Annotated in this window: 60 protein-coding genes and 2 pseudogenes (1 of these 62 only partly in view); 28 read left to right on the top strand and 34 right to left on the bottom strand. The window is 70.2% G+C overall.

The features are described 5' to 3' along the window. Window positions 1-830: the 5' portion of a LysR family transcriptional regulator gene (locus ACIPEQ_RS15260; RefSeq protein WP_402715822.1), read on the bottom strand. It extends 112 nt beyond the left edge of the window; the window shows 830 of its 942 coding nt (coding positions 1-830); the start codon lies at window positions 828-830; the stop codon falls past the left edge of the window. A gap of 119 nt (window positions 831-949) precedes the next feature. Between ACIPEQ_RS15260 and ACIPEQ_RS15255 the strand changes: the two genes are divergently transcribed. The 12 genes and pseudogenes from ACIPEQ_RS15255 to ACIPEQ_RS15200 all read left to right on the top strand — a co-directional run bounded on the left by ACIPEQ_RS15255 (window position 950) and on the right by ACIPEQ_RS15200 (window position 9,442). Beyond that, on the top strand, window positions 950-1,954 hold the full coding sequence (locus tag ACIPEQ_RS15255; RefSeq protein ID WP_402715821.1) for a putative oxygenase MesX: 1,005 nt from the start codon (window positions 950-952) through the stop codon (window positions 1,952-1,954). Window positions 1,955-1,974: 20 nt separating this feature from the next. Further along, window positions 1,975-3,024, top strand: coding sequence for a methionine synthase (locus ACIPEQ_RS15250; RefSeq protein WP_402715820.1), 1,050 nt, complete (start codon window positions 1,975-1,977; stop codon window positions 3,022-3,024). Between the two features lie 314 nt (window positions 3,025-3,338). Then, complete coding sequence (locus ACIPEQ_RS15245) at window positions 3,339-3,665, top strand: DUF6507 family protein (protein WP_354027420.1); 327 nt, start codon at window positions 3,339-3,341, stop codon at window positions 3,663-3,665. After that, on the top strand, window positions 3,658-5,556 hold the full coding sequence (locus tag ACIPEQ_RS15240; protein WP_354027419.1) for an alpha/beta hydrolase: 1,899 nt from the start codon (window positions 3,658-3,660) through the stop codon (window positions 5,554-5,556). The genes ACIPEQ_RS15245 and ACIPEQ_RS15240 overlap by 8 nt, the downstream gene beginning before the upstream one ends. 5 nt (window positions 5,557-5,561) lie before the next feature. Beyond that, window positions 5,562-6,152, top strand: a complete 591-nt coding sequence (locus ACIPEQ_RS15235) for a hypothetical protein (RefSeq protein ID WP_402715819.1) — start codon at window positions 5,562-5,564, stop codon at window positions 6,150-6,152. A gap of 346 nt (window positions 6,153-6,498) precedes the next feature. Further along, window positions 6,499-6,651: pseudogene (locus ACIPEQ_RS15230) on the top strand (SdpI family protein); the annotation flags it as partial. A gap of 8 nt (window positions 6,652-6,659) precedes the next feature. Continuing rightward, on the top strand, window positions 6,660-7,085 hold the full coding sequence (locus ACIPEQ_RS15225; protein WP_402715818.1) for a PRC-barrel domain-containing protein: 426 nt from the start codon (window positions 6,660-6,662) through the stop codon (window positions 7,083-7,085). A 19-nt stretch (window positions 7,086-7,104) separates the two neighbouring features. Beyond that, the gene (locus ACIPEQ_RS15220) at window positions 7,105-7,602 is read left to right on the top strand and encodes an RES family NAD+ phosphorylase (protein WP_402715817.1); all 498 of its coding nucleotides are present in this window, start codon (window positions 7,105-7,107) and stop codon (window positions 7,600-7,602) included. 77 nt (window positions 7,603-7,679) lie between these two features. Beyond that, complete coding sequence (locus tag ACIPEQ_RS15215; protein ID WP_402715816.1) at window positions 7,680-8,126, top strand: SdpI family protein; 447 nt, start codon at window positions 7,680-7,682, stop codon at window positions 8,124-8,126. A 29-nt stretch (window positions 8,127-8,155) separates the two neighbouring features. Then, complete coding sequence (locus ACIPEQ_RS15210; protein WP_402715815.1) at window positions 8,156-8,683, top strand: histidine phosphatase family protein; 528 nt, start codon at window positions 8,156-8,158, stop codon at window positions 8,681-8,683. 92 nt (window positions 8,684-8,775) lie between these two features. Next, complete coding sequence (locus ACIPEQ_RS15205) at window positions 8,776-9,102, top strand: hypothetical protein (RefSeq protein WP_402715814.1); 327 nt, start codon at window positions 8,776-8,778, stop codon at window positions 9,100-9,102. Window positions 9,103-9,115: 13 nt separating this feature from the next. Further along, entirely contained in the window at window positions 9,116-9,442 is a 327-nt protein-coding gene (locus ACIPEQ_RS15200) for a hypothetical protein (protein ID WP_402715813.1), read from the top strand. Between the two features lie 158 nt (window positions 9,443-9,600). Here the strand turns inward: ACIPEQ_RS15200 and ACIPEQ_RS15195 are convergent, their stop codons facing one another. Next, window positions 9,601-10,035 carry a hypothetical protein gene (locus tag ACIPEQ_RS15195; protein WP_402715812.1) on the bottom strand — a complete coding sequence of 145 codons (435 nt, stop codon included), beginning with the start codon at window positions 10,033-10,035 and terminating at the stop codon, window positions 9,601-9,603. Between the two features lie 550 nt (window positions 10,036-10,585). Further along, the gene (locus ACIPEQ_RS15190) at window positions 10,586-11,215 is read right to left on the bottom strand and encodes a TetR/AcrR family transcriptional regulator (protein ID WP_402715811.1); all 630 of its coding nucleotides are present in this window, start codon (window positions 11,213-11,215) and stop codon (window positions 10,586-10,588) included. 91 nt (window positions 11,216-11,306) lie between these two features. Here ACIPEQ_RS15190 and ACIPEQ_RS15185 point away from each other — a divergent pair, with 91 nt between their 5' ends. Next, window positions 11,307-12,053 (top strand): SDR family NAD(P)-dependent oxidoreductase, encoded by a 747-nt coding sequence (locus ACIPEQ_RS15185; RefSeq protein WP_402715810.1) that lies wholly within the window; start codon window positions 11,307-11,309, stop codon window positions 12,051-12,053. Between the two features lie 31 nt (window positions 12,054-12,084). Here ACIPEQ_RS15185 and ACIPEQ_RS15180 read toward each other — a convergent pair whose 3' ends face one another. Continuing rightward, window positions 12,085-13,245, bottom strand: a complete 1,161-nt coding sequence (locus ACIPEQ_RS15180) for a hypothetical protein (RefSeq protein WP_402715809.1) — start codon at window positions 13,243-13,245, stop codon at window positions 12,085-12,087. Between the two features lie 297 nt (window positions 13,246-13,542). Then, window positions 13,543-13,995, bottom strand: a complete 453-nt coding sequence (locus ACIPEQ_RS15175; protein WP_402715808.1) for a MarR family winged helix-turn-helix transcriptional regulator — start codon at window positions 13,993-13,995, stop codon at window positions 13,543-13,545. 20 nt (window positions 13,996-14,015) lie between these two features. On the opposite strand from ACIPEQ_RS15175, the pseudogene ACIPEQ_RS15170 reads away from it, so the two are divergent. The 4 genes and pseudogenes from ACIPEQ_RS15170 (at window position 14,016) to ACIPEQ_RS15155 (ending at window position 15,772) form a co-directional block, all read left to right on the top strand. Next, window positions 14,016-14,791 (top strand): annotated as a pseudogene (locus ACIPEQ_RS15170) (SDR family NAD(P)-dependent oxidoreductase). Between the two features lie 217 nt (window positions 14,792-15,008). Beyond that, a complete protein-coding gene (locus ACIPEQ_RS15165; protein ID WP_402715807.1) occupies window positions 15,009-15,269 on the top strand; it encodes a hypothetical protein in 261 nt (86 codons plus the stop codon). A gap of 62 nt (window positions 15,270-15,331) precedes the next feature. Further along, on the top strand, window positions 15,332-15,586 hold the full coding sequence (locus tag ACIPEQ_RS15160) for a hypothetical protein (protein WP_402715806.1): 255 nt from the start codon (window positions 15,332-15,334) through the stop codon (window positions 15,584-15,586). 45 nt (window positions 15,587-15,631) lie between these two features. Beyond that, on the top strand, window positions 15,632-15,772 hold the full coding sequence (locus tag ACIPEQ_RS15155) for a hypothetical protein (protein ID WP_354027407.1): 141 nt from the start codon (window positions 15,632-15,634) through the stop codon (window positions 15,770-15,772). A 135-nt stretch (window positions 15,773-15,907) separates the two neighbouring features. Here the strand turns inward: ACIPEQ_RS15155 and ACIPEQ_RS15150 are convergent, their stop codons facing one another. The 9 genes from ACIPEQ_RS15150 to nrdH all read right to left on the bottom strand — a co-directional run bounded on the left by ACIPEQ_RS15150 (window position 15,908) and on the right by nrdH (window position 24,212). Next, window positions 15,908-16,264 carry a hypothetical protein gene (locus ACIPEQ_RS15150; protein WP_402715805.1) on the bottom strand — a complete coding sequence of 119 codons (357 nt, stop codon included), beginning with the start codon at window positions 16,262-16,264 and terminating at the stop codon, window positions 15,908-15,910. 3 nt (window positions 16,265-16,267) lie between these two features. Then, a complete protein-coding gene (locus tag ACIPEQ_RS15145) occupies window positions 16,268-17,824 on the bottom strand; it encodes an FAD-dependent monooxygenase (RefSeq protein ID WP_402715804.1) in 1,557 nt (518 codons plus the stop codon). 38 nt (window positions 17,825-17,862) lie between these two features. Continuing rightward, window positions 17,863-18,468, bottom strand: coding sequence for a TetR family transcriptional regulator (locus ACIPEQ_RS15140; protein WP_402715803.1), 606 nt, complete (start codon window positions 18,466-18,468; stop codon window positions 17,863-17,865). Between the two features lie 187 nt (window positions 18,469-18,655). Beyond that, the gene (locus tag ACIPEQ_RS15135) at window positions 18,656-19,435 is read right to left on the bottom strand and encodes an alpha/beta fold hydrolase (RefSeq protein WP_402715802.1); all 780 of its coding nucleotides are present in this window, start codon (window positions 19,433-19,435) and stop codon (window positions 18,656-18,658) included. 9 nt (window positions 19,436-19,444) lie between these two features. Further along, a complete protein-coding gene (locus ACIPEQ_RS15130) occupies window positions 19,445-19,975 on the bottom strand; it encodes a GNAT family N-acetyltransferase (RefSeq protein ID WP_402715801.1) in 531 nt (176 codons plus the stop codon). Window positions 19,976-20,230: 255 nt separating this feature from the next. After that, window positions 20,231-21,232 carry a class 1b ribonucleoside-diphosphate reductase subunit beta gene (gene nrdF / locus ACIPEQ_RS15125; RefSeq protein WP_058725585.1) on the bottom strand — a complete coding sequence of 334 codons (1,002 nt, stop codon included), beginning with the start codon at window positions 21,230-21,232 and terminating at the stop codon, window positions 20,231-20,233. Window positions 21,233-21,326: 94 nt separating this feature from the next. After that, entirely contained in the window at window positions 21,327-23,432 is a 2,106-nt protein-coding gene (gene nrdE, locus ACIPEQ_RS15120) for a class 1b ribonucleoside-diphosphate reductase subunit alpha (protein WP_354027400.1), read from the bottom strand. A gap of 17 nt (window positions 23,433-23,449) precedes the next feature. After that, window positions 23,450-23,866, bottom strand: coding sequence for a class Ib ribonucleoside-diphosphate reductase assembly flavoprotein NrdI (gene nrdI / locus ACIPEQ_RS15115; RefSeq protein ID WP_126890649.1), 417 nt, complete (start codon window positions 23,864-23,866; stop codon window positions 23,450-23,452). Window positions 23,867-23,978: 112 nt separating this feature from the next. Continuing rightward, entirely contained in the window at window positions 23,979-24,212 is a 234-nt protein-coding gene (nrdH, locus tag ACIPEQ_RS15110; RefSeq protein ID WP_058727719.1) for a glutaredoxin-like protein NrdH, read from the bottom strand. A gap of 390 nt (window positions 24,213-24,602) precedes the next feature. Here nrdH and ACIPEQ_RS15105 point away from each other — a divergent pair, with 390 nt between their 5' ends. Then, window positions 24,603-25,808: an MFS transporter gene (locus tag ACIPEQ_RS15105; protein WP_126890650.1), complete on the top strand. Its 1,206-nt coding sequence runs from the start codon at window positions 24,603-24,605 to the stop codon at window positions 25,806-25,808. Window positions 25,809-25,896: 88 nt separating this feature from the next. On the opposite strand, the gene ACIPEQ_RS15100 is transcribed toward ACIPEQ_RS15105, so the two are convergent. After that, window positions 25,897-26,343, bottom strand: a complete 447-nt coding sequence (locus ACIPEQ_RS15100) for a hypothetical protein (protein ID WP_402715800.1) — start codon at window positions 26,341-26,343, stop codon at window positions 25,897-25,899. A 138-nt stretch (window positions 26,344-26,481) separates the two neighbouring features. Between ACIPEQ_RS15100 and ACIPEQ_RS15095 the strand changes: the two genes are divergently transcribed. Continuing rightward, window positions 26,482-27,300: an aldo/keto reductase gene (locus ACIPEQ_RS15095; RefSeq protein WP_250368053.1), complete on the top strand. Its 819-nt coding sequence runs from the start codon at window positions 26,482-26,484 to the stop codon at window positions 27,298-27,300. 16 nt (window positions 27,301-27,316) lie between these two features. Here the strand turns inward: ACIPEQ_RS15095 and ACIPEQ_RS15090 are convergent, their stop codons facing one another. Then, window positions 27,317-27,655: a hypothetical protein gene (locus tag ACIPEQ_RS15090; RefSeq protein WP_402715799.1), complete on the bottom strand. Its 339-nt coding sequence runs from the start codon at window positions 27,653-27,655 to the stop codon at window positions 27,317-27,319. 126 nt (window positions 27,656-27,781) lie between these two features. Between ACIPEQ_RS15090 and ACIPEQ_RS15085 the strand changes: the two genes are divergently transcribed. Beyond that, window positions 27,782-28,609, top strand: a complete 828-nt coding sequence (locus ACIPEQ_RS15085) for a LysM peptidoglycan-binding domain-containing protein (RefSeq protein ID WP_402715798.1) — start codon at window positions 27,782-27,784, stop codon at window positions 28,607-28,609. 64 nt (window positions 28,610-28,673) lie between these two features. Further along, window positions 28,674-29,195 carry a ribonuclease H gene (locus ACIPEQ_RS15080; RefSeq protein ID WP_402715797.1) on the top strand — a complete coding sequence of 174 codons (522 nt, stop codon included), beginning with the start codon at window positions 28,674-28,676 and terminating at the stop codon, window positions 29,193-29,195. Between the two features lie 117 nt (window positions 29,196-29,312). On the opposite strand, the gene ACIPEQ_RS15075 is transcribed toward ACIPEQ_RS15080, so the two are convergent. Both ACIPEQ_RS15075 and ACIPEQ_RS15070 read right to left on the bottom strand, forming a co-directional pair. Further along, window positions 29,313-29,564: a DUF6458 family protein gene (locus tag ACIPEQ_RS15075; RefSeq protein WP_066656348.1), complete on the bottom strand. Its 252-nt coding sequence runs from the start codon at window positions 29,562-29,564 to the stop codon at window positions 29,313-29,315. 104 nt (window positions 29,565-29,668) lie between these two features. Further along, window positions 29,669-32,233: a DEAD/DEAH box helicase gene (locus tag ACIPEQ_RS15070; protein WP_402715796.1), complete on the bottom strand. Its 2,565-nt coding sequence runs from the start codon at window positions 32,231-32,233 to the stop codon at window positions 29,669-29,671. A 120-nt stretch (window positions 32,234-32,353) separates the two neighbouring features. On the opposite strand from ACIPEQ_RS15070, the gene ACIPEQ_RS15065 reads away from it, so the two are divergent. After that, complete coding sequence (locus ACIPEQ_RS15065) at window positions 32,354-33,376, top strand: LLM class flavin-dependent oxidoreductase (RefSeq protein WP_402715795.1); 1,023 nt, start codon at window positions 32,354-32,356, stop codon at window positions 33,374-33,376. Between the two features lie 439 nt (window positions 33,377-33,815). On the opposite strand, the gene ACIPEQ_RS15060 is transcribed toward ACIPEQ_RS15065, so the two are convergent. Further along, window positions 33,816-36,302, bottom strand: coding sequence for a beta-glucosidase (locus tag ACIPEQ_RS15060; protein ID WP_402715794.1), 2,487 nt, complete (start codon window positions 36,300-36,302; stop codon window positions 33,816-33,818). Window positions 36,303-36,441: 139 nt separating this feature from the next. On the opposite strand from ACIPEQ_RS15060, the gene ACIPEQ_RS15055 reads away from it, so the two are divergent. Together ACIPEQ_RS15055 and ACIPEQ_RS15050 are read left to right on the top strand one after the other, a co-directional pair. Next, a complete protein-coding gene (locus tag ACIPEQ_RS15055; RefSeq protein ID WP_126890659.1) occupies window positions 36,442-37,044 on the top strand; it encodes a TetR/AcrR family transcriptional regulator in 603 nt (200 codons plus the stop codon). Window positions 37,045-37,195: 151 nt separating this feature from the next. Continuing rightward, a complete protein-coding gene (locus tag ACIPEQ_RS15050) occupies window positions 37,196-38,062 on the top strand; it encodes an NAD-dependent epimerase/dehydratase family protein (RefSeq protein WP_402715793.1) in 867 nt (288 codons plus the stop codon). A gap of 24 nt (window positions 38,063-38,086) precedes the next feature. On the opposite strand, the gene ACIPEQ_RS15045 is transcribed toward ACIPEQ_RS15050, so the two are convergent. After that, complete coding sequence (locus tag ACIPEQ_RS15045; protein WP_402715792.1) at window positions 38,087-39,730, bottom strand: methyltransferase; 1,644 nt, start codon at window positions 39,728-39,730, stop codon at window positions 38,087-38,089. Further along, window positions 39,727-40,104 (bottom strand): ArsR/SmtB family transcription factor, encoded by a 378-nt coding sequence (locus ACIPEQ_RS15040; protein ID WP_402715791.1) that lies wholly within the window; start codon window positions 40,102-40,104, stop codon window positions 39,727-39,729. Before ACIPEQ_RS15040 ends, ACIPEQ_RS15045 begins: the two co-directional genes overlap by 4 nt. Window positions 40,105-40,210: 106 nt before the next feature. Between ACIPEQ_RS15040 and ACIPEQ_RS15035 the strand changes: the two genes are divergently transcribed. Further along, on the top strand, window positions 40,211-41,458 hold the full coding sequence (locus ACIPEQ_RS15035) for an MFS transporter (RefSeq protein WP_209824057.1): 1,248 nt from the start codon (window positions 40,211-40,213) through the stop codon (window positions 41,456-41,458). A 16-nt stretch (window positions 41,459-41,474) separates the two neighbouring features. On the opposite strand, the gene ACIPEQ_RS15030 is transcribed toward ACIPEQ_RS15035, so the two are convergent. Both ACIPEQ_RS15030 and ACIPEQ_RS15025 read right to left on the bottom strand, forming a co-directional pair. Continuing rightward, entirely contained in the window at window positions 41,475-41,942 is a 468-nt protein-coding gene (locus ACIPEQ_RS15030) for a TIGR02611 family protein (protein ID WP_238638083.1), read from the bottom strand. Between the two features lie 263 nt (window positions 41,943-42,205). Continuing rightward, complete coding sequence (locus ACIPEQ_RS15025; RefSeq protein ID WP_402715790.1) at window positions 42,206-42,538, bottom strand: TraR/DksA family transcriptional regulator; 333 nt, start codon at window positions 42,536-42,538, stop codon at window positions 42,206-42,208. A 56-nt stretch (window positions 42,539-42,594) separates the two neighbouring features. Between ACIPEQ_RS15025 and ACIPEQ_RS15020 the strand changes: the two genes are divergently transcribed. Further along, the gene (locus ACIPEQ_RS15020) at window positions 42,595-43,626 is read left to right on the top strand and encodes an LLM class flavin-dependent oxidoreductase (protein ID WP_402715789.1); all 1,032 of its coding nucleotides are present in this window, start codon (window positions 42,595-42,597) and stop codon (window positions 43,624-43,626) included. Window positions 43,627-43,641: 15 nt separating this feature from the next. Here ACIPEQ_RS15020 and ACIPEQ_RS15015 read toward each other — a convergent pair whose 3' ends face one another. Further along, the gene (locus ACIPEQ_RS15015) at window positions 43,642-44,124 is read right to left on the bottom strand and encodes an ASCH domain-containing protein (protein WP_402715788.1); all 483 of its coding nucleotides are present in this window, start codon (window positions 44,122-44,124) and stop codon (window positions 43,642-43,644) included. Window positions 44,125-44,250: 126 nt separating this feature from the next. On the opposite strand from ACIPEQ_RS15015, the gene ACIPEQ_RS15010 reads away from it, so the two are divergent. Continuing rightward, window positions 44,251-44,694 carry a DUF2510 domain-containing protein gene (locus tag ACIPEQ_RS15010; protein ID WP_402715787.1) on the top strand — a complete coding sequence of 148 codons (444 nt, stop codon included), beginning with the start codon at window positions 44,251-44,253 and terminating at the stop codon, window positions 44,692-44,694. A gap of 163 nt (window positions 44,695-44,857) precedes the next feature. Here the strand turns inward: ACIPEQ_RS15010 and ACIPEQ_RS15005 are convergent, their stop codons facing one another. The 10 genes from ACIPEQ_RS15005 to ACIPEQ_RS14960 form a co-directional block, all read right to left on the bottom strand. Beyond that, a complete protein-coding gene (locus tag ACIPEQ_RS15005; RefSeq protein WP_402715870.1) occupies window positions 44,858-45,850 on the bottom strand; it encodes a site-specific tyrosine recombinase XerD in 993 nt (330 codons plus the stop codon). Window positions 45,851-45,890: 40 nt separating this feature from the next. Beyond that, a complete protein-coding gene (locus tag ACIPEQ_RS15000) occupies window positions 45,891-46,490 on the bottom strand; it encodes a DUF1349 domain-containing protein (protein WP_402715786.1) in 600 nt (199 codons plus the stop codon). Further along, window positions 46,487-47,101 carry an NUDIX domain-containing protein gene (locus tag ACIPEQ_RS14995; RefSeq protein WP_402715785.1) on the bottom strand — a complete coding sequence of 205 codons (615 nt, stop codon included), beginning with the start codon at window positions 47,099-47,101 and terminating at the stop codon, window positions 46,487-46,489. Before ACIPEQ_RS14995 ends, ACIPEQ_RS15000 begins: the two co-directional genes overlap by 4 nt. A 98-nt stretch (window positions 47,102-47,199) precedes the next feature. Beyond that, window positions 47,200-48,921: a CTP synthase gene (locus tag ACIPEQ_RS14990; protein WP_402715784.1), complete on the bottom strand. Its 1,722-nt coding sequence runs from the start codon at window positions 48,919-48,921 to the stop codon at window positions 47,200-47,202. A gap of 248 nt (window positions 48,922-49,169) precedes the next feature. After that, window positions 49,170-50,864, bottom strand: coding sequence for a DNA repair protein RecN (gene recN / locus ACIPEQ_RS14985; protein WP_126892156.1), 1,695 nt, complete (start codon window positions 50,862-50,864; stop codon window positions 49,170-49,172). Continuing rightward, a complete protein-coding gene (locus tag ACIPEQ_RS14980) occupies window positions 50,861-51,784 on the bottom strand; it encodes an NAD kinase (RefSeq protein ID WP_209680106.1) in 924 nt (307 codons plus the stop codon). The genes recN and ACIPEQ_RS14980 overlap by 4 nt, the downstream gene beginning before the upstream one ends. Then, window positions 51,781-52,620 carry a TlyA family RNA methyltransferase gene (locus ACIPEQ_RS14975; RefSeq protein ID WP_402715783.1) on the bottom strand — a complete coding sequence of 280 codons (840 nt, stop codon included), beginning with the start codon at window positions 52,618-52,620 and terminating at the stop codon, window positions 51,781-51,783. The genes ACIPEQ_RS14980 and ACIPEQ_RS14975 overlap by 4 nt, the downstream gene beginning before the upstream one ends. After that, window positions 52,613-52,909, bottom strand: coding sequence for a hypothetical protein (locus ACIPEQ_RS14970; protein ID WP_402715782.1), 297 nt, complete (start codon window positions 52,907-52,909; stop codon window positions 52,613-52,615). Before ACIPEQ_RS14970 ends, ACIPEQ_RS14975 begins: the two co-directional genes overlap by 8 nt. Before the next feature lie 10 nt (window positions 52,910-52,919). After that, window positions 52,920-53,897 (bottom strand): HAD-IIA family hydrolase, encoded by a 978-nt coding sequence (locus ACIPEQ_RS14965; protein ID WP_402715781.1) that lies wholly within the window; start codon window positions 53,895-53,897, stop codon window positions 52,920-52,922. A gap of 25 nt (window positions 53,898-53,922) precedes the next feature. Beyond that, complete coding sequence (locus ACIPEQ_RS14960; RefSeq protein ID WP_402715780.1) at window positions 53,923-54,663, bottom strand: hypothetical protein; 741 nt, start codon at window positions 54,661-54,663, stop codon at window positions 53,923-53,925. 198 nt (window positions 54,664-54,861) lie between these two features. On the opposite strand from ACIPEQ_RS14960, the gene ACIPEQ_RS14955 reads away from it, so the two are divergent. Next, window positions 54,862-55,266, top strand: a 405-nt coding sequence (locus ACIPEQ_RS14955; protein WP_402715779.1) for a hypothetical protein, incomplete at its 3' end; no start/stop codon positions are given.

Raw genomic sequence — 55,266 nt, 5'->3', positions numbered from 1 at the left:
ATGCGCTCGTCGACGTCGAGCGGGATGGCGACGATCTCCGGGTCGAGGTCGTCACTGATGAGCCCGGTCGAGATCGTGTACCCGCCGAGCCCGATCATGAGGTTGAAGATCGTCGCCCGGTCCGACACCCGGATCTCCCGCTTGCTCGACATCGTCGACAGGATCTCCTCGGCCAGGTAGAAGGAGTTGTTCGCGCCCTGGTCGAACGTCAGGCGCGGCAGCTCGGCGAGGTCGTCGAGCGTCGCCCGCTCCTGCGTCGCCAGCGGGTTCCGCCGAGCGACGAAGACGTGCGGCTGCGCGACGAACAGCGGCGTGAACACGACCCCGGCGTCCCGCATCAGCTTGCCGAGGACCTGCCGGTTGAAGTCGTTGCGGTAGAGGATGCCGAGCTCGCTCCGCAGCGTCCGGACGTCCTCGATGATGTCCCACGTGCGGGTCTCGCGCAGCGAGAACTCGTACTGGTCAGCGTCCGCGTCCTCGACCATCCGGACGAAGGCCTCGACCGCGAACGAGTAGTGCTGCGCCGACACCCCGAGCAGCCGGCGCGAGGCCTGACGCCCGACGTACCGCTGCTCGAGCAACGACACCTGCTCGACCACCTGCCGGGCGTACCCGAGGAACTCGACGCCGTCGACGGTGAGCACGACCCCACGCGCAGAACGGGTGAAGAGCGGCCGGCCGATGCGCGCCTCCAGGTCCTTCATCGCAGCCGACATGGTCGGCTGCGAGACGTAGAGCAGGTCTGCGGCCGCGCTGATCGATCCTTCGGAGGCGACCTCGATGAAGTACCGCAGCTGCTGCAGGGTGATGTCGTTCGAGACCCGAGCCATAGGAACACGCTATGCGACCGCATAGCGTCTCGGTATTACCTGATGACCCGCGCCTCCCGTCATGATCGGAGGACTCTTCCCACGGTGCCCGCGGGCGCTCGACGACCGGACTGCGGACCATGACGAACGACATCACCTTCAGCATCAGCAGGACACGCTTCGACGAGGACTACTCGCCCGCCGAGAACTCCCGTCTGACGACGAACTTCGCGAACCTGGCCCGCGGTGAGCACCGCCAGCAGAACCTCCGCAACGCCCTCGCGCTCATCGACGCGCGGTGCAACGACCTCGCCGGGGACCCGGACGGTGACCGCTACCGGATCGAACTCGACATCGTGTCGGTGACGATGCACTTCGAGGACGGCGGACAGGTCGAGCGCTTCCCCCTGATCGAGGTGCTCGACGTGACGATCGTCGACCAGCACTCCGGCGAGCGCCACCAGGGCATCGTCGGCAACAACTTCTCGTCGTACCTCCGCGACCACGACTTCGCCGTCCGCCTGCCGTCGGCGCCCTCGATGCCCACCGACTTCGGGCAGCTGCACGGGCAGCTCTTCCAGCACTTCCTGCGGTCCGACGCCTTCCGGGCGGAGTTCGACGCGGAGCCGGTCGTCTGCATCAGCGTCTCGACGAGCCAGACCTACCGGCAGACGGGCGTCGTCCACCCGGTCCTCGGCGCGGAGTACGAGCACGAGCACTCGTCGCTCACCGACGACTACTTCGGCCGGATGGGCATGCAGGTCCGGTACTTCATGCCGCCGGGATCGAAGGCACCGCTCGCCTTCTACTCGCGCGGCGACGTCGTCAGCGCCTACTCGGACCTCCAGCTGATCGGCACGATCGCCACCATGGAGACCTTCCAGAAGATCTACCGCCCGGAGATCTACAACGCGGACGCGACCGCTCCGAGCACCTTCCGCCCGACGCTCGACCACGACGACTGGACGTCGACCGGCATCGCCTACGACCGCGAGGAACGCAGCCGGCTCGGCGTCACGCAGGGCCGGTGGACCGAGGAGCACCTCGTCACACCGCACCGCGACTTCCTCGACCGCTGGCTCGCCGAGCAGACCGCACACGCCGGCCAGGCTCTTCCCGCCGCACCCGCCGCCCTCGCCCACTGACCGACTGGATCTCCACGCGCATGAGCACGCTCCTCCCCACCGCGATCGTCGGCAGCCTGCCGAAGCCCTCCTGGCTCGCCGAGCCCGAGCGACTCTGGTCCCCCTGGCTGCTCGAGGGTGACGCCCTCGTCGAGGGCAAGCATGACGCGCTCCGCTCCGCCGTCCACGAGCAGGAGCGCAACGGCATCGACATCGTCAGCGACGGCGAGCAGACCCGCCAGCACTTCGTCACCACCTTCATCGAGCACCTCGACGGCATCGACCAGGAGCGCAAGGAAACCGTGCGCATCCGAGACCGCTACGACGCCGCGGTGCCCACCGTCGTCGGTGCGGTGAGCCGCCCGAAGCCGGTCTTCGTCGACGACGCTGCATTCCTGAGGGCTCAGACCGATCGCCCCATCAAGTGGGCACTCCCCGGCCCGATGACCATGATCGACACCCTCTCCGACCAGCACTACAAGAGCCGCGAGAAGCTGGCGTGGGAGTTCGCCACGATCCTCAACCAGGAGGCACTCGAGCTGCAGGACGCCGGCGTCGACGTCATCCAGTTCGACGAGCCGGCCTTCACCGTGTTCCACGACGAGGTGCAGGACTGGGGCGTCGCCGCGCTCGAGCGCGCCACCGAGGGTCTGCGCGTCGAGACCGCCGTGCACATCTGCTACGGCTACGGCATCGAGGCGAACAACAGGTGGAAGGAGACCCTCGGCGCCGAGTGGCGGCAGTACGAGCAGTCCTTCCCACTCCTGCAGCAGTCCTCGATCGACATCGTCTCCCTCGAGTGCATCCACTCACACGTCCCGCTCGAACTCGTCGAGCTCATCCGCGGCAAGAAGGTCATGCTCGGCGCGATCGACGTCGCCACCGAGCAGGTCGAGACGCCCGAGGAGGTCGCCGCGGTCCTCCGCCGGGCACTCGACCACGTCGATGCCGACAAGCTCATCCCGAGCACCAACTGCGGTATGGCGCCGCTGGCGCGCGGGGCGGCCCTGCAGAAGCTCGGCGCGCTGTCCGCCGGCGCGGACATCGTGCGGGCCGAGCTCGCGAACGTCGCGGTACCGGCAGCGCGGTAGTCCCCTGCTCCGCAGGACGGCTCGCCCCAGCAACGGGGCGAGCCGACCGCCGTGTCCCCGCCTGCGCTGGTCAGGCAGCCAGGCAGCCAGCCCCGGGCGCTGTCGCTCGGAGTCACAAAAAGCACTCCAATAGTTCGCTCCGTTCGTGCAAGCGTGCGACCACAGCTCTCGGCTGCTGCAAGGATTACTCGGCGGTGAAGGACCGTTCTTTGGATGGCTGCCTCAGCAGGCGCCGACAGAACCCCAGGGCCTCACGTTGAGCTGCTCTCCGTCTCGACGTGCTTATGCTTGTGTGCACGATCGAGGGGGGACGCGTGACTCAGGGGTGGAAGATCGATGTCGTCGGCGCGCAGGATGTGGTGACCAGCACCGCGCATTCTGGTGAGCAGGTTCAATCGGCGGCGTCACGCTTCGAGTCCGCACTCGGCGACGTGGTCCACTCGCTCACCAGCACGACGGCAGCCGCCGCCGCCGCGGGATTCGCGCGTGACCATCAGGATGACGGTCGTGCCGCAGTGACGGTGGTGTCCGAAGCACTGACGGCCGCAAACGGCGCCATGCGCGCCTTCGCCGAGGGGGACGAGACGATGGAGGCGGAGACGAGCACCGCGCAGGCCGGGACGAGGGTCTCGCGTGACTGATCGACTCATCAATGTCGGCGATCTTCCGCGGATAGACGCATTGCCCGACACTGTCTCCAGCGCCGCCCGGTCGCTACGAGATTCGACATCAGACATCGCTCGCGCCAGCGCGTCGGCGCAACGCGCTTGGAGCGGCATCGGCCGTGTCCTCAGTTCTCCTGGCGCCACTGACTCGCTCCCGCTCGCACTGCACCCCCTCTCGAACCGCACGGCAGCTCTGGCGCAGACCAGTTCCGCTGTCGTGACGGCACTAGATACCTTCGCCGACGACCTCACCACACTGAGGCGCTCCCGCAAGAGGCTCCTGGCGGACATCGAGGAACTCCGCAACCGTGTCGCGGCGACGTCATCGAATGATGATGTCCCCGCGGAGTACCAGGCGCAGAACGATGACCTGCACCGCCGCACATCTCGCCTGACAAGTCATTGGCAGAGCGCTCAGGACGATCTCGCACAGGCGCTTCAACGTCACACTGCGGCCGGTCCGCTCACTGGACCGATGGTCGCGACGGGGTTCAGTGCGCCACTCTTTCGACCGCTCGTCGATTTCAGTGCCGCTGTCCAAGGCTTCGTGGACGCCGCCTACCTGCCGCTGCTGGCGCAGCTCGCAGCGAAAGGCCGTGAGGCGATCGAGCGGTGGATGCGCGATCATCCGGCAGAGCGCCAGTACGTCAGCAAGCACCCGCCGAAGGCCCCTGAAGTGCGATCATGGTGGGGCAGCCTCAGCGCGGAGGAACGCGATGCTCTCGTGTTCGGCGCTTCGACGCTGATCGGCAACCTCGAGGGCGTGCGGTACGCGGATCGGGGAAGGGCGAACCGTCACACTCTCGAAGCGGAACTGCCCAAGGCACGCTCACGGTACGCCGCCCTGACCGGACGCGTCGGCCGCGGCGAACCACTCGACTCAGCTGAGCAAGCGGAGTACGCCCGCCTTGCTGAGGAGATCGGCGCCCTCACTTCACTGCAGCAAGCCCTTCATGACGGGTCTGCGCTGACACCGCGAACGATCGTGTCGCTCGTACTCGGGCAACCTCCGCTGGCCGCGATCGCGATCGGCGACATGGACACAGCGTCCCGCGTCACGGTCGCCGTGCCGGGGATGGGGAACACCGTTGCAGACAGCATGCGCGGCTGGACCGGCGGCGCCCAGAACCTGTACGACGCGCAGCGTTCCGCGGCTGCCCAGGTCCACACCGATCCGAACGTCGCGACGGTTGCCTGGATGGGGTACGACACCCCAGCAATGCCACCGAGTATGCAAGTCATGTCCTCCGACAAGGCCAAGGCCGGCGCCGTGAGGCTCAGCGACTTCCTCTCCGGTATCTCCGACACTCGCTCGTGGTCGGGCGGTCAGCATCTGTCCGTCGTCGCGCACTCGTACGGGACTACGACAGCCACGATGGCGACGGCGAAGACGCCCGTATCGAACGTCACGCTCCTCGCCTCTGCGGGAATTGACAAGAGCGTGCCCAATGCTTCCGCTCTCGACGTTCCACAGGGGCATGTCTGGACCAGCCAGTCCAGAGCCGACTACATCGCGAACCTCGGGCGCGGGTCGGTCGAGAGTGGCATGGCGGCCGGCCATGGAGACCAGCCGAGCACCTCCGGCTCAGCCTGGACTCGGTCCACGCTGTTCAACGTGCCCAGCGACCACCCCCTGAACCCGGCAGACTCCGAATGGGGAGCGCGGACCTTCTCGTCCAATGACGAACGCGTCGATGGCGATGCATACCCTGGCTCGGACGGGCACTCAGCAACGCCGGCGACCGAAGCTGCCCTGGCTCGTCAGGAGCCTGCAGAACTGGGTTACCTCGACCGCGGAACTTCGTCACTTCGCAATACGGCCTACACGAGCCTCGGGTACACCCCTGGCGGGAAACGGATTCCATGAGAACAGTGGCCCGCTCCCTGCTCATCCTCGGTGCTACCGGGGTAGCAGTGCTGATGATCACCGGATGTTCGAACAGCCGCCCAAACGAGGAGCCGAACGTGAACCAACCTTCCGCCCGATCGGAGCCGAGCGCGACGAGCGCGAAGGCCGCATGGGACGACCTGAACGAGCGGATTGAGTCGACCCAGTCGATGGTCCCGGGCGAGTGGGAGGCGTCGGACTCCGGCGCGTCAGCGTGCGGGACCTCCGGGGCGCAGTGGGGCATCACCCGACTAGGTCCGGGCGCGAGCGCCGACGACCGAACGCGGATCATCGACCGGATCGAGGCTGCATGGAAGGACAATGGTTGGGAGCCGACACGGAGCACGATCGGCGGTGATGCACCCGGACTGCAGCTCCGCTACCCGGCCGGCGGAGTCTTCAACGACGGCTTCTTCGTGGAGATCGGAATCACGGAGTACGGGTCGAGCATCCAAGCGCAGACGCCTTGCGCGCAAGGCGACGCTGATTCGCTGAATGACGAGCAATACGCGTACGAGCACCAGGACACGACGCGTCTGCCGTCCGCCGCTCCGTCCACTGACCCCTCATCCTGACGCGACTCAGGCGAATAGGTGACCTTCCTCCCGGTGACCGAGCGTGTTGTCGGTACCCTTCACTCGTTTCTCCGCGACACCGACCCGACACTCACGGGGCTCGTCTACCCGCGAGCAGCGACCCCTCAGCGTAGGGCCCTGCCGGCTCGCGCACGGTTCGCCATCCGTCGGCCGTCTTGCTCCCGCTTGCCGGTGCCTGCGCGGAAGTTCACCGTTCATGTTCCGGCAGGTTAGCGCCGCGGCCGTGGCGGGAGCAATGGTGATCGTGCTCGCCCTCGAGATGGGTGCAGCGGACCTCGTGACGTGGCTGACGTAGCGGGCCGCGAACGGGACGCTCAGCCGGAACGATCTGGCCGGCGTCCGGACGCCGGTCACCATGTCGAGCGACGAGGCCTGGCAGACCGGGCACCGCGCCACCCTCCGACCGACGCTGATCTCCGGCGCGAGGACCGGACCGGGCAGGAAGACTGACACACTCACATCAGGCCGGGGGCGTTGACTACGCACATGATCACCAAGGCGAAGATCCACGAGATCGAGAACGCTCCTGTCAAGGACCGCGACGGCGCATCCGTCGGCAAGGTCGCGCAGGTCTTCCCCTCCGCCGAGGACGGCAGTGCCGCGTTCATCAGCGTCGCAACGGGACTCCTCGGGGGTCACACCGTGCTCGTCCCGGTCGAGGACGCCACGTTCGACGGCAACGACCTGCACGTCGGCTACTCGAAGAGCGCGATCAAGGATGCCCCTTCCCCAGGAGCCGGGAACGTCTTGACCGACACTCAGGCGAATGCCGTCCGCAAGCACTTCGGGCTGTCCCCGGCAGGCAAGGCGACCGGCGACATGGGCGACCCGCACGAGAACCTCGACCAGGCCGGTACCGGTCCGGCGGGCGCTGACGACACCGAGGGCGCGGGAGCGACGCCGCCGGCGTGAGCCGCACCAGGATGCTTTCGTGAGCGACGACCGAGACATCTTCGCACCGGAGGTGCGCGGCACCTTCTTCCGCGCCGTGGACCCGCGCTTCCGCGCATCCGCCATCGCAGGGTCACGATCCGCAGGCCGGTACTCACGTGCTGACGAGCCCACGCTGTACCTCAGCTCGTCCGTCGAGGGTGTGGAGGCCGCACTGGTGGCGCATCCGGACACGCGCGCCACGGAGCCGGTGATCGTCGAGGTGGACGTGGTGGCGTCCCGGATCGTCGACCTCCGCGACGGGGCCGCTCGTTCCGAAGCCGTGGTCGACCTCGAGGACGCGACCGCTCCGTGGCAGCAGGTCGTCGCCGCCGGTGGCGTCCCGGCCTCGTGGCAGGTCCGGGACCGCCTCGTGGCACTCGGCGCCGACGGCCTGATCGATCCGTCGAGGAAGCGCCCGGGCCTCTGGCACCTCGTGTTGTTCCGCTGGAACACCGACGGTGCGCCGCAGGTACGCGTCCGGACAGAGGCAGGCTGAGACCGTGCCGGGTTCGACGACACGTAGGTGACACTGATACGGCGCTGTTCTCCGCCGGGGGCGCTAGCGTCGTCGGCATGGACGGAGCGGTGGTGGTGTTCCCGATGGCCCTCGAGATCGGGGCGGCTGCGCTGGTCACGTGGCTGACGTGGCGGGCCGCCAACGGCTCCTTGCCACGGAACAGCCTCGCCGGCGTCCGGACGTCGGTCACGATGTCGAGCGAGGCGGCCTGGCGGATCGGCCATCGTGCAGCGCTGCGCCCGACGATCATCTCCGGCCTCCTCGTGACGGCGTGGTGCGCGATCAGCATCGGAGTTCCAGCACTCCACACTCCTGCCGCCGTCCTCGTCGCCGCTGGCCTCCTCGTCGGTGGAGCACTCCTGTCCATCCCGGCCGCCCACCGCGCCGTACGACGAGCGTTGCCCGAGGCTGGAGGCGACGGTTCTCACCCCGATTGCTCCCCCGCGACCCCGTCGCCCGTCTCGAACGGGAGGGACACTGACGACGCCGGTACGGTCGGATGATGCTGTGCACATGGGTGTCCCATCCCGACGTGATCGTCGACCCCGCCGTCCGGATCCAGGACTGGGGCCTGTCGCCGGCCGGACGCGCCCGTGCAGCACGCGTCGCGGCGCTGTTCCCCCAGCCCCTCCGCATCGTCAGCAGCTGCGAGCGGAAGGCGCTGGACACCGCTGAGATCATCGCCGGGCAGTGGGGCACGGAGTTCGAGGTCGACGAGGACCTCGGTGAGATGGACCGCAGCGCGACCGGCTACCTCGACCCGAGCGAGTTCGAACCGGCCGTCGACGCGTTCTTCTTCGAACCGCAGCGGTCCGTCCGCGGCTGGGAACGCGCGATCGACGCCCAGAGCCGTGTCGAGCGAGCGGTCCGAAGCATCGCGGCACAGACGCCCGAACGGGGCATCGCGTTCATCGCGCACGGCGGGGTCGGCGCGCTCCTGCTGGCGAGCCTCCGACGCGAGCGCATCAGCCGCGCACTGGATCAGCCCGCGATGGGCAGTTCGTTCACCTTCGACCCGCAGGCCTGGACGGCGCTGTCGTCGTGGGAGCACGTCCGCTGAAGCGGCGCGTGGGTCGGCCGGCCCGGACCCGACAACGGTTCATCCGCGCGACGCCAGTACCCTGACCTGCAGGGGAACACGAGGGGGAACCGATGAGCGACGATGTCCGGGAACGATCGACGGCATGGCAGCTGGGGTGGCTCGCGGTGTCCGGACCAGCCGTGATCGTCGTCAGCGTGGTCCTGTACGTCCTGCTGCACGCCGCCTTCATGGGCTACGCCGTGGTGTTGCTGCAGCTCTGGGTCCTCGCCGCCGTCGTCTCCGGCATCTGCGCCGTCGTCACCGGCACGCGTGACCGGAAGCGGCAGCGGCGGGATGCAACCCGCGGCGCGGTGATCGGCGTCGTCGGCGCCGTCCTGAGCGCCACGGAACTCGTCGGCTTCGGCTCCCTGGTCGCCCTCCTCAGTCGGCAGTCCTGACCGAGGGCACCCCGTGGACGACCAGCGCACCATCGCCGAGATGAACAGCCCCCGGAAGGCGTTCCGCATCGTGGCGAGGACCGGCTTCATCGTCGCAACGGCGATGTTCCTCCTCCCGCTCGCCAATGCCCTGCTCGACCGCGGGTGGAACTTCCTGCCGATCGTGTCCATGACGGCCGCGTGGGCCGTGCTGGTGTCCGCGTCCTCGTTCGCGGCGATGGCGGCCACGAAGCCGGGCGGCCACCCGTGGGTGCACCAGCTGTGGGCCGCCCCCGTCGCGATCATCGCGATGGTCCCCGGCGCCGCGATCGCACTCCTGCTGTACGGGTGGCTCGCCTAGCCGGCCCAGCACGCAACCAGAAACGGGCGGGACCCGTCGCGCCCGCGGGATGCGCGCCTCCAGATCCGGACTGGAGGCGCAGCAGCGGTCCGGCCGGCCGCTCCCGTGATGACGGGGTCGCCTCGGCGGACCGGTCGGGCTGTGGGAGAAGCTCCCGGTCAGTCGGACGACGAACGGACGAAGAGGTAGTCGGGACGTGGCACATCGAGCGATCCGCTGTAGAAACCGAGTGCTCCGCTGGTCGGGTAGCCCTGGCGCACGAAGTGGTCATCGAAGTAGAACCGGATGCCGGTCGAGTCGCCGTCGGCCACCTTCCATCGTCCGGAGAAGTTCGCCGAGTCGCCGTTCGCACAACCCGGGGGGCTCGTCGCAGCGTTGCCGGTTCGGCACGCGAGGTCGAGCGGGATGTTGCGCGCTGTGTACGTCCGGTCCGCCGACACGGTGAACTCCGTCGCTCGATCACCGTCCGCACCCTCGAGCACCCAGGTGCCGGTGTAGTCCTCCGGCTCGGGCTGTGCCGTGACGGTGCAACCGGTCAACAACAGCGTCAGCACCGCGATCGACGTCGCGATGCCCGCCGGGTGTCTCGTCACCACTTCACCTTCTCCTTCCACGTGAACCGCTCCGTCACCCGCGAGAACGGCCCGTGGTCTCCCAGCGGCTCGGTTCACCGCGTCGTGGTCGAGCCCGGGGATCCGCCGGGCCGAGCCGAGCGTGGTCTCGTTCGTTGCCGTGCACTCGACCGCGGCGGTCCCGTCGTCGCCCTTCGACACGACCCTCGCATCCACGACGTACGTCCCGAGGGCAAGGACGTCGGATCTTCCAGCGCGTACGCGGTCAGGTCTGTCGATCCGGTCACCGTCGTGTCCCCCGTAGATACGGTGTCATCTCACTCGAAGCTAACGCAGGCTTGCCGTCCGTGCCGCTGATCCTCGAGGGAACCGGCCTGATGGATCGGAACGCCCGACTGCGGTGCTCGCATCGTGGCGAGGACCGGCTTCATCGTCGCAACGGTGATGTTCCATGCGACGGCGGATGCCGTCGCGCCTGCGGGATGCGCGCCTCCAGATGCGGACGGGAGGCGCGGTGCCGGTCCGTCCCGCCGCCCGCGTCGCCGCGCGTCACCCTGGTACCGGGCGTCGATCAGTCCCAGGGACCGTCCGCGGTTCCGAGGTGTTCTGCCCCCAGCGGTGTGATCGGCAGTGCCGCGAGGCTCGCGATCCCCACCTGCAGGAGCGCCGCTCGTGAGGTCCCGACGCGTCCGATCGCCCCCATCCCCTCGATGACCGCGCAGAAGTAGGTGCCGAGCGCCTCGGCGTCGGCGTCGGCCTCGACCTCGCCGGCTGCCTGCGCGTCCACGATGCAGGCCGTGTAGCCCGCACGGATGGTGTCGAACGCCTCGGTCACGGTGGCGGCCACCTCGGGGTCACGAGCCGACAGCTCCACCGCCGCTCGGAGCAGCAGGGACGGCGGACCCTGCGCAGCCCCGTGCTCGACCGCACCGGAGACCAGCTGCGTCCGGATCCGCGCGATCGGGTGCTCGGCGCTCCGCAGGACGGACTGCACGACCCCGACGGCGTCGGCGGTGTCGCTGAGGAAAGCGCGCATGAAGAGTTCCTTCTTGCCGCCGAACGTGTTGTACAGGCTCTGCCGACCGAGCCCCGTCGCCGCGAGCAGGTCGTCGAGCGACGTGCCGTCGAACCCGGACTCCGCGAACGTGCGCCGAGCGCGCTCCACCACGTCGGCCTCGTCGAACTTGCGCGGTCGGGGCATGCGGACTCCTCGGAAGTCGTTGTTGACTGATCAGTCAAGCACGGCGTACCGTTCTGGACCAAGCAGTCAAAAACATGCTCAGGAGGTCATCGTGACAGGAACACTGCAGGACAAGACCGCACTCGTCACGGGCGGGACGTCGGGCATCGGACTCGCGGTCGTGCGCCGCTTCGTCGCCGAAGGAGCCCACGTCTTCGTCACCGGCCGGCGGCAGGAGGCGCTCGACGCACTGCGCGAGGAGTTCGGCGACGCGATCACGCCGATCCGGGCGGACGCTGCCCAGCCGACTGACATCGCGACGGTCTTCGCCGCGGTCGCCGAGCGTGGTCGCGGTCTGGACGCCGTGCACGCGAACGCCGGCGGCGGGGAGTTCAAGGCACTGGACGCCGTCACCGCCGAGGACTTCGAGGCGACGTTCGGCACCAACGTCCGCGGGACCACCCTCACCGTCCAGGGTGCGCTGCCGTTCCTGCGCGAGGGCTCGGCCGTCGTCGTCACCGGTTCGACGGCGGCGTCCGGCACCGAGCCGTCGTTCGGCCTGTACGGGGCGTCGAAGGCAGCGATCGCAACTCTCACCCGCACTTGGGCGGCCGAGCTCGCACCGCGCGGCGTCCGGATCAACACCGTCGTCCCCGGGCCGACGGAGACGCCGGGTCTCGCGGGCCTCGCCACGGGCAGCCCGGACGCGATGCTCCAGCAGATGGCGAGCGGGATGCCGTTCGGTCGACTCCTCCGTCCCGAGGAGGTCGCCGCCACGGTGCTCTTCCTCGTGTCCGACCAGAGCTCGGGGATGACGGGGAGCGAGCTCCTCGTCGACGGCGGCAGCAGCATCGCCTGATCCACGGGTCGGCCGGGTTCCGGGCCGACGGTCAGGACCGAGACGGATGCGCCGTCTCCTCGGTCAGTTCGATGTAGTCGACGGCGAGCCGTTCGACCGCTCGACGGAACGAAGGACCGGGCCCGGCGCCTCGTTCGTCGAGTTCATCGAGCTCGTCGTCGACGAGTGCGAGCTGCTGTGCGCCTTCGGGCCCCTCGTGGCCGATCTCCCGGTGCACCCAGGACGCGAAGGTGCGGAGCGTCCAGTGCCCGAGGAGGAACCGGTGACTCGCGACACGCAGCGCGAGGAGCGGCACGTCGTCACCCGTGAGGTCCACGGGGCGCACCCCGGCCTCGACGAGTGCCGCCTGACCGAGCTCGACCGCGTCGGAGGTGGCGGCGCCGGAGTACAGGGAAGCGAGTGCGACGAGCGCGTCACCGTCGTGTCCTGACGCCACGAGCTCAGCCGCGAGGGCGCTCACCTCGTCGGTCGAGACCATCCCGAAGGCGAGAGCCGCATTCGCTTCCCGCAAGCTCGAGATCGTCGGACGGAACAACCCGCCGGTGCTTGACGTCGCGGGCCCTCCCCGATCGACCGGTCGGTCGTCGCTCGGAGGAGTGCGCAGCACTGCTGACCGAGGCTCCACCAGACCGCGAGGGACCCGAGCGAAACAGACCGTCGCCCCCGTGGATGGCTGGCCGTGACCGTGCTCGTGGGCGCACTCGCTGCACATCGTCAGCGGTTCGTCCGGGTCCATCGAGTGTTCAGCCCACGGGTGCTCGCACTCCGGACAGGCCGTGGTCCGCAGCCGCTTGACGGCGTACCGGTGGTCGAGGACCACCGGTGCGGCCGTGCTCCAGGGCCGCCAGCGCCCCCAGCGACGCACCGCGATCGGTGTCGTCCCGACCTCGAGCAGCGCCTGGCTCTGCACCGACGTCGTCACGACGATCCGGGCGGGGGCGACCCCGACGAGCGTCACGGTCGTCGGGGTCACCTCGACCCGGTCGAGCACGAGCTCACCGGTCCCACCGACGGAGTCAGCGGAGACGTCGACCGCGTTGGGGACCGTCAGCGTCACCGGCAGACGAGCCGTCCCCACGCTCGTGCCGTGTTCGACGGCCCAGCCGCGCAGCACCACCCGCCCGTCGGCCACCTGCGCGTCGCCGACGTCGAAGGTCGCATCATCGAGCATCGCGAGGTCACGCAGGGGCACGGCGCGATCCTCCCATCGTGACGCCGGTCGCGACAGAGCGGTGCCGGTCGCGCGTCACGCGGGCGGCTACGGTGTGCGCGAGCTTCTCCGGCCGTACGCGGAACCCCCTCCTTCGCTGCCGGCGGGCATCGAAGCGAGTGGCCACCTGCTGCGCCTGCCGGATGAACCGGGGGATCTCGTGGGGCACCTGCCCCTCCGCCCCGACCACGTGTACGACGTGGAAGGGCCGTGAAGGCAGCGGCGTCGGGTCCGTCCCCGTCCAGGGTTGCGGGCGTTGAGCGTCCGATAGCCGATTGGCTATTGAGACTGTGCGGATGTGCTGTTGAGTGCGAGTTTTTCGAGGACGTGCACCAGCACGGCCGGGTCGACTCCCTCCGTGCGTTGCAGGAGATGTGTGCGGACCGCGGCTGCATGGATGGGCCTGGCTACACGCACGAGGCGCGCTCCCTCGTCCGTGATGCTCACGAGCACACCGCCGTCGACCGTGCTGCGGCTGACGAGGCCCCGGTTTTCCATCCGTGTGAGTTGATGAGAAAGGCGGGTGCGATCCCACTGTAGCGACGCACCGAGGTCGTTCTGGCGGAGCTCACCGCCACCAACTTCGACGAGTCGGGTCACGATCCCGAAGTCCTGATCGGACAGTCCCGAGCCGGCCTTGATGTCTTCGGCCACCCGTTGCCGGACCTTGTCAGACGCGATCTTCCAGGCATGCCAGAGACGTTGTTCCTGCTCGGTCAGCGGTGCGGTCACGCGGCAAGCCTACCTATGACATGTTGACGCATCAACATGGATGGGTGCATGCTGTTGACATGACAACACCAAGCAAGGCGCAGAAGATCGCTCTCGTCACCGGCGGGAACAAGGGCATCGGCATCGCCATCGTCCGCGGACTCGCGCGAGAAGGCTTCACCGTCCTCCTCGGCGCGCGGAGCACGGAGCTCGGACGGGCAGCCGCCACCACCGTCGACGGCGACGTGCGTCCGGTCGTTCTCGACGTGACGGACCAGGACCAGATCGACGCGCTCGTCGCGGAGGTTGCAGACGAGTTCGGTCGGCTCGACGTCCTGGTGAACAACGCCGGCGTGAACACGCTCACGTTCCGGCCGCTGGAGGACCTTCCCAAGCCGACCGAGGAGAACGTGGACGACTTCAAGAACGTGTACGAGGTCAACGTCTTCGGCGTCGTGCGGATGATCACCGCGTTCTGCCGCTGCTGACGAAGGCAGAGGCGCCTCGGATCGTGAACGTGACGAGCAAGCGCGGTTCGATCGGCGAGGCGGGAGCCTGGGTTGGGCAGCCCTCGATGGTGTACTCGAGTTCGAAGACCGCGCTCAACGCCATCACGGTGCACTACGCCCGCGAGTTCGCGGCGACCACGTTGAAGATCAACGGCGCCGCCCCAGGCCACGTCGCCACGGACTTCAACGACTTCCGCGGCACCCGAACCCCCGATGAGGGTGCCGCTGTGGCGGTGCGACTCGCGACCCTGCCTGCTGACGGCCCCACCGGTGCGGTCTTCGAGGACGACACGCAGCTCGCATGGTGACCGCGATTTCGCGCGAGATTCCGGTCGCCGGCCACCCCGAATCGTTCCAACGAGATGAGCGTCCGCAGGGGGCAGTCTCGACCGGCACTCGGCTCATGACGAGAGAACGCCAGGTAGCCGATCGGCTATCGGACGCGGTGACGGTCGGGCCGTATCCGCGTTCGCTAGCCGATCGGCTACCGGACGGCTGGCGAGCTTCGTGCCAGGCTCTCGAAGGGTGAGGACAGAACAGGATGAGCCGTCGAAAGCTCAGTCGGCGCGGGGTGGTTTCATCGCAAGTGCAGTGTTGCTGCTCCTCGGCCTGGGTACCGCTGGCATCCCGCTCCTGGCTGCGTCCGCTGGTCGTCCGATCGAGGGAGGCTACAAGCTCCTCGGTGATGCGACCAGCGGTGTGCTGTTCGGCGGCATCCTCGTCATCGCCGCTGTCGTCTTCTTCGTACAGGCGCTTCGGATTGCGCTCCGGAACCGCCGACGCTGAGGCCTTTCGTCGCACCGGTTGACCATCGGTCACCGGGCTGTCGCACGCCGTACGCTCGCCGCATGAGACGCGTTCTCGACTTCCTCGGCATCACTCGGTCGAAGGAATCACCTCGGCCCAAGATGCTCAGCGCGGTCATCGGTGGTGTCGGGCTGTTCTTCGTACTGACAGGTGGTTCGGTGATCGCCGGCAACGTCGAAGCCGGTAGCTCCGCCGCGATCTGGATCGGTGGCGCTCTGATCGTGTTGGGTTTGGCGTGCTGGATGGTGGAGGGCGTTCTGGGTAGTCGCACGAAAGGCGGCGGGCCGTCCCAGTAGCCAGTCGGCTATCGGACGGCGATGGCGGTTCGCTACCGTGAGCGTATGAGCAATGAAGGACAGCGAGAGCGACGCAACCCGTGGTGGGCTGTCGCCCTCGTGTTCGTGTTCGGCGGGGTCCTGTCGCTCGTCGCTGGCCGGATGCTCCCTTGGCAGGACCAGGACCGTCAGGACCCCGATTACTGAGTGGGAGTCCGCCAGGCCATCGGCTACCGGACGACGACGAGGCGGAACTCGCTCCGTGGAGAAATGGGTCCAGGTGAGGACGCTGGACGGCACGTCCTTGCGCACGTGCCGTCGCCGCCTGGGACTGTTCAGCGGTCAGATGATCAGCCCGATGGTGAGCGCGACGATCCCGCTTGCCGTGAGTAGTGCTGGTCCCGTGACCCGGCGGGGAGTAGTGCGTTCCGTCGTACGTGCGACGAAGACGGCGACGAGCGTTGACGTTGCACCCGCGTAGATGAGCACGAAGGCTTCGGGGAAGAAGCCGATGATGTGGACCACGAGCCCGGCGACGATCGTCGATGCCGACGTGAACAGGTGGGCCCTGGAAGCCGCTGGGAGCACAGGCTTTGTTCGTGTTCCGAGGCAGAGACCGATCAGACACCAGCTCGAAGCGGTCGCGAAGAGCGCGCCGCTGATCGAGACGATCGCGGCTCCGATCACGTCGAGGTTCACGCTTCACAACGTCCCGGTAGAGCCGTGATCGGGTGTTCCGAACCATGCGGCAAGTGCCGCTGTGAGGGAGGCGGGATCGGTGTGGGACCAGGCGATGAATCCGTCGGGTCGGATCAGGATCGAGGGCTGTTCGTTCGTTGCGGCTAGCGGCACGTAGTCCACGCGGTCGTTCCACGGGGCGATGGCATGGCGGAGTGCGCCGGTTGCGTCGAGCAGGATGGGGTGGCCGGTGCGGAGCAGTTCCGGGATCCTGCGGAGGGTCCCGTCGGCGAGTTCGACCTGTGTCGACGGTGCAAACCATCCGGTGGGGCCGTCGGCATCCGCAGGGCCCATGTCGTAGCGGACGTCGGAGCCGGCGAGGAGATCTGCGACGCGCTGCACGGTGGTCGTGTCGGCCAGCATCTCGGCGAAGAGGTCGCGGAGGGCTGTGACATCCGAGCCGGGCGCCATGAGTGCGGTCTGCGCTTGGGTCTGCATGAAGACGCGTTGCCCGAGCGGGCGGCGCTCTGTCTCGTAGGTGTCGAGCAAGCCCGCGGGGGCCCAGCCGTGGACGGTGGCGGCGAGTTTCCAGGCGAGGTTCGCCGCGTCCTGCAGCGCGAGGTTCAGGCCGGGCCCGCCGGCGGCGGAGTGCACGTGTGCGGCATCGCCGAGGAGGAAGATCCGCCGGTCGCGGTAGCGGTCCGCGACGCGGGTGTTCCGACCGGTCAGACGACGCAGCAACGTCGGCTCACCGTCGGCTGGCGCGTGGAGGTCGAGGCGGACGCCGAGGACGCGCTCGAGGCTGTCCTCCATCTCGGTCAACGTCATGGCTGCTCCCTCACCGGGGAAGCTGCGGTCAGGCTGGTCCTCCCATTCCGCGGTGTAGACCAGCGGGTGCTCCGGGTCACGGAGGGCGATGGTGACGACGCCGGTTTCGGTACGGTGGAAGCTCTCCGCGATCACTCCCAGACCCGCAACGTGCACTCTCCCGGGGCCGGCGGGCATCAGCTGCTCAGTTGGTGCGATCAGGACTGTGCGGTCCACGATGTGGTGGTCGGTGTTGCCGGGGAAGCGGATACCGGAGAGCTTCCGCACAGTGCTCCGCGCCCCGTCACTACCAACGAGGTACTGCGCCGACACGGTGCTCGCTGCTCCGCTCGCGACGTCGACGAGGTCGACGGTGACGGAGTCGTCGTGTTGGGTGAAGGAGCGCATCTCGACGCCGCGACGGATCTCGACGCCGAGTTCTGCTGCGCGGTCGTTGAGCACGCTCTCGAGGTCGCGCTGGTTGATGTGGAGCAAGTACATCGGGTTGCGGTCGCCGAGCGTGTGGAGCGGCAACGGCAGCGCTCCGAAGAAGAAGCCCGGAGCCGGCTCCGGGACGGCCCTCCCAGCACACCGCTCGAACAAGCCGCGGTGATCCAGTAGTCGGACGACCTGCCCGGTCAAGCCGTGCGCCTTGTCCCATTGGTTGATCTCGGGGAGGCGTTCGAGGACGAGGGGGTTCACACCCGCGAGCTTCAGCTCGCAGGCGACGAAGATGCCCACGGGGCCGCCGCCGACGATGACGACGTCGTGCATGATGGTCTTCCTTCTGACGAAGAGTGTGGGATCAGGGGTCAGCGGAGGTGGCCGAAACCGTCGCCGAGGAGTTGGAACGCATCTCGAAGGGACGGCTGGAGGGGGTGCGGCTCCGGGCGCGCCGCCCAGGACTCCAGCGTTGTCAACAAGGTCGAAAGCGCAGCGGCGGACACCAGACCAGGAACGGGATCTTCCGGTGCTGCGTCTGAGCGAGCGGCGACGGCGGCCGCGAACACAGCGTTCGCTGCGCGAGCACCTCGGTCGACGGCTGACTGCATGCCCGGCGTCGAGAGGACTGCAAGCAGCCCGCTCTGCTCCTCGCGGGACGGGGTCGTCGTCGCTTCTGTCTCGTACGGCGCGAGCAGCGCCTCCGTGATGGCAGTCCACAACGGCTCCTCGCGTGGCCGCTGGAGCAGATCATCGGCTGCCCTGCGCACGCGTTGCACGTGGCGGTCCGCGATCGCGTCTTCCTTGCTCGAGAAGTAGTTCCCGAACGTCCGCCTCGACACTCCAACTCGACCGACGATGTCCTCGACACGGATGTTGTCGAGTCCGCGCTCCCGGGCGAGCAGCACGGTGGTCACGCTCAACGCGTCACGGATCGCTGCCTTCTTCTGCTCACGGAGCGAGACCTCGTCTGTCATCACACCAAACTAGAACATGTTTGCCCATTGGGCAAGTTTGCTCAATGGGTAACTAGTGACATCGGGAGTGTCCGTTCACAGACGGTCGTTCACGAGACGCTCATCGACCCGTGCTGTGAGCAGCGTCGCTCCGTGTCGTCCTTCTGGCTTCGCTCTGAGTCGCGATCGCGTCCCGGTAAGGGATCGTCTACCGGTCGATGCGTGCGAGCCAGTCGCGGATCAGGGCGGCGGTGATTCCGGGTTGTTCGAGGTGCACGTTGTGTCCAGCACCGTCGAGGACGACGAAGCTCCCTCGCGGGTAGTGGTCCCGGAGTGCGAGCCCGTCCTCGTAGCCGACGACGTCGTCCTGCCGACCGAACAGGTGCAGCGCCGGAGCGGTGAACGGTTCCGGGTGGCGCTCCTCCGGCACGGCATCGAGTGCGTAGTCGGCGGCGACACGGTCCATCACAGCAGGGTCGGCACCACGGAGGCCCGGCAGCACGTACCGCTCGAACGCTCTGAACGCGGCGGCGTCCTGGATGACGCTGACCTCCTCGAACGCTGCTCGCGCATCACCGGCGGCCTCGAGGACGGACGGTTCGGTGTACAGCACGGTGCGCTCGGGGACAGCACGGTCTGCGTGTGCCGGATGCACCACACCCGCCAAGGTCGCGATGCCGAGGACGTGGTCTCGGCGTTCGTGGGCGACGTGTCGGGCGATCATGCCGCCGAAGGAGTTCCCGATGACGGCGAAGGGCTCGTCGCCGAGGTGGTCGTCGATGTCGGCGAGTACCTCGGCGGCCACGTCGACCGCGCTCTTCGCGGTCGCGGTCACCGCGGCGGCTTCAGCCCACGGCAGGTCGAGGAACACCAGCCGCCACGGCAGACCCTGCACCGCGTCCGCCAGCGGCAGCATGATGCGGTGGTCCACCCCGAAGCCGTGGAGGGCGACGAGCGGACGACCAGAACCAAGGACTCGCGCGATCACCCAGCAAGCCTACGAGTAGTCCGTACCGACAGTTGATCGGTGAGCGAAGCGGACTCCGGAGCGGATCGCGTAGCGCCGCACCCGCGCCGTCCCGTGCTGCTCGACCGCTTCGAGCGTCGCCCCGTGGCGTTCGAGCGCCGCGACCGACCCCGCATTGTCTTCGAGACAGAACGCCACCACGGGGTCGATCCCCAGCGAAGCGGCGCGAAGCAACACTTCACCGAGCGCCCACGTCGCGACACCTCGCCCGCGGGCGGACGGCCGGACCCCGTACCCGATGTGACCGACACTCTGCACGCGCTCGTCATCAGCAGCACGGAGCGCGATCCCACCGAGGACTTCCCCCTCTTCGACGATCCACCACAGCTCGGTCGGGCCGTGCTCGATCCGAGCGACCCAGTCGCGGAAGCCGTCGACCGTGTTCACCTCATCGTCCGAGGTGATTCCGAAGCCGTCTTCGTGCAGCCCGGGACCCCACTCGCGATGTGCTTCGCTCCACTCCTGGAACAACTCCGCACGCGGCCTCACCAGCTCGAACACACCTCATCCTTGCAATCAGACAGGGCGGACACCAGAAGCGCAGTGGTGCGATGGGGAGCACACACCGTGTCCGACAGACGGTCCTGGACCGGACTCGATCGCACGCGGGACGCGCTCAGTGACCGTCTGTCTCACTCGACCCGTCCGGAAACGTTCTCGGCGGCGGGCGCCATCCGCTCACGCTCGCTGCGCGGGAAGAACGAGAACGCCCCGCTGGCCGAAGCCAGCAGGGCGCCCCCACGAGTCAGACCGGGATCAGAAGTCCCAGTCCTCGTCCTCCGTCACGACGGCCTTGCCGATGACGTACGACGAGCCCGACCCCGAGAAGAAGTCGTGGTTCTCGTCCGCGTTCGGCGACAGCGCCGACAGGATCGCCGGGTTCACATCCGTCGTCTCCTTGGGGAACATCGGCTCGTAGCCCAGGTTCATCAGCGCCTTGTTGGCGTTGTAGTGCAGGAACTTCTTGACGTCCTCGGTCAGCCCGACACCGTCGTAGAGGTCCTGCGTGTACTGCACCTCGTTCTCGTAGAGCTCGAAGAGCAGGTTGAACGTGTAGTCCTTGATCTCCTGCTTGCGCTCCTCGGAAGCGCCCTCGAGGCCCTTCTGGAACTTGTACCCGATGTAGTACCCGTGGACGGCCTCGTCGCGGATGATCAGGCGGATCAGGTCGGCGGTGTTGGTGAGCTTCGCGCGCGAGGACCAGTACATCGGCAGGTAGAAGCCGGAGTAGAACAGGAACGACTCGAGCAGCGTCGAGGCGACCTTGCGCTTCAGGGGGTCGTCACCCGTGTAGTAGTCGAGGACGATCTGGGCCTTCTTCTGCAGGTTCGGGTTCTCCGTGGACCAGCGGAAGGCGTCGTCGATCTCGGGCGTCGAGGCGAGCGTCGAGAAGATCGACGAGTAGCTCTTCGCGTGCACCGACTCCATGAACGCGATGTTCGTGTAGACGGCCTCTTCGTGCGGGGTGATCGCGTCGGGGATCAGGCTGATCGCGCCGACGGTGCCCTGGATGGTGTCGAGCAGCGTCAGGCCGGTGAAGACCCGCATGGTGAGCTGCTGCTCCTCCGGCGTGAGCGTGTTCCACGACTGCACGTCGTTCGACAGCGGCACCTTCTCGGGCAGCCAGAAGTTGTTGACCAGCCGGTTCCAGACCTCGACGTCCTTGTCGTCCTGGATGCGGTTCCAGTTGATGGCACTGACCGCGCTGATCAGCGGGATGGACTTGCCCGTGGCGTGGACCGGGTCGGTGAGGGTCATGGGATTGTCTTCCGGATTCGAGATGGTGATCTGATGACGGACTGGAGGCGCGGGGCGGGGCCCGCCCCGCGCCTCCATGAAGAGAGCAGCAGCTCTACAGCATGCAGCTGACGCAGCCCTCGACCTCGGTGCCCTCGAGGGCGAGCTGGCGCAGACGGATGTAGTAGATCGTCTTGATGCCCTTGCGCCATGCGTAGATCTGGGCCTTGTTGATGTCGCGCGTGGTGGCGGTGTCCTTGAAGAACAGCGTCAGCGACAGGCCCTGGTCGACGTGCTGCGTGGCAGCGGCGTAGGTGTCGATGATCTTCTCGGCACCGATCTCGTACGCGTCCTGGTAGTAGTCCAGGTTGTCGTTCGTCATGAACGGCGCCGGGTAGTAGACGCGACCGAGCTTGCCTTCCTTGCGGATCTCGATCTTCGACGCGATCGGGTGGATCGACGACGTCGAGTGGTTGATGTACGAGATCGAACCGGTCGGCGGGACGGCCTGCAGGTTCTGGTTGTAGATGCCGTGCTCCTGGACGGACGCCTTCAGCGCCTTCCAGTCGTCCTGCGTCGGGATGGTCACGTTCGCGTTCGCGAAGAGCTCGCGGACGCGCTCGGTCGCCGGGGTCCACTCCTGGTCGGTGTACTTGTCGAAGAACTCACCCGACGCGTACTTCGAGTCGCGGAAGCCGTCAAACGTCTCCCCCGTCTCGATCGCGATGTTGTTCGAGGCGCGCAGGGCGTGGAACAGCACCGTGTAGAAGTAGATGTTCGTGAAGTCGATGCCCTCTTCGGAGCCGTAGAAGACGCGCTCACGAGCGAGGTAGCCGTGCAGGTTCATCTGGCCGAGGCCGATGGCGTGCGACTTGTCGTTGCCGTCCTCGACGGAGCGCACCGACGAGATGTGCGACATCTGCGAGACCGAGGTCAGACCGCGGATCGCCGTCTCGATGGTCTTGCCGAAGTCCGGCGAGTCCATCGTCAGCGCAATGTTCAGCGACCCGAGGTTGCAGGAGATGTCCTTGCCGATCTCCTTGTAGGAGAGGTCCTCGTTGAAGGTCGTCGGGGTGTTGACCTGCAGGATCTCCGAGCACAGGTTGGACATGTTGATCCGACCCTTGATCGGGTTCGCCTTGTTCACCGTGTCCTCGAACACGATGTACGGGTAGCCCGACTCGAACTGGATCTCGGCGATGGTCGTGAAGAAGTCACGCGCCTTGATCTTCGTCTTCTTGATGCGCGAGTCGTCGACCATCGCACGGTAGTTCTCGGAGATCGGGACGTCGCCGAAGGGCATCCCGTAGACCTTCTCGACGTCGTACGGCGAGAACAGGTACATGTCCTCGTTGTTCTTCGCGAGCTCGAACGTGATGTCCGGCACGACGACGCCGAGCGACAGCGTCTTGATGCGGATCTTCTCGTCGGCGTTCTCGCGCTTGGTGTCGAGGAACTTCATGATGTCGGGGTGGTGCGCCGACAGGTAGACGGCGCCGGCACCCTGACGCGCACCGAGCTGGTTCGCGTAGGAGAAGGAGTCTTCCAGCAGCTTCATCACGGGGATGATGCCCGACGACTGGTTCTCGATCTGCTTGATCGGGGCACCGGCCTCGCGGATGTTGGAGAGGAGCAGGGCCACGCCGCCGCCGCGCTTCGAGAGCTGCAGCGAGGAGTTGATGCCGCGCGAGATCGACTCCATGTTGTCCTCGATGCGGAGGAGGAAGCACGAGACGAGCTCGCCGCGCTGGGCCTTCGCGGTGTTGAGGAACGTCGGGGTCGCGGGCTGGAAGCGGCCGGCGATGATCTCCTCGACGAGGTCGATCGCGAGCTGCTCGTTGCCCTGCGCCAGGCCGAGGGCGGTCATCACGACGCGGTCCTCGAAGCGCTCGAGGTAACGCTTGCCGTCGAACGTCTTGAGCGTGTAGCTCGTGTAGTACTTGAACGCACCGAGGAACGTCTGGAACCGGAACTTCTTCGAGTACGCCAGGTCGTTGAGCTGCTGGATGAAGTCGAGCGAGTACTGCTCGATCGTCGCGGCTTCGTAGTACTCGTTCTCGACCAGGTAGTCGAGCCGCTCCTTCAGGTTGTGGAAGAAGACGGTGTTCTGGTTGACGTGCTGCAGGAAGAACTGCTTGGCGGCCTCACGATCCTTGTCGAACTGGATGTTCCCGTCCGCGTCGTAGAGGTTGAGCATCGCGTTGAGGGAGTGGTAGTCCATCCCCGTCTGCGGCGACGTCAGATCGACGTCTGCAACTGCTGCGTCCAAAATGCATCCAATCCTGAGTTGACCGCCTGCACGTCGTCAGGCGTTCCGAAGAGTTCGAAGCGGTACAAGAGCGGGACGCCGCACTTCTCGGCGATGACGTCCCCGGCGAGGCCGTAGGCCTCGCCGAAGTTCGTGTTCCCTCCGACGATCACGCCGCGGATGAGCGAGCGGTTGCGTTCGTCGTTGAGGAACTTGATGACCTGCTTGGGCACCGCACCCTGACCGTTGCCGCCACCGTAGGTGGGCAGCACGAGCACGTACGGCTCGTCCGCGTGGAGGAACGGGTCGCTCGGGAAGAGCGGGATGCGGTCCGCGTCACGGCCGAGCTTCTCGACGAAGCGGGCCGTGTAGCCGGACACGCTCGAGAAGTAGACGAGGCGACTCATGTGCGCGCTCCGTGTGAGAGGTGCGGACAGCAGATCGGGGATGGCCTGACGGAGGTGCTGGGCGCCTCCAGGCCGGCGGAGGCGCGGGTCCCGGTGACGGGACCCGCGCAGCTCACGCGAGTTCGGCGCTGAGTGTCGCGATCTTGTCGGGACGGAAGCCCGACCAGTGGTCGTCGTCGGTCACGACGACGGGAGCCTGCATGTAGCCGAGCGACTTGACGTGCTCGAGTGCGGCTTCGTCGGCGGAGACGTCGAGCACCTCGTACTGGATGCCCTTGTTGTCGAGCGCGCGGTACGTCGCGGTGCACTGGACGCAGGACGGCTTGGTGTAGACGGTGACGGCCATGATCTCCCCTGGTTCTTGCTGGGTGTTTCGTGCTGTGGAGGGTGGTGCTGATGCCTGTGCGCAGACGAGTCCGGGAGGGGCCGCTGCGATGGCATCCACACTACATCTAGTGGCTGGCTGCGTCACCGACCACAAGAGGAAGTGTTACAGCCGTGTAGTTCTCCACAAGCCCCTCCACAATGTGAACACCTCGGGGAGGCCCGTGATTCCGCCAGTGTGCGGCCGACCACCGACACTTCCCCACACCCGTGGACAGCGCCGATCCACATGTGTGGAATCGGCGCGTCGGCGTGTCGCGGGAGCGTCCACCGAGCACCGCGAGGAGGCGGTCTGTCCACAGCACCCCCGGACGGGTGACGGCACGATCCGTCCGGTCGGTACGCTCGTCCCGTGAGCGCCTACGGACCCCTGCTGAAGACCCCCGGAGTCGGTCGCGTCATCGCAGCGCAGCTCACCGCGCGCTTCCCGTTCGGCATGCTGTCGCTCGCGTACCTGCTGCACGTCGAGCACGTGTTCCACTCCTACGGCGCCGCGGGGCTCGTCCTCGCGACGACGAGCATCGGCCAGGCGATCGCCGGCCCGCTCACGAGCCGGTGGATGGGCAGCTGGGGCATGCGCCCGGTGCTGATCCTGACGAGCGCCGTCGCCCTGGCGAGCATGGTCGTGATCGCGTTCGTCTCGATGCCGCTCTGGGGCTACGTCGTCGTCGGGTTCCTCGGCGGCCTGGCCGTCCCGCCCGTGCAGCCCGCGGTCCGCACCATCTACCCGAAGATGGTGACCTCGTCGCAGCTCACCCCGCTGTTCTCGCTCGACGCCAGTGCGCAGGAGCTCATCTGGGTCGCCGGCCCGGTCATCACGACGTTCGTCGCGACGCAGGTCGGCACCGTCCAGGCGATCGTCGTGGCGATGGTGTTCCTGGTCGTGGGCGGGGTGTGGTTCATCGCCTCCCCCGAGCTCGGCCGGGTGCGCATCCCCCGCTCGAAGCGTGCGTTCGGCGTCGTGCTGAAGCGTCCGTCGGTGATCGTCGCCACCCTGACCGGACTGCTGCTGATCGGCGCGTGCTCCGCGGTCGAGGCCAGCGTCACGAGCGTCTTCGGCGAGGGCAGCCCGAACGCCGGCATCGTCCTCGCGGTCTTCGCCGTCGGGTCGCTCGCCGGCGGTCTCGCGCTCGGGCACCGACCGATCTCGAAGAACACCCTGTGGGCCCGCATGTCGATCGTGTTCGTCGGCCTCGCCCTGGCGGTCGGCGGCACCGACTTCTGGTGGCTCTGCCTGGCCCTCGTGATCGCGGGTGCCGGCATCGCGCCCGCCCTCGCGGTCATGTTCGGCTCGGTGTCCGCGACGGTGAAGTTCTCCGACACCGCCGAGGCCTACGGCTGGATGGGAACCGGCCAGCTCATCGGCGCGGCCGGCGGGTCCGCCGTCGCCGGCTTCCTCATCGACGCGAACGGCCCGACCGGAGGCATGACCGTCGGGGCGGTCATGGCAGCGGCGGGGGTCGTCCTGCCGCTCGTGACGAAGCGGTGGCTGCCCGACCTGCGCGGCCGCGACGCGAGTCCTCTCCCCGACACCGAGCCGGTCACGCTCCCGAGCTGACCGACCTCGCCGACGACCGCACAGACCGACGGGGCGGACACCACTCGTGTGGTGTCCGCCCCGTCGGCGCTGTCCGAGCGATGCGCCGTCAGGCGCGCGTGGCGTAGAACGGCGTCCAGAGGTCGGCCATCGGCATGAAGGAGCCGAAGAAGACCTTCCCGAAGCGCAGGCCGTAGTCCTGCGCGTCGGTGGTGGCCCGCTCGACGGGGAAGCGGATCTCGAACGAGCCGTTCGCCGCGACCGGCGCCTGCGTCTGGTAGCCCTTGCCCGCCGCCGCCTGCACCGCGTTCGGCTTGTTCTTCTGGGTCACGACGCCGCGCACCAGGACCTCGTCGCCCTGGATGACGCTCGTGGTGATCTTGACATTGCGGTAGGTGATGGTCGGGCCGGTGGCCTCGGCCTGCGCGCTCGCGGACGCGACCGTCGGCGCGGTGCCCTGCTGCGGGGCGGCCACGGCCGGCGTGGCGGCCAGGAGGGACGCGCCGAGGGCGAGCGCGACGCCGGTGGTCGCGGCGAGACGAGCGGTCTTCTGCATGTGGGGGTTCTCCTTCGTGGTGACGGCCCGCGCGGACGGCGGACCGCGACGATGATCACGGAGCGCACCTGTGGGTATTTCGTATGTCATGGCTTCGGAAGGGCGCGATCGCGCAGGAGGGCACGGCAGGATGGGGGCATGCTGCCTGCGATCCCCCTCCGTGACGGCCGGACGATCCCCGCGATCGGGTTCGGCGTCTACAAGGTCGACGACGCCGGGGCGGAGACCGCTGTCGCGACCGCGCTCGACGCCGGGTACCGCCACGTCGACACGGCCGAGATGTACGGCAACGAGCGGGGCGTCGGGAAGGCGATCCGTGCCTCCCGGCTGGACCGCGACGACGTCTTCGTGACCACCAAGGTCTGGAACGACCACCAGGGGCGCGACGCGACCCTGCGGGCGTTCGACGCGAGCCTCGACCGGCTCGGGCTCGAGTCGGTGGACCTGTACCTGATCCACTGGCCGGCGGCGGCGAACGACCGGTACGTCGAGACGTGGCGAACGCTCGTCGAGCTGCGCGAGCAGGGGCGCGCGCGGAGCGTCGGTGTCTCGAACTTCCAGGTGCCGCACCTGCAGCGCGTGGTCGACGAGACCGGGGAGGTGCCCGCCGTCAACCAGGTCGAGCGGCACCCGTGGCTGCCGCAGCACGAACTGATCGCGTTCCACGAGGAGCACGACATCCGGACCGCGGCGTGGTCACCGCTCGGACGCGGCCGGCTCGTCGACGACCCGGTGCTGACCCGCATCGCGGAGTCCCACGGGGTGAGCGTCGCGCAGGTGCTCGTGCGGTGGAACGTGCAGCAGGGGGTCGTCGTGCTGCCGAAGTCGGTGACGCCGTCGCGCATCCGGTCGAACCTCGACGTCGACGGGTTCGCACTGACCGCCGAGGACCTGGCGGCGATCGACGGGCTCGAGAACGGGCAGCGGACCGGGTCGCACCCGGACTCGGTGTCCTGACGCCGCTCGGGCGCTCCTAGCCCTGGCGGTCCTCCTCCGACTGCCACGGCAGGTGCAGGTCGCCCGGCTCGGGCTCGACGTCGCCGGCGTCGTCCGCGCCGCCGGTCCCCGGTGCCGCCACCACGCGAGACGGGTCGATGCCGTCCGCCTCCAGGTCCGCGTCGTCGCGCTGCTGCGTCTGCGAGGCGACCGTCTCCCGCTCGCTCGACGGGCTGTAGGACGTGTCGGCAGCACGCTGCTCGCGGCCGCTCACCCCGTCGACGTCGTCGCTGTGCGCCGCGTCACGGAGTTCGTCGTTCCGAGCACGGTCGTCAGACTCGTCCGGGCCGGGCACGTTCGGGATGCTGTCGCTCATGCCCCGCACAGTAGGCCGCGGCCCCTGGTACCGGTTCGGTCACGACGGGCGTGATCCGGTTCCCGCTCGGGTACCGTCGTCGCGACGAAAGGGGGCCGGACGATGGGTCGGACGAGGGCACGGGGCGTGACGGCAGTCGCACTGGTGGGGATGAGCTCGCTGCTGCTGACGGGGTGCTCGCTGTTCGGCGACGACGCCCCGCTGCCGAAGCCGACCGGGCACGCTGCGCCGAGCGCCTCCGCGACGCCGGGGCCCGTCGACGGTGCGGGCGACACCGCTCAGCCCGTCGCGGCAGCGCAGGCGGTCCCCGCCGGCACGGTGGTCGCGGAGACCGACGCGGTGTCGAAGTCCGGCGACACGTCGATCCACGTCCGGGTCGTCGCGAACGACCACGGGACCTTCGACGCGCAGCTGTCGGACTACCGCACCACGCAGCCGCAGCCGATGTCCGTGCAGTTCCGGCGCACGGCGCAGTACGGGGACGGCGGTGACACCGAAGCGGTCGCCACGACGCAGTGGGACGCCGACGGCCAGCCGCCCGCGACGGTCAGCCTGAGCGACGGCGGACCCTACCCGGACTGGCTGCACACGGTCGTCCTCGTCCCGCAGTCCGACGGCGACGACAGTGCCCGCCCGTGGGTCTACAAGGTGCTCGCGATCGGGAAGCTCTCCTGGTCGATCCCGAACCCCGACCCGGACCTGCACGTCACGCTCGGCACGGCCCGACCGGGTGCGTACGGGTACGCGTTCGACGCCGACGACGAGACGCTCCGTGGGACGACCGGCACTCCGGTCGCCTACCGGGTCAACGAGGGCGACGACCAGACGACGATCGCGAAGCGCTTCGGCATCACCGTGGACCAGCTGCGGTGGCTCAACCCGACGATGCAGACCCGTGGCAACGGTTGGGTGCTCGCCGGCTCCTGGATCAACCTGGACCCGGCGTCGCGCTGACACGGAGCCGGATGCGGGTCCGTTACGCTCGATCCGCACCCCGCACCACCCAGGAGGCCACATCGTGACCATCGTCGCCGCCGCAGACGGCTCCGCCCTCGGCAACCCCGGACCGGCTGGCTGGGCCTGGTACGTCGACGACGACCGCTGGGCAGCAGGTGGGTGGCCGCGGGCGACGAACAACATCGGTGAGCTGACGGCCGTGCTGCAGCTGCTCCGCGCCACGAAGGACACCGGCGAACCGCTGCACATCCTCTGCGACAGCCAGTACGCGATCAAGGCGTGCACCGAGTGGCTCGCGGGGTGGAAGCGCAAGGGCTGGCGGAAGGCCGACGGCAAGCCCGTGCTGAACGTCGAGATCATCAAGGAGCTCGACGCCGAGCTGCAGGGCCGCGAGGTCACGTTCGAGTGGGTCCGCGGACACGTCGGCCACGAGATGAACGAGGCTGCTGACGTCCGTGCCCGCGGCGCTGCGACCGCCTTCCAGAACCACACCGAGGTGCCGACGGGACCGGGTTGGCCGGACACCGTCGTGCCGCCCGCTCCGGAGCCGGTGCAGGTCGAGCCGCCCGCCACCCTGTTCTGACGAGCCGCACGCCCTGTCGGGCCGCGCGACGACGGGCCGCGCGACGACGGGCCGGATGACGACGGGCCCGGGCGATGTCCTCGCCCGGGCCCGTCGTCGTCCGCTCAGGACGTCTGCTCAGTAGGTGCCGTCGCGGCGGTCCTGCCGCGTGATCTGCTCCCCCGACGCCGGGTCGACGCCCGACCGGGTGGTGGTCGTGGTCCGACGCCCGCCGAACCCGACCGCCAGGCTGATGATGAGCAGCACGACGCCGGCGGCCATCAGGATGTAGCCGATCAGGCGCAGGTCGATGCCGGCGATCTGGTAGTCGACCGCAAAGGCGACGATCGCTCCGATGACGATCAGGGCGATGCTCGATCCGATGCGCATGACGGGTCCTTCCGTGGTGCCCCGTCCCGGGTGTCCGGGGCTGGCGTCGAAGGTACCCGGACCGCGGCGGCGAGGTTCCGTGTGACCGCCGAGCGAGGCCGGCCTCAGTCGACGTCGACCTCGGCCCAGCCGTCGAACCGGCCGATCTCCGTGACCCGCACGACGGCCTCACCGGTCTCGTCGGACGCGTCCAGGTCGATCGTCGCTGAGAACCCGAAGTCCTTGTCGCCCTCGGGGTCGGCGAAGATCTGCCGCGCCCGCCAGGTCCGCCCCGGCCCGTGTTCGTCGAGCACCAGGTACGCCATCGACCGGGCGTCGCCGTCGGTCCCGATCGTGTCGTGCTCCTCGTAGTACTCCTCGAGCACGGCGTCCCACTCGTCCTGCCCGAACCCCGCGGCGCCGTCGAGCGCGGCGAGCCCGGCGACGTCGTCGGCCGCGGCGAGCAGCACCCGCTGGAACAGGGCGTTCCGCACGAGCACCCGGAACGCCCTCGGGTTGCCGGTGAGCCGGGCGGGCTGCGGCGGCGCGATCTCGCCAGGGGAGGAGGACACTGCCTCCGCGACGGAGCCGTTGACCAGCGCCTCCCACTCGTCGACGAGCGAGGAGTCGGTCTGCCGCACGACCTCGCCGAGCCACTCGATCAGGTCGTCGAGCTCGGGCGTGCGCTGTTCCTCGGAGATGGTCTGGCGCATGGTCCGGTAGGCGTCGGAGAGGTACCGGAGGACGAGCCCCTCGGAGCGGGTCAGCTGGTAGAACCGCACGAAGTCGCCGAAGGTCATCGCCCGCTCGTACATGTCGCGCACCACGGCCTTGGGTGACAGCGTGAAGTCGAGCACCCACGGCTGCTCGGCGGCGTAGGCCTCGTACGCGGCCGTCAGCAGCTCGTCCAGCGGCTTCGGCCAGGTGACCTCCTCGAGCAGCTCCATCCGCTCCTCGTACTCGATCCCCTCGCGCTTCATGCGGGCGACCTCCTCGCCGCGCTCCTTGAACTGCTGCTGCGCGAGGATGGCGCGCGGGTCGTCGAGGGTCGCCTCGACGATCGACACCATGTCGAGCGCGTACGTCGGGGACTCCGGGTCGAGCAGTTCGAAGGCGGCGAGTGCGAACGGCGACAGCGGCTGGTTGAGCGCGAAGTTCACGGGCAGGTCGACGGTCATCCGGTACTGCCCGTCGACCTTCTCGATCACGCGGGCGTTGATGAGCGTGCGAGCGATCGACAGGGCGCGTCGGGCCATCGCGAGCTGCCGGGAGCGCGGCTCGTGGTTCTCGAACACGAGCGACCGGACGTCGGCGAAGGCGTCTCCCCCGCGCGCGACGACCGCGAGCACCATCGCGTGCGTGATCCGCATCCGCGACACCATCGGCTCGGGCTCCGCGGCGATGAGCCGGTCGAACGACGCCGGCCCCCAGGAGACGAACCCCTCGGGAGCCTTCTTCTTCTTGACCTTGTTCTTCTTCTTCGGGTCGTCCCCTGCCTTGGCGACGGCCCGGGCGTTCTCGATGTCGTGCTCGGGCGCCTCGGCGACGACGTCACCCTCGGTGTCGTAGCCCGCGCGACCGGCTCGTCCGGCGATCTGGTGGAACTCGCGGGCGGAGAGCTGTCGCATCTTCGTGCCGTCGAACTTCGTCAGCCCGGTCAGCAGCACGGACCGGATCGGCACGTTGATGCCCACGCCCAGGGTGTCCGTCCCGCAGATCACCGGCAGCAGACCGCGCTGGGCGAGCTGTTCGACGAGCCGCCGGTACTTCGGCAGCATGCCCGCGTGGTGCACCCCGATGCCGGCCCGGATCAGCCGGGACAGGGTCTGCCCGAACCCGGCGCTGAACCGGAACCCGGCGATGGCCTCGGCAATCGCGTCCCGTCGTTCGCGGCTGGCGACCTTGGCGGACATCAGCGCCTGCGCCCGCTCGAGCGCCGCAGCCTGGGCGAAGTGCACGATGTAGACCGGCGCCTTGCCCTCCTCGAGCAGCCGTTCGACGGTCTCCTGCACCGGCGTCATGACGTACTCGTAGTCCAGCGGCACCGGCCGCGAGACCCCGGTCACCCGGGCGGTCGGCCGTCCGGTCCGGCGCGACAGGTCGTCGGCGATGGTGGTGACGTCGCCGAGCGTGGCGGACATGAGCAGGAACTGCGCCCGCTCGAGCACGAGCAGCGGCACCTGCCACGCCCAGCCGCGGTCGGGGTCGCCGTAGAAGTGGAACTCGTCCATCACGACGACGTCGACCTCGGCGTCGGGGCCCTGGCGGAGCGCGGTGTTCGCGAGGATCTCGGCGGTGCAGCAGATGATCGGGGCGTCCGCGTTGACGCTCGAGTCGCCGGTCACCATCCCGACGTTCTGGGCACCGAACAGCTCGACGAGCTGGAAGAACTTCTCGGAGACGAGGGCCTTGATCGGCGCCGTGTACCAGCTGCGCTTCCCCTCGGCGAGCGCGGCGAAGTGCGCTCCGGCCGCCACGAGCGACTTGCCCGTGCCGGTCGGCGTGCTGAGGACGACGTTCGCCCCGGAGACGAGCTCGATGAGCGCCTCGTCCTGCGCCGGGTAGAGCGGTCGCCCGCCAGCCTCGGCCCAGTCGGCGAAGGCCTGGTAGACCGCGTCGGGGTCGACGGCGCCGTCGACCGCCGCCGGCAGGGCGGCGAGGAGCGGCGGGGTGGTGGTGACGTCGGTCATGCGTCCATCCTCCCAGGTGGGTGGTGACCGGGAGGCGGGCTGGAGGCTCGTGGCGAGCCCGCCACGAGCCTCCCGTCCGCCGCCCTGTCACGATTGAATGCATGCGCATAGACTCGGGGCGTGCGCGAACTCGGCTTCCTCTCCTTCGTCCCCAACCACGGCGGCACCGCCGGTGCGGCCGCCGCGCTGGAGGACGGCCTGCGCCTGTTCGAGACGGCCGAGTCGCTCGGCTACGGCACCGGCTGGGTGCGCGGTCGCCACTTCGAGCCGTTCCTCACCAGCCCCATGACCTTCTTCGCTGCCGCCGCGCAGCGTACGAGCACCATCGGGTTCGGCACCGCCGTCCTGGGCATGCGCTACGAGGACCCGATCCGTCTCGCCGAGGACGCCAGCACGGTCGACCTGCTCAGCGACGGTCGGGTGCAGCTCGGCATCAGCACCGGGATCGCCGGCTACGGTCCGATCCTCGACCCGGTGTTCGGCGCGTCCGAGCGCAGCTTCCGCGACGAGGCCGAGGCCCGGGCCGCCCGGCTGCTCGAGGTCCTGCAGGGCGAACCGCTCGGCACCGCGGGGAAGGGCTACGAGAGCATCCCGGCCGGCGCGGACCTGGCGCTGCAGCCGTTGTCCCCGGGCCTGCGTGACCGCGTCTGGTGGGGTGGCGGGAGCACGGGCACGGCGGTCCGCACGGCCGAGAAGGGCCTGCTGCTGCACTGTTCGACGCTCAACACCGAGGACACGGGCGCCCCGTTCGCGCGCGCACAGGCCGACCAGCTCGCCGCCTACCGCGACCGGTTCGCCGAGCTGCAGGCAGCCGGCGAGCACCCGGGCCGGACGCCGCGGGTCGCCGTCGGCCGGATCGTCGTGCCGCTGCTCGACGAGCACGACCGCCGGGTGCACGAGGAGTTCCTCACCGGCTACGCGAGCGGGATGGACGACGAGGGCCGCCCCCTGAGCGGTCCGCCGTTCCGCTTCAGCAGCATCGTGTCGGGCGGCGTGGACGAGATCGTGGACGCGTTGGCGGCGGACCCGGCCGTGCAGGCGACCGACGAGCTCGTGATCACCCTGCCGGCGAACGGCGACGCAGCCGCGCACGAGCGCATCCTGCGGATCGTCGCGGAAGAGGTCGTCCCGCGCCTGGGCTGACGCGTCACCGGCGATCGGCCACGTGCCGAGGGGGCATCCGGCCGGGGCTCGAGTCGGGTTGGTGAGGTCCGACGAGCCCCGAGCCGGATGACCATCTCGTCCCTGATCCGCACGGGATGGTGGCCCCACTCTCCCACTTCCCAAAGGATTTGTCATCATCGCTGCGCGGATATTGACGGACTGTCAGCTATCCGCGACAACCCCTGGTCAGGAGCGGGGAGGCCCGCCTGCAGACCGTTGTCCCCGGAACGACGAATGCGCCCCCGCGCGGACGCGGGGACGCATTCTGGACGCACCGGGCTCGAAGGGGCTCCACGACCGGATCAGGAGGCCGCTTCGCTCACACGACGAGCCCTCGGTGGTGCGCGCACCGACGGTAACCAGCCGACTGGCGCGAGTTCATGCTACTGAATGAACCCGCGCACGTGCGGAAATCGGCTCACTCCAGTTCGAGGGACGCCGAACCCGCGAGGTCGACGACCGACGCGCCGACGTGGAGCTCGAACGTCCCCGGCTCGTACCGCCAGGCTCCGTCCCAGTGTGCGAAGGCACGCGCCGGGACCTCGACCGACACCTCGGTGGACTCCCCCGCGCCGAGCCGGACGGGCGCGAACCCGACGAGCCACCGCACCGGACGGTCCACCGACGACTCCGCACGCGAGGCGTAGACCTGCACGACGTGCTTCCCGGCGCGGTCACCCGTGTTCGCGACGGTCGCGGTGACGATCGCGGCGTCGCCCTCGGCCACGGTCGGCGACGCGGAGACGCCGTCGATCGTCCACGTGGTGTAGCCGAGGCCGTGCCCGAAGGGGTAGGCGGGCTCGGTGCCCGCGCGCAGCCAGGCGCGGTAGCCGACGTGCACACCCTCGTCGTACGCGACCTTGCCGTCGACCGGCGTGACGTCCTGCACCGGGACGTCGGCGAGGGTGGCCGGCCACGTGGTGGGCAGGCGACCACCGGGCTCCGCGGCTCCGGTCAGGACGTCGGCGAGCGCGTTGCCGTACTCCTGTCCGCCGAACCAGGTCAGGAGCACCGCGGCGACGTCGTTCCGCCAGGGCATCTCGACCGGCGAACCGGAGTTCACCACGACGATCGTGTTCGGGTTCGCGGCGGCGACGGCACGGACCAGGTCGTCCTGGTGGCCGGGCAGTGCGAGCGACGAGCGGTCGTAGCCCTCGGACTCGACCTTGCTGTTCGTGCCCACGACGACGATCGCCACGTCGGCGTCACGGGCCGTGGCGACCGCGGCCTCGATCAGCGCTACGGGGTCGGCGTCGCTCGGCTCGGTGCCGAACTGGTACGCGAGCACCCCACCGAGCGCCTCGTCCTGCACGATGTCGTGCTCGATCCGGATCGCGAGCTGTTGCCCCGCCTTCACCGACACCGGCACCGAACGCGCCGGCGGGTTGAGGAACGCGGCGCCGAGCTGGTCCCCCTCGACGGGGACGGTCTCGTCGAGCAGGAGCGCACCGTCGACCCACATGCGCGAACGGCCGGCGGCGCCGATGCCGATCCGCACGGTGCCCGTCGTCTCGGCCGTGTACGTCGTGGTGACGTCGAGGCGGTCGGACTCACGGATCGGGGCGTCGCCGCCGAACCAGAACAGGGCGGTGGCACGGCGGTCCTCGACGAAGAGCTCCTCGCCGTCCTTGACGAACGCCACCCGCGCTCCGGGCTCGCCGGTCGCGGGGTTCGTGATGGTCGACAGCGGGAACTCGGCGATGCCCTCCTGCACGACGGCACCGATGGCGTAGTCCACCGTCGCGCCCGGGAAAGCCGCGCGGATGCCCCCGATGGGCGTGACGACGTGCTCCGGCACCACCGTCGCCGATCCGCCGCCCTGGGTGCGGGCCTGGTCGGCGTTGTGCCCGAGGAGCGCGATCCGCGACACCGCAGCGGCGTCGAGCGGCAGGATCCCGGTGTTGCGCACCAGGACGGTGCCCTCGGCCTCGGCCTCGCGGACGAACGCGACGCCGTCCTCGACGTGCACGGGCTCGGCCGCGACGGGCTCGAAGCCCTCGAGCGCGCCGACACGGGCGGCAAGGGTCAGGATGCGCCGGACCTTGCGGTCGATCGCCTCCAGCGGGACCTCGCCCGACTCGACCGCGTGCAGCAGCGGTCCCTCGCTCCACCACTGGTTCGGGCCGGGCATCGCGACGTCCTGCGACGCCTTCGCCGCGTCGACCGAGCGGACGCCGGTCCAGTCGGACACGACGATGCCGTCGAAGCCCCACTCCGAGTTGAGCGGGGTCTCGAGCAGGTCGTTCTCGGACGCGGTGACGCCGTTGATCGCGTTGTAGGACGACATGACCGCCCAGGCGTGCGCCTCGGTCACGGCCTTCTCGAACGCGAGCAGGTACAGCTCGCGGAGGGCACGGTCCGAGACCTCGGTCGAGGCGGTGAAGCGATCGGTCTCGTAGTCGTTGGCGACGTAGTGCTTCGGGGTCGCGGCGACGCCGTTCTCCTGCACGCCGTCGACGTACGAGGCCGCGAGGTCCCCGGTGAGCACCGGGTCCTCGCTGAACGCCTCGAAGTGTCGGCCGCCGAGCGGGGAGCGGTGCAGGTTGATGGTCGGACCGAGCACGACGTCGACGCCCTTGCGACGCGCCTCGACCGCCGCCGCGGCGCCGTAGCGCTTCGCGATCGCCCGGTCCCAGCTCGCCGACAGCGCGGTGGCGGACGGCAGGTTGAGCGACGGGTCGCGCTCGTCCCAGACCTCGCCGCGGACGCCGGAGGGGCCGTCGGACATCAGGATCCGGCGCAGCCCGATCTTCTCGACCGGCCAGGTCGTCCAGAAGTCGCGTCCGGTCAGCAGCTGGACCTTCTCCTCGGTCGTCAGCTGCCCGAGGAGCGCGTCGATGCGCTCGGCCAGCGGCGACGCGGCGGTCGGACGGGAGGCGCGGGTGGTGTCGTCCACGGTGGTCACGATGGTCGGTCCCTTCGTTGTGCGACGGGCGCCGGGGCATGACCTCCGCGCGCCTTCGTCGGCGGCTGGCGTCAGCGTAGCAGGCAAAACCTATCGCGAGTAGGTTTCTCGGGCCGGTATCGCGCTGTACGCTCGCGCCATGGCACGACGGGGTTCGTACGCGAAGGGGATCGCGAAGCGCGAGGAGATCCTCACGGTCGCGCTCGACCTCGTCGCACGGCAGGGGTTCCGGCGCACGAGCATCAAGGACATCGCCGACGCGGTCGGTCTCACCCAGGCCGGGCTCCTGCACTACTTCGACTCGAAGGACGACCTCTGGGTGGAGATCCTCCGGCGTCGCGACGAGGTCGACCTGGCGCACGACTGGGGCACCGCGGCCGAGGACCCTGGCGCGTTCCTCGCGGCGATCGTCCGGCACAACACCGAGGTCCCCGGCCTCGTGCAGATGTTCGTGAACCTGTCCGCCGCCGCCGCGACCGACGCCGAGCACCCCGCGCACGAGTACTTCCGCGAACGCTACGAGCGCAGCCGGGGCGACTTCGCCCGCGACTTCCGCGCCATGCAGCAGGACGGGCGGCTCCGCACCGACGTCGACACCGAGCAGCTGGCGAGCGTGCTCCTGGCGATCTCGGACGGCATGCAGATCCAGTGGCTGTACGACCCGTCGCGGGACATGGCCGAGCACGTCGAGCTCGTCGCGCGGCTCGCGGTCGCCCAGTCCGTCACGCCCGCCTCGGCCTGACGGCACCCTGCGGCCGACGCCCGACAGCGAGGAGCCGTACCGGGCCGCGCCGCTCGGACAGGTACCACCAGTGCCTGGCCCGGGTGCAGGCGCGCACGGCAGGATGGGCTCCGGCCGACCAGGCCGTCCGACGACGATGTGGAGTGACGCGATGACGCGTGTTGTGGTGACCGGAGGCAGCGGCAAGCTCGGACGGGCGGTCGTCCGCGACCTCGACGAGCACGGGTACGACGTGGTCCTGCTCGACCGGGTGCCCTCCCCCGACAAGCCCGAGCGGGTGCCCTTCGTGCGCATCGACCTGAGCGACTACGGCCAGGTGCTCGGCGCGCTCACCGGCATCGACGACCGCTACGACCGGGTCGACGCCGTGGTGCACCTCGCCGCCGTGCCCGCGCCGGGTCAGGTGCCCGACGTCGCGCTCATCACGAACAACGTCACCGCGTCGATCAACGTCTTCCACGCCGCCCGCGTCGCTCGCATCAAGAACGTGGTGTGGGCGTCGAGCGAGACCCTGCTCGGCATCCCGATGGGCGAGCACCACCCGCCGTACCTGCCCGTCGACGAGGAGTTCGCGGTCCGCCCGCAGTCGTCGTACTCGCTCGGCAAGGCGGTGGAGGAGGAGATGGCCCGCCACTTCACCCGCTGGGACCCGGAGCTCAAGATGATCGGGCTGCGCTTCTCGAACGTGATGGACGAGACCGACTACCCGTCGTTCCCGTGGGACGCCTCCCCCGAGGCCAAGACCTTCAACCTGTGGTCGTACATCGACTCACGCGACGGAGCGCAGGCGGTGCGGAAGGCCCTCGAGGCCGAGCTCACCGGGTTCGAGGCGTTCGTCATCGCGAGCCCCGACACCGTGATGGACACCCCGACGATCGAGCTCGTCGAGCGCTTCGTGCCGGACATCGAGCGCCGCACGGACATCGACGGCACGAGCTCCCTGCTCTCGAGCGAGAAGGCGCGCGAGCTCCTCGGTTACGCCCCCGAGCACACCTGGCGGAACCACCGCTCGCACTGACCGGACGGGAGGCGCGGGGCGACCTCAGGACGTCGGTGCGAGCAGCAGGCCGTCCAGCACCAGGTCGCGCACGCGCGGCAGCAGGTCTGCCGCGAGCGCGCGCTCGTCGACGCCGGTGATCTGCGCGATGGCGCCGACGATGGCCGCGACCGACAGCTCCCCGTCGCAGGCGCCCACGAACGCGGCGAGCGCCGTGTCCGCGTCCACGCGTCGGCCGAAGCCGCCGCCCTGCACGAGGGTGATCACCGTCGGGTCGTCGTTCCCGGGCCAGTAGTGCCGTTCCTCGGTGACGTCACCGGCGACCCGCAGGTGTGCGGCGGCGAGGGCCTCGTCGTCGTGCGCCCCGAGCCACTCGGCAGCGTCGAGCACCCGCGCGACCGTCGCGCCGAGCCCCACGGGGTTGGAACCGAGCGCCTCGGGGACCCGCTCGGCGCGGCGGAGGCGAGCCGTGCCTCCCGGCCGACCGGCGTCCGTCGCCGACGCGCGCCGGACGACCACGTACCCGAAGCCGACGCCGGTGACCCGACGCGTGGCGAAGTCGTCGAGCCAGGCGTCCACGAGCCGGTCGAACGCCTCGGTGCCGGGCTTGGTGCCGCCGTCGCGGATCCAGGTCTCGGCGTAGGCCGGCGGGTCCTCGCGCTCCCGTTCGACGACCCACAGGTCGAGGTCCTCGGCGTCCGCGAACCACGAGCGCACCCGGTCGAGCCCGTCGACGCCCCAGCGGTACTCCCAGTTGCCGAGCAGCTGCGCGGTGCCTCCGGGCTCGAGGTGGTCGGCGAGCCCTCGGAGCACGGTCTCGACGAGCGCGTCGCCGACCATGCCGCCGTCACGGTACTCGTAGGAGGGCACGTCGTCGCGACGCGGCGTGATGACGAACGGCGGGTTCGAGACGATCCGGTCGAACCGCTCCCCCGCGACCGGCTCGTACAGCGACCCGAGCCGGAACTCGATGCCGTCGATGCCGTTGAGCGCCGCGTTGAACCGGGCGATGTCGAGCGCCCGGCGGGAGATGTCCGTGGCGACGACCTGCTCCGCGAAGCGACGGGCGTGCATGGCCTGGATCCCGCACCCGGTCCCGAGGTCGAGCACGCGTCGGACCGGGACGGGGACCTGGAGCCCGGAGAGCGTGGTGGACGCACCACCGATGCCGAGCACGTGCTCCTCCCCGAGTGCGGTGCCGAGCGCGAGCTCCCCGAGGTCCGAGACGACCCACCAGCTGCCGGCGCCCTGGTCGTCGACGAAGGCGTAGGGCCGCAGGTCGACGGTCGGGTGGACCCGTCGGTGCTCGGTGTCCGGCAGCCCGGAGTCGTCGATCTCGTCGCGGTCGGTGTCGGCATCGGTGCGCAGCAGCCCCGCGGCCAGGACCCGGTCGAGCCCGGCGGACGGGAACGCCCGCTCGGCGTCGCTCCGGGCGACCGGCAGGCCGAGCACGAACAGCGTCGCGAGGGTGGTCAGCGGCGTGGCCTCCCGCGCCGCGAGCGCCCGGAGCGCGGCGACCCGTGTGCCCCGGTGCAGCGACGCGGCCGCCTCGGTGCCCCAGAGTGCGTCGATCCGCTCGACGGTGAAGCCCGCTGCGTCGAGGTCGGCGGCGAGCGCCGTCGTCACCCCGGGGTCGGTCGAGATCGTGGGGAGCTCGTGTGCCGCTGCTGCCCGCGCCCGCCCGGTCACGCGGGGACCTCCTCGCGCATGACGGAGGCGGGGACCTGCCACGCGGCCACCAGGTCGAGCAGCCCGGGGAAGCGCTGCTGCACGTCCTCGATGCGGGCCCGGCTCGAGCGCGTCAGCCCCTCCTGGTGCTGCTCGAGCAGGCCGGCCTCGCGCAGGACACGGAAGTGGTGCGTCAGCGTCGACTTCGGTCGGTCGACCCCGACCCACCCGCAGCTGCGGACACCGCCGGCCGCGTCCACCAGGTAGCGGTGCAGGATCGTGAGCCGGATCGGGTCGCTCAGTGCGTCGAGCACGACGGGCAGGTCCAGCTCGGCGACGGTCGGCTGCGGCAGGCGTTCTGGGGTGACGACGGAGTCCACGGGCGCGGCGGGCATGCGACGACGGTAGCACCGCCGACCGGTCAGTACGACTTGCGTCGTACTGACGGACTGCTGTACGAATGCTGTCGTACAGCAGTCGATCCGACGGGAAGGCACCACCATGCAGTCAGCACGCGGAGTCGCGGGGTTCTGGATCCTCGCCGCCATGCTCTTCGTGGCGATGGCCTCGTCCTCGGTCCCGTCCCCGATCTACCCCGTCTACGCCGCCGAGTGGGACCTCACACCGCTCATGCTCACGGGGGTGTTCGCGATCTACGTCGCCGGGCTCCTCGTCACCATGCTCGTGGCCGGTCGGCTGTCGGACCACGTCGGCCGGAAGCCCGTGCTCGTCGCCGGCGGGCTGCTGCTCGTCGTGTCGCTCGTGCTGTTCACCGGTGCCGACGGGTTCACGGCCCTCGTGGTCGACCGGATCGTGCAGGGCGTCGCGGTCGGGCTGCTCATCGGGGCCCTCGGCGCGGCGCTCATCGACAACTCGCTCGAGCGCTTCCCGTCGCTCGCCGGCGTCCTGAACGGTGCCGTCCCGCCCTTCGCACTGGCCACCGGCGCGGTGTCGAGCGGTGCCCTGGTCGAGTGGGGTCCGGCACCGGAGCAGCTCGTCTACGTGCTCTTCGGCGCGCTCCTGCTGCTGCTCGTCGCCGCCCTGGTCGTCGTGCCCGAGCGGGTCACCCGCCGACCGGGCGCACTCCGCTCCCTCCGCCCGACCGTGTCCGTCCCCCGGGCGTCGCGCGCGCTGTTCCGCGGCGTCGCCGGTGCCCTCGTCGCGAGCTGGGCGTTGGGCGGGCTGTTCCTGTCGCTCGTGCCGTCGGCCCTCGGCGCGGTGTTCGGCATCCACGACCACTTCGCGGCCGGGGCCCTGATCGCGGTCGTCACCGGCGTCGGCGGACTCACGGGGCTCGCCATCCAGCGCCTCGACACGCGCCGGAGCCTGTTCCTCGGACTCGTCGCGCTCATCGTCGGTCCGGTCGTCACCGTGTCGTTCGTGTTCGCGCACTCGCTGCCCGGGCTCGTCGTCGGCAGCGCGATCGCCGGCGTCGGCTTCGGCGCGGGCTTCCAGGCACCGCTGCGGATGCTGCTCGCGACCGCCGCCCCCACCCACCGTGCCGGGCTGCTGTCGTCGGTCTACATCGTCAGCTACCTGGCGTTCGGCGTGCCGGCCGTCGTCGCGGGCCTCGTCGAGCCGGCGTTCGGCTTCGTCCCCGTGCTCGCCGGGTACGGCGCGTTCATCGTCCTCGCCGCGGCGATCGCCCTCGTGCTGCAGCTCGCATCGCGCGGCGCGGCCGGGGTCGAGGAGCGTGCCGCCGAGGCCGTCGAGCGCACGGCGACGGGCTCCGTCCGCACCGCCGACTAGTCGTCGCCGCGGAGGGTCAGTGACCCGGTCGCGCCCGGTTCGGTCGCTGCGCGCGGACCCCGGTGCTGCGGTGCGCATCGGCGTGCGCCGCGTCGACGTCGGCCTTGCCGCGGTCGGCGGCCTTCCGCAGCCACTGCGGCCCGTGCGCCTTCGCCCAGTCCCAGAAGCGGTGCAGCTGCGCACGCAGCCACGTGATGATGCGGTGGAAGAAGTGGAACTCACTGGCGAGGATCGTCAGGCCGATGAACACCACGAGCCACCCCGGGCCGGGCAGCGGCACGAGGATGAGCCCGATCACCACGACGAGCCCGCCGACGATCCCGACGAGCACCTTGTAGAACAGGTGCACGCCCGGCCGCGCGTGGATCCACGCGCGCATCCGACGGAACCACCGGAAGCGGTGGTGCCGGTCGTCGGCGTCGGTCTCGGGAGCCGTGGTGTCGGCACGCACGACCGCGTCGGGTCGCTCGTGGGTGTCGTCCATGGCGGCAACCTAGGGCGCGCGGCTGGGAAACGGCGGCGCAACCGGTCCACGCGACGTGAGCGGCGCCGGCGGGGGTGCGCCGCGCCTCCCGGACGTCACGGGCCTCGATCTGCAGGCGCGCTCGTTCCGTCGAGACGCCGCGCTCGTGCCGAGACGGCGTCAGAAGTGGCGGCGTCTCGCGCGCCCCGCGCCGTCTCGCGCAGACGGGGCCGTGTCGCGCCAACCGCAGCCCCGTCAGCGGTCCGCGCCGGCCTGGAGGCTCGTCACGCGTGGGCGACGCACGTCGCGGCCCACGGGACCGCGGCGAGACGGGCCTCCGGGATGGGTTCGCCGCCGACGGCGCATCGCCCGTAGGTGCCCGCGTCGAGCCGCGCGAGCGCGGCGTCGACCATACGGATGCGCTCCCGAGCAGCGTCCCGGACCGCACCGAGCGAGCCGCGTTCCCAGGCGAGCGTCGCTCCCTCGGGGTCGTGCTCGTCGTCCGAGTTGGCGTCCTGGCGGGCGTCGCTGACGTCCCGCATGCTGCGCTCGACGTCGGCGAGCAGCCGCTCGTTGCGCCGCCGTTCATCGGTCAGCGCGGTGCGGGGATCGTCCATGCCGACGACCGTAGTCGTGTCGGAATGCAGCCGCAGCAGCATGCGTTCGCATCGGCATGACGAAGATCGGGTTCCTGTCCTTCGGGCACTGGCGCGACGTGCCGGGCTCCCGGGTCCGCAGCGGCCGCGAAGCCCTCGTGCAGGCGATCGACCTCGCCGTCGCGGCCGAGGAGGCGGGCATCGACGGCGCGTACTTCCGCGTGCACCACTTCGCCCCGCAGCAGGCGGCGCCGTTCCCCCTGCTCTCGGCGATCGCCGCCCGGACCAGCCGCATCGAGATCGGCACCGGCGTGATCGACATGCGGTACGAGAACCCGCTCTACATGGCCGAGGAAGCCGCGGCCACCGACCTCATCTCCGGCGGGCGACTCCAGCTCGGCGTCTCGCGGGGGTCACCCGAGACCGCCCTCGCCGGGTACCAGCAGTTCGGCTACGTGCCCGAGGTGCACGACACCAACGGCGGCGACATGGCACGCTCCCACACCGACGTGTTCCGCCGCGCGATCGCCGGCGAGCCGATGGCGCACGCGAACCCGCAGATGACCGGGTCGGCCGGGTCGCTGCCGGTGTCCCCACTGTCGGACACGCTGCCCGACCGGATCTGGTGGGGTGCCGGGACCCGCGCGACCGCCGAGTGGACGGCCGAGCAGGGCATGAACCTCATGTCCTCGACCCTGCTCACCGAGGACACCGGCGTGCCGTTCGACCAGCTCCAGGCCGAGCAGATCGAGCGCTTCCGGACGACGTGGAGCGAGATGGGCTGGGAGCGGACGCCGCGCGTCTCGGTGTCGCGCAGCATCATCCCGATCACCGACGACGAGTCGCGGCACTACTTCGGCGTGCGGGCGCAGGTCGAGGGGCAGGACCAGGTCGGGCACCTCGACGGCGGGCTCGCCCGCTTCGGTCGCTCGTACATCGGGGAGCCGGAGCAGCTCGTGGCCGAGCTCGCCGCCGACGCCGCGGTCCGCGCTGCAGACACCGTGCTCGTCACCGTGCCGAACCAGCTCGGCGTCGAGTTCAACGCCCGGCTGCTCGCAGCGACGAAGGCCGTCATGGACGAGGTCGACGCGGCGCCCGTCCCCGCGTAGGTCGGGGCGTCCGGCTCAGGCTCCGGCGGGCGCTTCCGGCCACAGCAGACGGAAGCGCTCGCACAGGACTGGCATGTCCGGTTCGAACCCGCGCGGGTTCTCGGAGTGCTCACGCCAGTAGCGCTCGTGCACCGCGCGCCAGTGCGCGAGGGTGCGGTCCCCCTCCCCCTCGGCGCGGGCGTGCTCCTCGCCGACCTGGTCGAACGGGACGACCCGCAGGTCCGTCGTCTCGATCACGGCTCGGGGCTCGCCCCGCCCGTCGAGGATGACGCTGAGCTCGCCGACCTCGGGCAGCGCGTCGCCCGTCGCCTCGTAGTCCCACATCGACGACGCCGTGCCGTCCTTGATGCCGCGGAGCACCAGGTCGAGCAGGCCGTCCGCGTGGTCCGGCGTCGCGCCGAACGCCCACGCCTCCGGCACGGTCTCGGGGAGCTCCGGTGCCTCGTCGCGGCGGGCGGCCCAGAAGGCGGACAGGGTCTCGGCGTCGGCAGTGGTCACCGACCGACCGTAGCGCAGGTGCGGCCGGTCCCCCTTGTTGCCGACACCCGCTGTGGGACTGTGGCCGTGCCTCCCGGCTGCGTAGCGTCGACGTGCACCATCCACCGCACCCGCGAGGAGCACCCCGTGACGCTGCCGGCCGCCGGCTGGTTCCCGGACCCCCAGGACGCCCACCGCCTCCGGTGGTGGGACGGCCACGCGTGGGGCGGGGCGACGCGGGTGCTCCCGGCTCGGCAGGAGCCCGTCGCACCGGTCGTCGTCGCACCGGCCGGGCCGTCGTTCTCCGTCGAGGGCGCATCGGTCCGCACCGGATCCTGGGCATCCGGCGGTTCCGTGCAGCGGGTGGGGGCGGCGGCGCTCGTCGCGGTCCTGCTCGCGGCCGTGTCGGTCGTGTGGAACCCCGTCGGCATCGCGAGCACGCTGGCCGTCGTCACGGGCGTGCTCGCGATCGTCCGTCCCGGCGCGACCGGCGGTTGGCGGGTGCTCTGGCGGAGCGCTGCGGCGAGCGCCCTCGTGGTCGCCGTCGCCACGGGCGTGGTCGCCGCGTCGGCGCAGTTCCACCTGCTCTGAGCCCGGCAGCCGCTCCCGCCGCGCCCGCGGTGCTCGGTGCCCCGCACAACCGGGAGCAGATCGCGCCACGGTTCTCCACGGCGCGACGTGCTTCCGGTTGTGCCCGAGCACGTCGCGCCGCACGTCACCCCGGCCCCACCCCGGCCCCGCTCCCCGGCAGCCGCTACCGCCGCGCCCGCGGGTGCGCCGTCTGGTACACGTCGCGCAGCATGTCCGCCGTGACGAGCGTGTAGATCTGCGTCGTCGCGACGCTCGCGTGCCCGAGCAGCTCCTGCACGACGCGCACGTCGGCGCCGCCCTCGAGCAGGTGCGTCGCGAACGAGTGCCGGAAGGTGTGCGGTGACACGTGCGAGGCCAGCCCGGCCCGCTCCGCCGCCGCCTGGATCACGAGCCAGGCGCTCTGCCGCGACAGCCGGGCGCCGCGTGCCCCGAGGAACAGCGCCGGGGTCGACGCCCCACGCGCCGCGAACACGGGCCGGGCCCGCACGAGGTACGCGTCGACCGCGGCCCGCGCGAAGCTGCCGAGCGGCACGATGCGCTGCTTGTTCCCCTTGCCGGTGACCTTCACGACCGCGAGCCCGTCGCCCGCGTCGTCCTCCTGATCGGACAGCGTGGTGACGTCGTCCACCGACAGCCCCACCGCCTCGGAGATGCGCGCCCCCGTGGCGTAGAGCAGCTCCAGGAGCGCCCGGTCCCGCAGCTGCACGGGGTCGTCGTCCACGGAGCCCGCGGCGCCGAGCAGCCGCTCCATGTCGTGCACCGAGATCGCCTTCGGCAGTCGCGACGGTGCCTTCGGCGGACGGACGGCGGTGCCGGGGTCGAGCGGCAGCCAGCCCTCGGCTGCGGCGAACGCGGTGAAGGACCGTACCGAGCTGAGCATCCGGGCCACCGACCGGGGCGCGAGCGGCTGCTCCGGGCGCGAGGTCAGGTGCGTGACGAACCCGGCGACGTCCGCGCGGGCGAGGCGTGCGACGTCCGTCAGCGCCTCCGCTCCCCCGGCCCGGTCCGCGCCCGCGGAGTCGACCGCCGGCGCCGAGGCGAGCCACTCCGCGAAGACGGCGAGGTCCCGTCGGTAGGCGGCGACCGTGTGCTGCGACAGCCCACGCTCGACGGCGACGTGCCGCAGGTAGGTGTCGGTGGCACGGTCGAGGGGGATCACCCGACAAAACTAGTGCGGGACCGCCCTGCGGAGGTCGTCAGTGCAGCCCGGCGTCCGGCTCTCCGAAGCGGCAGGCGGTGAAGGTCACCGTGAGCCCGGCCCGGGTGGGTGCGGCGCAGAACAGGCCGGCTGACACGACGGCGTCCGCGTCGAGGTGCGCGACCCGCACCAGCCGAGGCTCCTCGCCGTCGGCCCAGGCCCGGATCGTCACGGCGTCACCGGACCGGCTCGCCCGGACCGTCACGACCCGCCCGGTCCAGGACGGCACGGGCGCGACGGACCAGTCGGACGTCCCGTGCGTCACGACGGCTCCGACCTGCGGCAGCCCGTCGGAGAACTCCACGCCCGCTTTCACCCACTCCTGCTCGTCGACCCGCAGGAACACCCCGGCCTGGTCGAACTGTTCCGCGAAGTTCAGGACGAACGAGACCTCCACGGCGAACGCGCGGTCGGTGGGTCGGAGGAGCGCGTGCTCCGAGTCGTGGACGAACCCGTACGAGGTCGTCCGCCAGGCGTCGCTGCCCTCCTCCGCGGTCACGAGCAGTGCGGCGCGGTCGACGACGGGTTCGACGGCGACGGGCTCGTGCGTCCAGTGCCCGTCCCGCAGCAGGGCACCGAGCCCGCTGTCGGCGGTCACGCCGTCGTGCTCCGCTTGCCCGCACCCCGCTCGCTCGCGCCGCGCTCGATCGCGTCGACCGCGAGGGTCGCGACGACGAGCGCCGAGTTCTGCAGGCGGCCGGCCAGGATGCCCTCGACGAGCTCGGCACGCGGCACCCACCGCGTCACGATGTCGGCTTCCTCGGCCTCACGCTCGAACGCCGAGGCCGTCGCGCGGACCCCGCGGGCCCGGTAGACCTGGATGAACTCGTCGCTGCCGCCGGACGACGTGTTGTACCGGACGAGGGGCTCCCAGTGCTCCGCCTCGAGGTCGGCCTCTTCGCCGAGCTCCCGCTGCGCGGCGGTCAGGTGGTCCTCGCCCTCGTGGTCGAGCAGGCCGGCCGGCAGCTCCCAGTCGCGCAGCTGCACCGGGTGCCGGTACTGCTGGATGACGAGGACGCGGCCCTCGTCGTCCTCCGCGAACACGGCGACGGCTCCGGTGTGGTCGATGTACTCACGCACCATGTCGTGTCCGTCGTAGTCGACGTGGTCACGGCGGACGTCCCAGACGGCACCCTCGTACACGACGGTGGAGTCGGTGACCTCGTACGAGGCGTGTTCGTCGGCGATCGGAGCGTCAGCGTCAGTCACCAGCCCATCCTGGCACGCACCCCCGTCAGCCCTCCCCGGGACGGACGGGAGGCGCGGTGCCAGCTGGCACCGCGCCTCCCGTCAGCCGTCCGGTCGCGTTACGCGACGACCTCCGCCGACTCCTCGGCCGGGTCGAACAGGCTGGACGCCTCGTGCCGCGCGATCGCCGCGTCCACCAGCCCGGCGAACAACGGGTGCGCGTTGGTCGGACGCGAGCGCAGCTCCGGGTGCGCCTGCGTGGCGATGTAGAACGGGTGCACGTCGCGCGGCAGCTCGACGTACTCGACCAGGGTGCCGTCGGGCGAGGTGCCCGAGAACACCAGGCCGGCGTCCGCGATCTGCTGGCGGTACGTGTTGTTCACCTCGTAGCGGTGACGGTGGCGCTCGCTCGCTTCGGGCGCCCCGTAGAGCGACGCTGCGAGCGACCCCTGCGTGAACGTCGCCGGGTAGAGGCCGAGGCGCATCGTGCCGCCCATGTCGCCACCGGCGATGATGTCGACCTGCTCCGCCATGGTCGCGATGACCGGCGTCGAGGTCTCCGGGTCGAACTCGGTGCTCGACGCGTCGGTCAGGCCGGCCTCGTGGCGGGCGTACTCGATGACCATGCACTGCAGGCCGAGGCACAGGCCGAGCGTCGGGATGCCCTGCTCACGCGCGAAGCGAAGCGCGCCGAGCTTGCCCTCGATGCCGCGCACGCCGAACCCGCCGGGCACGCAGATGCCGTCGACGTCGCCGAGCTGCTTCGCGGCGCCCTCGGGCGTCGTGCAGTCGTCGGACACGACCCACTTCAGCGTGACCTTCGCGTTGTGGGCGAAGCCGCCCGCGCGGAGGGCCTCGGTGACGGACAGGTAGGCGTCCGGCAGGTCGATGTACTTGCCGACGAGCGCGATGGTGACGTGCTTCTTCGGCTCGTGCACCGCGTCGAGGACGGGGTTCCACGCGGACCAGTCGACGTCGTGCGCGTCGAGCTTCAGCGCGTCGATGATGACCTGGTCGAGGCCCTGGTCGTGCAGCAGCGTCGGGAGGTCGTAGATCGAGGGGACGTCCACCGCGTTCACCACGGCGTCCTCGTCCACGTCGCACATCAGGGCGATCTTGCGCTTGTTCGACTCCGACACCGGGCGGTCCGAGCGGAGCACGAGGGCGTCCGGCTGGATGCCGATCGAGCGGAGCGCGGCGACGGAGTGCTGCGTCGGCTTGGTCTTCTGCTCACCCGAGGCGCTCATGAACGGCACGAGCGACACGTGCACGAAGAACACGTTGTTGCGGCCGAGCTCGTGACGGACCTGGCGCGCGGACTCGATGAAGGGCTGCGACTCGATGTCGCCGACCGTGCCGCCGACCTCGGTGATGATCACGTCGGGCTGCGGGTCGTTCTCGGCCTGCTCGCGCATCCGACGCTTGATCTCGTCGGTGATGTGCGGGATGACCTGGACCGTGTCGCCGAGGTACTCGCCGCGACGCTCCTTGGCGATCACGGTCGAGTAGACCTGGCCGGTCGTGACGTTCGCCGCCTGCGACAGGTTGATGTCGAGGAAGCGCTCGTAGTGCCCGATGTCGAGGTCCGTCTCGGCGCCGTCGTCGGTCACGAAGACCTCGCCGTGCTGGAACGGGTTCATGGTGCCCGGGTCCACGTTGAGGTACGGGTCGAGCTTCTGCATGACGACCTTGAGGCCGCGCGCCGTGAGCAGGTTGCCGAGGCTGGCCGCCGTCAGGCCCTTGCCGAGGGACGAGACGACCCCGCCGGTCACGAAGATCTGCTTCGTGACCTTCGGGGTCGAGGTCGAAGAATTGGTTCCGCCGCTGAGAGTGTCCGCCACGGGGTTCCATCGTACGTCAGAACTGCCGGGAGGCGCGACCCGCGTTGGCCGCGGGCGTTGCGCCCGCCGGTCGGTCACCCCCGCCGTCCCCGCGCCGTCCCCCGTTTCCGCGCCGTCCCTCGTTTCCGCGAAACGCAACGTCGGCGACGGAGCGCAGCGTTGTACCGCTGCGAGGAGCCGCCTTCGTTGCGTGTTGCGGACGCGAGCGGAGGGACGGGGTGGGACGAGCCTCCAGGCCGGACCCTCGGCTAGGCGCGCTGGCCAGCGACGTCGAGGAGCTCTCGTGCGTGCTCGATGCCACTCGCGCTGTCGCCCAAGCCGGAGAGCAGGCGCGCCATCTCCTGGAGCCGGTCCTCGCCCTCGAGCCGCCGCACGCTCGACGAGGTCACGGCGCCGCTGGCGTCCTTGACGACGTTGAGGTGGTTGTTCGCGAAGGCGGCGACCTGTGCGAGGTGCGTGACGACGATGACCTGCGTGCGTTCGGCGAGCTTCGCGAGCCGCCGCCCGATCTCGATCGCCGCCGCGCCGCCGACGCCGGCGTCGACCTCGTCGAAGACGAAGGTCGGCACGGTCGTGCTGCCCGCCATGACCACCTCGATCGCGAGCATCACGCGGGACAGCTCACCACCGGACGCGCCCTTGCCGATCGGGCGCGGGTCGGTGCCGGAGTGCGGCTGCAGCAGGATCGCGACCTGGTCACGCCCGTGCCGACGGTACTCGCCGCCGTCGGTGACCTCGACGACGAGCGTCGCTCCGGCCATCGCCAGCGTCCGCAGCTCGGCGGTGACACGCTTCGCCAGGTCGCCGGCCGCCTTGGTCCGGGCCGCCGTGAGCGCTGCGGCCGCCTGTGCGAGGGCCTGTTCGTCCTGCTCGACCGCCTGCTGCAGGGCGACGATGCGGTCGTCGTCGCCGTCGAGCTCCAGGAGCCGGTCGCTCGCCCGCTGGCCGTAGGCGATCACGTCGTCGACGGTCTCGCCGTACTTGCGCGTCAGGCCGGCCAGCAGTGCCCGACGCTCGTTGACGAGCTCGAGGTCGTGGCCGGCGTCGGGCTCGAGCGAGCCGAGGTAGCTGGACAGGCCGGCGGACGCATCCGACGCCTGGATCCCGAGTTCGGTCAGCTGCTCGAGCACGGGCTGCAGGGCCGGGTCCGACCCGGCGACGCGCTCGACGGCCCGACGTGCTGCCTCGACCAGGCCGACCACGTCGGCGACGCCGTCGAGGGACTCGCTCGACAGGGCCTCGTGGGCGGTGCCGGCGGCCAGCCGGAGCTCCTCGAGGTTGCCGAGGCGTTCGGCGCGCTCGGCGAGCTCGACGTCCTCGCCGGGCTGCGGGTCGACCGACTCGATCTCGTCCGACGCCGCACGGATCCGCTCGGCCTCGGCGACCCGGTCGTCGCGGTCGCGCACGAGCGTCTCCAGCTCGCCGGTGTGTGCCTGCCAGGTGTCGTAGGCGGCGACGTAGGCGTCCAGTGCTCGCTGCACCCCCTTGCCGCCGAAGCCGTCGAGGGCTGCGCGCTGCGCCGAGGCCGACGTCAGGCGGATCTGGTCCGACTGCCCGTGCACGGTCACCAGCTGGTCGGCGAGCTCGCCGAGCACCGCGACCGGCGCACTGCGACCACCGACCGTCGCCCGGCTGCGGCCCTCGGCGGAGACCGTGCGGGTGAGGATCAGCTCGCCGTCCTCGACGGTCCCGCCAGCGTCCTCGACACGCTCGGCGACGGCGGCGTGGTCCGGCACGTGCCAACGTCCCTCGACCACCGCGCTCGACGCACCCCGGCGCACCGAGCCGGCGTCCGCCCGGGCACCGAGCAGCAGCCCGAGCGCCGTCACGATCATGGTCTTGCCGGCCCCGGTCTCGCCGGTGACGACGGTGAAGCCGGGCCCGAGCTCGAGCGTGGTCTCGCCGATGACGCCGAGGTCGGAGATGACGATCTCCTCGATCATGCGTCGTCCTCGGTCGCCGGGCCGCGCCACCCCGCGACGGGCAACTGGAACTTGGCGACCAGACGGTCGGTGAAGGGTGCGTCCTTCAGCCGTGCGACCCGGACGGGGTCCTGGGAACGACGGACCTCGACCCGGGCCCCCGGCGGCAGGTCGTGGGTCCGACGGCCGTCGCACCACAGGACACCGACGCCGCTCGTGCGTCGGAGGACCTCGATCGCGAGCGTGCAGTCCGGCCCGACGACGATCGGCCGCGAGAACAGGGCGTGCGCGCTGAGCGGCACCATGAGCAGGGCGTCGACGTCCGGCCAGACGATCGGGCCGCCGCCGGAGAACGAGTAGGCCGTGGACCCGGTCGGGGTGGCAACGACGACGCCGTCGCAGCCGAACGACGACAGCGGACGGCCGTCGACCTCGGTCACGACCTCGAGCATGCGCTCGCGCGAGGCCTTCTCGATCGTGGCCTCGTTCAGGGCCCACGACGAGTAGACGACCTCGTGCCCGACGACCACGTCGACCTGGAGCGTCACGCGCTCCTCGACCTTGTAGTCGCCCGTCAGGGCACGCTCGACCGTGGCGCGCAGCCCGTCGCGCTCGCTCTCGGCGAGGAACCCGACGTGTCCCAGGTTGACGCCGACGATCGGGGCGCCCGTCCCGCGCACCAGCTCGGCGGCGCGGAGGATCGTGCCGTCGCCGCCGAGGACGATGACGATCTCGAGCTGGTCGGCCTGGACGTCGACGCCCAGGATGTCGACCTGGCCGACGGACGCCTCGGCCCGCCGGACGTCGGCGTACTCGTCGAACGGCATCACCGGGGTGAGTCCGGCGGCGTGGAGCAGGTCGCAGACCTCGACGGCGGCGTCGATGGAATCCTGTCGCCCCGTGTGGGAGACGAGCAGGATGTGCCGGTCGTCGTCGCTCATGCAGCCCCTTCCGTGAGTTCGGTGGCCCGATCGATCCACGCTGTCGGGTTCCCCCATCCTGCCGGATCACCCCCGACACGACGCTGGAAGTGCGCGAGGTACTCGTGGTTGCCGTGCGTTCCGACGATCGGCGAGGCGGCGAGTCCGACCGTTCCGAGGCCCGCGTCCCACGCCGACCAGAGCACGTTCATGAGCGCGTCGTTCCGGAGCGCGGCGTCGCGCACGATGCCCTCGCGCACGCCGCCCCGGCCGACCTCGAACTGCGGCTTCACGAGCAGCACGAAGTCGTCGGCGGGCACGGCGTCCGCCAGCACGGGCAGGACGATGCGCAGGGAGATGAAGGAGAGGTCGCCGACGACCAGGCTCGTGCGGGGCGCTGCGTCGTCGAGTGCCGTGTAGGTGTCGGGGGTGAGGTCGCGGGCGTTGCACCCCTCGACGACACGGACCCGCTCGTCGATCGCGATCACCGGGTCGAGCTGGCCGTGCCCGACGTCGAGGGCGACCACGCGGGCAGCACCGTGGTGGAGCAGCACCTGCGTGAACCCTCCGGTGCTGGCGCCCACGTCGAGCACCACGCGCCCGCTCGGGTCGACGTCGAAGACCTCGAGGGCACGCACGAGCTTCCGGGCCGCACGCGACACCCACTCGTCCTCGGCGTCGACGACGAGCTCGGCGTCCGGGGCGACCGGGGCCGAGGGCTTCACGACGGCCGTCCCGTCCACCGACACGCGGCCGGCCAGGACCAGCTTCGCCGCGGCGGTCCGTGAGCGCACGAGCCCGCGGGCGGCGAGCAGCGCGTCCAGGCGGACCGGTCGGTGCTCGTCGTGCTCAGCCACCGGTGCCGCCGTCGCCGCGTGCGCTCCCCCACACCTGCGAGGCACCGGCAGCGCGACCCGAGCTGTGTCCCTGCGGCGCCTGACCGCTCTCGAGCCGGGTGCGCAGGTCGTCGTGCAGCGCGGCGAAGGCGTCGGCTCGCTCGGGCAGGGGCAGGGCCTCGGCTGCCGCCGTGCGGGCCGCGAAGTCGTCCGCCTGCTGCGGCTCGGGCTGCGGCGTCGGGTGCTCGCGCGGCTGCGGCGTCGGGTGCTCGCGCTGCTGCGGCTCGGGCTGCTGCTGCGGGTGGGGCACGTCGGTCACGCTACTCGCCGCCGTACAGCTTCGGGTCGACGTCGAGGCCGTAGATCGCCAGCCCGGACTCCCAGATGAGCGCCGCACCCGCCCGGAGCCGGTCGATCGGCGCGCCGCTGTCGAGCACCCGGACGACGTGCCCGTGCATCGCCACCGTTGCGTCCCCGACCGACACGTACCGGGTGCCGTCCGCGTCCTGACGCCGCACCGTCACCGGGTACGGCTCGGACAGGCCGCGGAGGTCCTGCAGGACGTAGGTCGGTCGCGAGCGCTGGTCCGCCGCGAGCACCTGCTTCGCCTGGTCGATCCCCGTCAGCACGAGCACGCTCGGGATGCCCGCGTCGTTCGCGCCCTTGATGTCGGTGTCGAGGCGGTCACCGATGAACAGCGGGTGCTCGCCGCCGAACCGGGCGATCGCGGCGTCGAAGATCGGCCGTTCCGGCTTGCCGGCCACCACCGGCATCCGCCCGACGGCCTGGTGCACGGCGGAGACGAGCGTGCCGTTCCCGGGCGCGATCCCACGCTCGACCGGGATCGACCAGTCCATGTTCGTCGCGACCCACGGCACGTCCGGGTCGGCGAGGGCGAACGAGGCCTCGGCCAGGTGCGTCCACCCGAGGTCCGGCGAGAACCCCTGGATGACCGCTGCCGGAGCGTCGTCGGCGCTCGTCGTCACCGTGAAGCCCGCCTGCTCGACGATGCTCGTCAGCCCGAGGCCGCCGGTGACCAGCACGGTGGACCCGGCCGGCACCAGCGTCTCGAGCAGACGGACACCCGCTTGCGACGACGTCACGACGTCGTCCGCCGAGACCCCGAGCCCGTAGCCCTGCAGGTGTTCGGCGACGTCGGACGGACGGCGGGAGGCGTTGTTCGTGATGTACCCGACCCGAACCGTCAGCGACGCGCGCGTGAGCGCCTCGACCGCGTGCGGGATCGCGTTCCGCCCGCGGTACACGACGCCGTCGAGGTCGGTGAGGACGACGTCCACACCGTCCGTCGGCGGCTTCGGGACGTCAGTCGGCTGCTGAGCCGTCGACGTCGCGGGGGTTGTCGTCGTCGATCTCGCCGAGGTCGTCGTCGGGGTCGACGTCGTCGCCGAGCTGGTCGGTGTCGTCGAGCGCTCCGGCTCCGTGCTCGTCCCCGGCGACGGACTCGTCACCGCCGACGGCGTCGCGCTCGTCGTGTCCTTCGACTTCTTCCTCGACCACATCGACAGTCTCCCATGCGTTCTCGTCGGCGATCTCGGCCAGGGCGGCGGCGGCCCGGTCGACCCGCGCCCACCACTCGTCGGCCTCGTCCTGGCGGCCGAGCTCCTCGAGCGTGGCCGCGTAAGCACTGTAGAGGGCCGGCGACCAGCTGTACGCCGTCGTCGGGTCGAGCTGGGGGATCTCGAGCTCACCGAGCGCCGCCGTCGGGTTGCCCAGGTCGATCCGTGCGCCGGACATCGCGATCGCCAGCTCCACCTGCACCGCGGTGTCCAGCGCAGCACGGTCGATCGACCGGCCGAGCTCGAGCGCGCGCTCCGGGCGGCCGAGACCCCGCTCGCAGTCGACCATCATCGGCAACTGGTCGTTCTTGCCGGAGATGCGACGGTACGTGCGCAGTTCGCGGAGCGCCGTCGCGAAGTCGCCCGTGCGGTACGCGGTGATGGCCGCGGTCTCCCGGACCACCGCGACACGGCCGGCACGACGAGCGGCGCTCAGGGCGTGGAGGTTCGCCGTCTCCGGGTCCTCGTCGACGAGCAGCGCCGCCATGACGAGGTGCTTCGCGACCCAGTCCGCGTTGTCCTTGCTGAGCGTCTTGAGCTCTGCGCGGGCTGCCGGGTCGAGGTCGCGCGCCGAGACGCTCTCGTCGATCTCCGGGTCGTCGTGGCGCGGACGGACGGAGCGGGTGCCGTACGGGTCCCGGTCCTCCCAGTCGTCGCGGGCGGCCTCGCCGAAGCGAGCGCCGGCGTGCCGGGAGCCGTCACCGAAGCGGGAGCGGTCGCCGCGGTCGTCGTCACTCCGGGGGCGGTCGTCGCCACCACGGAACGGACGGCGGTCTGCGCCGTCACGCTGCGGACGACGGTCATCACCACCACGGAACGGACGACGCTCGTCACCGTCACGCTGCGGACGACGGTCATCACCACCACGGAACGGACGACGCTCGTCACCGTCACGCTGCGGACGACGGTCATCACCACCACGGAACGGACGACGCTCGTCACCGTCACGCTGCGGACGACGGTCATCACCACCACGGAACGGACGACGCTCGTCACCGTCACGCTGCGGACGACGGTCATCACCACCACGGAACGGACGACGCTCGTCACCGTCACGCTGCGGACGACGGTCATCACCACCACGGAACGG

Source organism: Curtobacterium sp. NPDC087080 (genome assembly GCF_044745105.1).
Lineage (GTDB): Bacteria > Actinomycetota > Actinomycetes > Actinomycetales > Microbacteriaceae > Curtobacterium.
This window is presented reverse-complemented; position numbering and strand designations above follow the sequence as displayed.

What these genes read in the sequence shown, in the direction of transcription:
- nrdE (WP_354027400.1), bottom strand. Translation starts at nt 23,432, where the DNA reads ATGGACTACCACTCCCTCAACGCGATGCTCAACCTCTACGACGCGGAC.
- ACIPEQ_RS15145 (WP_402715804.1), bottom strand. Translation starts at nt 17,824, where the DNA reads ATGCACGACGTCGTCATCGTCGGCGGCGGCCCCGTGGGCATCTTCGTC.
- ACIPEQ_RS15095 (WP_250368053.1), top strand. Translation starts at nt 26,482, where the DNA reads ATGCTGCCTGCGATCCCCCTCCGTGACGGCCGGACGATCCCCGCGATC.
- ACIPEQ_RS15100 (WP_402715800.1), bottom strand. Translation starts at nt 26,343, where the DNA reads ATGCAGAAGACCGCTCGTCTCGCCGCGACCACCGGCGTCGCGCTCGCC.
- ACIPEQ_RS15205 (WP_402715814.1), top strand. Translation starts at nt 8,776, where the DNA reads ATGAGCGACGATGTCCGGGAACGATCGACGGCATGGCAGCTGGGGTGG.
- ACIPEQ_RS15050 (WP_402715793.1), top strand. Translation starts at nt 37,196, where the DNA reads ATGACGCGTGTTGTGGTGACCGGAGGCAGCGGCAAGCTCGGACGGGCG.
- ACIPEQ_RS15035 (WP_209824057.1), top strand. Translation starts at nt 40,211, where the DNA reads ATGCAGTCAGCACGCGGAGTCGCGGGGTTCTGGATCCTCGCCGCCATG.
- ACIPEQ_RS15090 (WP_402715799.1), bottom strand. Translation starts at nt 27,655, where the DNA reads ATGAGCGACAGCATCCCGAACGTGCCCGGCCCGGACGAGTCTGACGAC.
- ACIPEQ_RS15030 (WP_238638083.1), bottom strand. Translation starts at nt 41,942, where the DNA reads ATGGACGACACCCACGAGCGACCCGACGCGGTCGTGCGTGCCGACACC.
- nrdF (WP_058725585.1), bottom strand. Translation starts at nt 21,232, where the DNA reads ATGACCCTCACCGACCCGGTCCACGCCACGGGCAAGTCCATCCCGCTG.
- ACIPEQ_RS15250 (WP_402715820.1), top strand. Translation starts at nt 1,975, where the DNA reads ATGAGCACGCTCCTCCCCACCGCGATCGTCGGCAGCCTGCCGAAGCCC.
- ACIPEQ_RS15020 (WP_402715789.1), top strand. Translation starts at nt 42,595, where the DNA reads ATGACGAAGATCGGGTTCCTGTCCTTCGGGCACTGGCGCGACGTGCCG.
- ACIPEQ_RS15140 (WP_402715803.1), bottom strand. Translation starts at nt 18,468, where the DNA reads ATGACAGACGAGGTCTCGCTCCGTGAGCAGAAGAAGGCAGCGATCCGT.
- recN (WP_126892156.1), bottom strand. Translation starts at nt 50,864, where the DNA reads ATGATCGAGGAGATCGTCATCTCCGACCTCGGCGTCATCGGCGAGACC.
- nrdI (WP_126890649.1), bottom strand. Translation starts at nt 23,866, where the DNA reads ATGAGTCGCCTCGTCTACTTCTCGAGCGTGTCCGGCTACACGGCCCGC.
- ACIPEQ_RS15160 (WP_402715806.1), top strand. Translation starts at nt 15,332, where the DNA reads ATGAGACGCGTTCTCGACTTCCTCGGCATCACTCGGTCGAAGGAATCA.
- ACIPEQ_RS14960 (WP_402715780.1), bottom strand. Translation starts at nt 54,663, where the DNA reads ATGGCGGCGCTGCTCGTCGACGAGGACCCGGAGACGGCGAACCTCCAC.
- ACIPEQ_RS15025 (WP_402715790.1), bottom strand. Translation starts at nt 42,538, where the DNA reads ATGGACGATCCCCGCACCGCGCTGACCGATGAACGGCGGCGCAACGAG.
- nrdH (WP_058727719.1), bottom strand. Translation starts at nt 24,212, where the DNA reads ATGGCCGTCACCGTCTACACCAAGCCGTCCTGCGTCCAGTGCACCGCG.
- ACIPEQ_RS15190 (WP_402715811.1), bottom strand. Translation starts at nt 11,215, where the DNA reads ATGCCCCGACCGCGCAAGTTCGACGAGGCCGACGTGGTGGAGCGCGCT.
- ACIPEQ_RS15255 (WP_402715821.1), top strand. Translation starts at nt 950, where the DNA reads ATGACGAACGACATCACCTTCAGCATCAGCAGGACACGCTTCGACGAG.
- ACIPEQ_RS15075 (WP_066656348.1), bottom strand. Translation starts at nt 29,564, where the DNA reads ATGCGCATCGGATCGAGCATCGCCCTGATCGTCATCGGAGCGATCGTC.
- ACIPEQ_RS15070 (WP_402715796.1), bottom strand. Translation starts at nt 32,233, where the DNA reads ATGACCGACGTCACCACCACCCCGCCGCTCCTCGCCGCCCTGCCGGCG.
- ACIPEQ_RS15055 (WP_126890659.1), top strand. Translation starts at nt 36,442, where the DNA reads ATGGCACGACGGGGTTCGTACGCGAAGGGGATCGCGAAGCGCGAGGAG.
- ACIPEQ_RS15155 (WP_354027407.1), top strand. Translation starts at nt 15,632, where the DNA reads ATGAGCAATGAAGGACAGCGAGAGCGACGCAACCCGTGGTGGGCTGTC.
- ACIPEQ_RS15215 (WP_402715816.1), top strand. Translation starts at nt 7,680, where the DNA reads ATGGACGGAGCGGTGGTGGTGTTCCCGATGGCCCTCGAGATCGGGGCG.
- ACIPEQ_RS15040 (WP_402715791.1), bottom strand. Translation starts at nt 40,104, where the DNA reads ATGCCCGCCGCGCCCGTGGACTCCGTCGTCACCCCAGAACGCCTGCCG.
- ACIPEQ_RS14980 (WP_209680106.1), bottom strand. Translation starts at nt 51,784, where the DNA reads ATGAGCGACGACGACCGGCACATCCTGCTCGTCTCCCACACGGGGCGA.
- ACIPEQ_RS15225 (WP_402715818.1), top strand. Translation starts at nt 6,660, where the DNA reads ATGATCACCAAGGCGAAGATCCACGAGATCGAGAACGCTCCTGTCAAG.